The sequence below is a fragment of the Pseudoalteromonas sp. SA25 genome, assembly GCF_011378705.1.
Taxonomy (GTDB): Bacteria; Pseudomonadota; Gammaproteobacteria; order Enterobacterales; family Alteromonadaceae; genus Pseudoalteromonas; species Pseudoalteromonas arctica.
Map to the genome: position 1 here is coordinate 173,015 of NZ_WTKV01000005.1, position 57,671 is coordinate 230,685.

Genomic DNA, 57,671 nt, shown 5'->3' on the forward strand with positions numbered 1-57,671 from the left:
TATCGGTGATAACTGTATTATTGAGTCTCACGTTGTTGTTAAAGGGCCGTCAACTATTGGCTCTGGCAATCATATTTTTCAGTTTGCGTCTGTGGGTGAAGCCTGCCAAGACAAAAAATACAACAACGAGCCAACCACTTTAATAATGGGTGATAACAACGTTATCCGTGAATGTGCCACTATTCACCGTGGTACGATTCAAGACCAAGGTGTTACTAAAATTGGTAGTAATAATTTGTTTATGGCTTATACACACGTTGCACATGATGCGGTAATTGGCGATAACGTAATTTTTGCTAACAACGCAAGTGTGGCCGGCCATGTACATGTAGGCGATTGGGTTATCCTTGGTGGTAATTCGGGTGTTCATCAGTTTTGTAAAATTGGTGCACATGCCTTTATTGGTATGTATTCAGGTGTTAACAAAGATGTACCACCATTTGTTACTACCATTGGTATGCCAGCAGGTCCTGCAGCTATCAATAAAGAAGGCATGAAGCGTCGTGGTTTCGAAAGTGATGAAATTATGGCTGTACGCCGTGCATACAAAGCATTTTATCGTAAAAGCTTAGGTGCTGAAGAAGCTATTGAGTCGCTTAGTGAAGATGCCGCAAAGTATCCTGCTGTGAAATTGATGGTCGACTTTGTTAAAAACTCAGAGCGCGGCATCGTAAGATAATTCGCGGGTTTGCTTTAAGCATTAAAAAACCACCCTAGATGATAAATCGAAGGTGGTTTTTTATTGCTCTGCTTTAAGCTAATTCAGTTAATACTCAGGGTAATTGAGTTAGTATGCGGGTAATTTATATAATAAAAGCCGTCCTATGCGTTTACCTAAGTTAGTTGTCACTCTTTTTATTACTTCAGTTTTAGCCGCTTGTAGTAGCCAGCCTATTGTTAAATCATCTGCTGGAGAAATCACTCAAGTTGGGAAAGCATCTTTTTATGCTGATAAATACCACGGAAGAACAACCGCCAACGGAGAGCGCTTTAGCCAACAAGCCGCCACGGCAGCCCATTTAGAATTCGATTTTGGTACTAAGGTGGTTGTTACTAATCTAGCCAATAACAAATCAGTCACGGTAAGAATTAACGATAGAGGCCCGTATGTGCGAGGTCGTATTATTGATTTATCAAAAAGTATGTTTAAAAAGATAGCCGACCCTAAGGTCGGCGTTATTGATGTATCAGTAAAGGTTTTAAAACCGGGTAGTTAGCGCAACATAACCAGGATAAGCCCCACTGAGCTCTTTATGAGAGCCTTGTGCGACTACTTTACCGCCTTCCAACCATACAACATTATCCATTTGAGCAAGTAGAGCGGGATCGTGCGTAATTGTGAGCACGCTCGCGTTATTCATAACATGCATTATTGCTTGCATTACCCCTTGCTTAGACTGATTATCAAGACCTTCTGTTGGTTCATCAAGAACTAAAATAGCTGGGCTTTTAAGTAATGCTTGTGCAATGGCTATACGTCTAGACTGACCTTGCGACACATTACGCCCGCCAGTGCCTAATCGTGTTTTTAAACCTTCTTTTAGCTCATTAAACCACGGGCTTAATTGCGCTAACGAGAGGGCTTCAATCATTTGCTCTTTAGTTGCATTTGGCGCGGCATAACGTAAATTTTCACTCAGTGTGCCATCAAAAATATGGTGTTGCTGGGCTAATATATTTATCACACTTGCGCGTATATCATTATTTAACGAATGTAAGTTAACAACGCTATTTTGATTATTTAGCGTTATGCTGCCTTGTTGTAAAGGCCATAAACCAGTCAGTAAATTTACAAGCGTTGTTTTACCGCTTCCGCTTCTACCTACAATCGCTACTTTTTGCTGGGGCATTAGCTCAAAACTGATATTAGTAAGCGCTGTTTGCTCACCATATTGGTAGCTAATATTGTTAAGTGCTAACGTGTGGTTTTGCGCGCTAAAGTTTTCATCAACGTCTACATGTGCATCTTTAGCTTGTGAGTTAGCGGCTTTATCTTCAAGTGTAAACAACCGCTCTGCTGCTTTTAATACACTAGGAAGCTCTATAAACGCATTGGGTAGTAGCAATACGCTTTCAAAGCTTGCCAGTACAAATAAACTTAACATAGCAAGTTCTACATTTACCATACTGCTTGCGTAAACCAGTGGGACAATGGTTACTATGCTAGCAAGCATCGCTAATTGAACAACCAACAAGCTTAACCCATCTGAGTTTGCTAGTGCTTTGTGGCGAATAAATAATTGCTGATTGTACTGCTCGCTTAATTCGTCGCACTTATTAAGTTGCTGCGAACGGGCTTGATAAATACTAAGCTCTCTAAGGCCTGTGAGTGTATCTGAAAGCTCAGAGCGAAGTTGTGCACTAAGTTGTGTTTCTTTATGGCTGTTTTTAGTGAGCTTTGCGCTGAGTAGGGCAGGTATAACCACACCAATAAGTATAATGCCAGTAAAGCAAATAAGGGCGACGTTGCCATTATAGGCCGACATAAACAGCATGATGATTGGCACACTTAAAAGAGCGACCAGCATAGGAAGTAAAACGTTTAAATAAAACTTGTCGAGTGCGTCTACATCGTTTTGTAATCGGTTAACTAGATCAGCGCTGCGGCTCATTGCTAAATCAACATTGTTAAGCTTACTTAACGTTGCAAAGACATTGGTACGTATTTCACTTAGTAATAAAAACGTGGCGTTATGAGTAACTAGGCGTTCGCCATAGCGCGATGCAGTTCGTACAATTGCTAAAAACCGAATCGTTCCTGCTGGAGTAAAGTAGTTCATTTGCACGCCCGCAATACCAGCAGCGGCCATTGATGCTAAAAACCAGCCAGAAATAGCCAACAAGCCCACATTAGCTAATACCGTAATCGTTGCTAAAAATGTACCCAATAGCATCGCTTTATAATGAGGAGCACAAAGCTTTAATAAGCGAATAAAATTATGCATGCGCAACCCCTTGTTTGGCCGTTTTTAATAAATCAGCAAATGCACCATTTTGCGCTGCAAGTGTTTCAAAGTGACCTTGCTCAGCTATTTTCCCATCGTGCATAACAATGATATTGCTGGCATGTTTAACGGTATTTAGTCGATGAGCAATGACTAATACTAAGTTATTTTTAGCATATTCATTAATAGCATCTTGAATAAGCTGCTCTGTTTGGCTATCAAGGTGCGCTGTAGGCTCATCAAGCACTAAAACTGGTGCTTGTTTTATGAATGCACGAGCCAGTGCGATACGTTGCTTTTGCCCGCCAGAAAGTCCTTCCCCTTGCTCACCTATCAGTGTGTTAAAACCATCGGGTAGGGTATTTATAAATTCAAGCACACCAGCTTGCTTTGCTGCATGTTCAAGCTCTTGCTGTGTGGCAGTTGGTTTGGCCAATTTAATGTTGGCAGCAATGGTGTCGTAAAACAGCGTCGCTTTTTGTGGTATCCATGCAATGTTATTTTGCAGGTAAGTAATATCGGTTGTGCTTAAACTCTGATCATTAATAGATAGGTGGTTTATCACCTCAGGGTGAAACCCTAATAAGCAATCAAACAACGTACTTTTACCTGAGCCACTACTGCCCACAACGGCAATTAAGCCTTTATTTGGCAGTGTTAAATTTATATTTTTAATCCCTTCGTTACTATCTGGGTATATAAAATTAAGGTCGGTAATACTTATGGAGTTAATTGTATTTAAAGTTAAATTGTTTTCAGGCGTGTTTGTAGTCGCTGACGCATTTTCGTCACTTGGCAGTGGTGCATTTAAAATCGCAACCATATCGGCAGCGGCACTAATGCCTTGTAAGCGTGCATGGTAATGGCTACCTAGCTGGCGCAGTGGTAAATAAAATTCAGGCGCTAAAAGTAGCACCACAAAGCCAGTAGCAAAATCAAGAGTGCCAAAAAACAGTCTAAAACCAATAATTACTGCGACTAATGCCACGCTAATGGTGGCTAAAAACTCAAGTGCAAATGATGATAAAAACGCGATCTTTAAAACATCGAGTGTAGCGTGTCTAAAATCATCTGAAATTTTAGCTATTTGTTTAAGCTCGGTACGTGTTGCATTAAATAGCTTGAGTTGAGTTAAACCTTGTACGCGGTCAAAAAAGTAATTGCCCAGTACAGCAAGTTGCTTCCAGCGTTTTTGGTTTAAAGCTTCGGCTTTTGAGCCTACCAAAATCATGAAAAAAGGAATGAGCGGGGCGGTTAATAAAAATATCAACCCAGCTTTATAATCTGTCGGAAAAATAACAACCAATATTGCCAGCGGAATAAGCGCGCTGTAAGCAGCACCGGGTAGGTATTTAGCATAATAGTCGTGGAGTGCTTCTACGCCATTATGTAGGGTATTTAATGTAGCGCCTTGGCCGTGTTGTTCTATATAGCTTGGGCCAAGTAAGCTGAGCTTATTTAGAAGTGTTTGGCGCATAGCCGATTTTATTTTAAGTGCAGCATATGCACTCAAGCGTTCGCTTAATGCTAAAAACACCGCGCGCAATAAAATAATGCCTGCTAAGGGCCATAATAAATGAGTAACTTGGGCTAAATTATTACCTTCAAACATAACGTTGTGAATAGTTTGCGCAAGTAAATAAGCACCTGCAATCATCAGTAATGCGTTAAAAGTACCCAGTGCAATGCTTAACTTTAACCACACTGCAGCGGGTTTACTTTGACGCTTTAAAAAAGCGCGCAGTGATTGCTGCTGCGCGCGATCTGGTCGGGGGTTAGTCGTCATCTTTTGTGTTGTTAGCATCGTTTAATAAATCGTGCATGGCTTGTTCATCATCAGCAATGCTGTTTTTATTTTGATGAAATTCGTACCACATTACATTTATTACACCTAAGGTACAGGCCAAAAGTACACCTAAAATCCAAGCGAAATACCACATAGTTTAGTCTCCTTAGTAGCTACCGTGAGTGTTGTTTTCAATTTCTTCAACCGTTACTCTGCGCCACATTTTTACATAACACCAGGTGGTGTAAGTTAAAATAAGTGGGACAAAAATACACACTGCAACAAACATTACATTGAGCGTTTTATGGCTCGATACCGCATCCCAAATTGTTAAGCTAATATTTGGATTGTTGCTTGATGGCATAATAAATGGGAACAGTGAAACACCGGCCGTCATAATCACGCCAATTAACATTAAGCTTGTTGAAATAAGTCCAAGTGCTGGTTTGTTCAATTTAGAAAAAAATAGCGCACTTAGTGCCATTGCAAACGCTAAAATAGGAAAGGTCATAGTCCATGGACGTTCACTGTAATTGCTAAGCCACGCGCCTTGGGCTGTTGTTACTACTTTAGCTAATGGATCTGCATGGCTTTGTGTATCAGGCATAGATACAATTTGGTAACCCGTTAAATTAGCAACCCAAAAACCAGCGCCTGCAAACAGTATAATAAACACAATCAGTGAATAACGACCATATTGCCCTGAGCGATCTGCTACTGCATCAGCTGTACGAAGCTGTAACCACATCCCCGCATGAGCAATTAGCATAGTGATACTCACTAAACCAGCAAGCAAACCAAACGGGTTAAGTAAACCAAAAAATGAACCTTGGTAGCTAACACGCATTAAGTTATCAATATTAAATGGTACGCCTAAAAATAAGTTACCAAAAGCAACACCAAAAACTAATGCTGGAATTGCGCTGCCTGCAAGCAAGCCCCAATCCCAGTTATTACGCCAGCGTTTTGAGTCTACTTTACTGCGGTAATCAAACCCTAGTGGTCTAAAAAATAGAGCAAAGAGTACTAGCATCATGGCAAAGTAAAAGCCCGAAAATGCAGCTGCATAAACCATAGGCCACGCTGCAAATAACGCGCCGCCTGCGGTAATAAACCATACTTGGTTACCATCCCAGTGTGGACCAATGGTATTAATTACCGTACGGCGCTCTGAATCTGTTTTACCAACTAGGCGAAGCAACATAGCAACGCCCATATCCATGCCATCGGTAATAGCAAAGCCAATAAGCAGCACACCAATGATCAACCACCAAAGCATTTTTAATGTTTCATAATCAAAAATCATGATTGCTCTCCTTCAGTTTGATCAGTTTTATTTGGCAATTCAAAATGATATTTACCAGTATGTAGCGAGCTTGGTCCTTGCTTAACAAAGCGGATCATCAACCAACCTTCAACAATGGCTAAACCAGTATAGAAAACAATAAATCCAGTTAAGCTAATTAAAATATCGTTTACTGTTAGTGACGACGTGGCTAAAAAGGTCGGCAGTATTTCAGATATAGCCCAAGGTTGACGGCCATACTCAGCAACTATCCAGCCAAATTCAATAGCTATCCAAGGTAGTGGAATGCTCAATACGGCAGCCCATAACAACCAGCGTTTTTGCTCAATAACGCGATGTGCGTTGTAGTAAAATGCCAATATAAATACACCCAGCATGGCTACACCACAGGCAACCATAATCCTAAATGACCAAAACATAGGGCCTACTTTAGGGAAAGAGTCTTTAACCGCTTTTTGAATGTGCTCTTCGGTAGCATCTACAACATCAGGTGTGTAGCGCTTAAGTAGCAAGCCATAACCTAAATCATCTTTTAGGGTATTAAATTTGGCAATATTATCTGGCGTATCTTCACCGTTTCTGAGTTTTGTAAGGTATTCATAAGCAATCATACCGTTGCGAATACGTACTTCGTGTTGTTTTTCTAGGTCGTTAATACCCGTTACTTGCTCATCAAGTGAACGTGTAGCAATTAACCCAAGTGCGTAAGGTATTTTAACCGCAGCATGTGTTACTTGCTCTTCTGAATCAGGAAAACCAAATGCGGTAAACGCAGCCGGAGCCTCTTCTGTGTGCCATTCAGCTTCAATCGTGGCAAGTTTTACTTTTTGAACTTCGCCTACTTCGTAACCTGATTCGTCACCGAGTAAAATTACACATAGAATTGATGCTAAACCAAAGCCCGATGCGACCGAAAAAGAACGTTTAGCAAACGCTAAATCACGGCCTTTTAATATGTACCAACTACTTATGCCCAGTACAAACATAGATGCAGCTACATAACCTGCCGATACGGTATGAATAAACTTAACTTGTGCTACAGGGTTAAACACAAGCTCTGCAAAGCTGGTCATTTCCATGCGCATGGTTTGATAGTTAAATTCAGCACCTACTGGGTTTTGCATCCAGCCGTTGGCTATTAAAATCCACAGCGCCGACATGTTGGTACCAATGGCCATTAAAAAGGTTGCACCTAAATGTTGGCGTTTAGAGAGTCTGTCCCAGCCTAAAAAGAACATACCTACAAAGGTCGATTCTAAAAAGAATGCCATTAAACCTTCAATAGCAAGGGGAGCACCAAAAACATCACCTACGTAATGGGAGTAATAAGACCAGTTAGTACCAAACTCAAATTCCATGGTAAGGCCTGTCGCCACACCAATTGCAAAGTTAATACCAAACAATTTTCCCCAAAACTTAGTCATATCACGATAAATTTCGCGACCGGTCATAACATAAACCGATTCCATAATAACTAAAATCCAGGTCATACCTATCGTTAACGGTACGAATAAGAAATGAAAGAGAGCGGTAACAGCAAACTGTAATCGCGATAGATCCACAAAGGTTTCATCTATCATTATTGGCTCCTTGAGAGTGACGGATTAACAGGGCAACATTTAATTGGCAAAGTTAAGGTTTAATGAACTTTCAGTAATTACTGAAAGTTTGTAATAGTATTTACTTTTGTGCAATTTTTGTCAACATACATATTAGTAAAACTTAATATATATTTCCTATGCTACATCAGTATTAAAAACAAACAACATAAAGCCTTAACTTACGTGATAAAAAACCAGTTATTTAAAGCGTTTAACCAAACAGTAAAACACGGTAAACTAACAAGCATGAACGCCTGGTTTACTTGTGAAATAAAATCAAATGAATAAAGATAAAAAACAACTACGTATTGGTATTGTGGCAGGTGAACTGTCGGGCGATATTTTAGGTGAAGGTTTAATTAAAGCCCTTAAAAAACATTTTCCGGACGCTATTTTTGAAGGAATAGCAGGACCTAAAATGCAAGCGCAGGGCTGTAAAACACTTTACGACATGGATGAGCTTTCGGTAATGGGGCTTGTTGAGGTGCTAGGGCGTTTGCCGCGTTTGCTTAAAATACGTAAACAACTCGTGCAGCATTTTGTAGATAACCCACCTGATGTATTTATTGGTATTGATGCACCCGATTTTAACTTACGCGTTGAAAAGCCACTTAAAGATGCGGGCATTAAAACAGTACAGTATGTAAGTCCGTCTGTTTGGGCGTGGCGCGAAAAGCGAATTCATACAATAAGTGCAGCGACTAATTTAGTGTTGGCGTTATTACCATTTGAAAAAGAATTTTACGATAAACACCAAGTGCCATGTACATTTGTAGGTCATACCTTGGCAGACGATATAGCGCTTGAGCACGATGATACTAAAGCACGTGCAGAACTCGGCTTAAGCCTTGATGACAAAGTACTGGCGTTACTTCCTGGTAGCCGAGGCTCAGAAGTTGGTTTACTAAGTGAAACTTACATTAAAACAGCCGCAGAGCTGCAAGCTAAAAACCCCAATCTTAAAGTTGTGGTGCCACTGGTTAACGAAAAACGCAAAGCGCAGTTTACTGATATATTAAACGCTACCGCGCCAAACCTTAATGTTAACCTGCTTGATGGACAATCAAAATTAGCGATGCAAGCTGCTGATGCTATTTTATTAGCGTCGGGCACTGCAACACTCGAAGGCATGCTTTATAAAAAGCCAATGGTAGTGGGCTATAAAATAAAGCCTTTGAGCTATTGGATATTTAAAACTTTATTTACGTTTAATATTAAGTATTTTTCGTTGCCTAACTTATTAGCAGACGAAGAGCTAGTGCCTGAGTTTTTACAAAGTGAGTGTAATGTGGCTAATTTAACAAATGCGCTTACTCCTATGCTCAACACTGATAACAAAGAGCTAAAAGCACGCTTTTTAGCTATTCACGAAAAAATTAGATTAAATGCCAGCGAACAAGCAGCGAACGCTGTGGCGGAGTTAATAAATGCAAATTGATAGACCTAATGTATCCTTAATTGCCGGTGTAGATGAAGTAGGGCGCGGCCCACTTGTTGGTGATGTAGTTACTGCTGCAGTCATTTTAGATCCGACTAAACCAATAGCTGGCTTAGCGGATTCTAAAAAATTAACAGATAAAAAACGCCAAGCGCTTGCGATTGAAATAAAAGAAAAAGCATTGTGTTATGCGTATGGGCGCTGCAATCCAACAGAAATTGATGAGTTAAATATTCTGCACGCGACTATGCTTGCCATGACCCGTGCAGTAGAGGCATTAAGTACGCAACCTGAATTTGTATTTATAGATGGTAATCGTTTGCCAAAACTCACTATGCCAGCGCAAGCTATTGTAAAAGGCGATAGCTTAGTGGCCGAAATTTCAGCGGCGTCTATTTTAGCTAAAGTAGCGCGCGATGACGAAATGATTGAGCTTGATAAACGCCACCCTGAATATGGTTTTGCAGGGCACAAAGGGTATCCAACAAAAGCACATTTTGCAGCGCTTGAGCAGTACGGCGCGATTGATGAGCATCGTAAAAGCTTTAAACCTGTGCAGCGTGTATTGGCGCAAGCCAATGGTGAGGGTTAAGCATGGCTGCTCCTGATTTTGTTCATTTAAGAGTTCATTCAGATTTTTCGATGGTTGACGGCCTTGCTAAAACAAAGCCAATAGTTGCTAAAGCGCAAGAGCTGCAAATGCCCGCTATTGCGATTACCGATCAAATGAACTTTTGTGGCTTAGTGCGTTTTTACGGCGCAACACATAACGCCGGTATTAAGCCTATTGTGGGTGCTGACTTTTGGGTTCGTAGCCCAGAATTTCCTGATGAGCCAAGCCGTCTAACCATATTAGCCAAAGACAACGACGGCTATAAAAATATTACCTTATTAATATCTAAAGCGTATCAACGTGGGCATGTGTTTCATCGCCCAGTGATTGACCGAGAATGGCTGGTGGAGCATAAAACGGGCTTAATTATTCTCTCGGGCGCTAAAGATGGTGACTTAGGTAAAGCGTTACTAAAAAATAATCCAAGTGTTATTGAATCGGTAGTTAGCTTTTATAAGCAGCATTTTAGCGACAACTACTACCTTGAGCTTGTTCGCACTAACCGACCGCTTGAAGAAGACTACTTACACATGGCGGTAGAGCTTGCTACCAAAGAGCAGTTACCTGTTGTAGCGACCAACGAAGTAGTGTTTTTAAAGCCTGAAAACTTTGAAGCGCACGAAATTCGCGTTGCTATTTTTGACGGCTACACGCTTGACGATAAACGCCGCCCTAAACGATTCTCTGAAGAACAATACCTAAAAACATCAGAGCAAATGGCTGAGCTGTTTAGCGATATACCAGAGGCGCTACAAAACACCGTAGAAATAGCTAAACGTTGTAATGTAACGGTTCAGCTAGGGACTTACTTTTTACCTGATTATCCAACTGGCTCACTTAAGATTGATGAGTTTTTAGTTAAAGTATCAGAAGACGGTCTTGAAGAGCGATTACAGTTTTTATTCCCCGACGAAGAAGAGCGAAAAGTAAAACGCGTTGAATACGATGAGCGACTTGATATAGAGCTTGGCGTAATTAACCAAATGGGATTCCCAGGTTACTTCTTAATCGTAATGGAGTTTATTCAGTGGAGTAAAGATAACAATATTCCGGTTGGGCCTGGTCGAGGCTCAGGTGCAGGTTCGTTAGTTGCATACGCACTTAAAATTACCGATTTGGATCCACTTGAATTCGACTTGCTTTTTGAGCGATTTTTGAATCCAGAACGTGTATCAATGCCCGATTTCGACGTCGATTTCTGTATGGATAGACGAGACGAAGTAATTGATCACGTGTCGGCTTTGTATGGGCGTAATGCGGTATCGCAAATTATTACCTTTGGCACCATGGCTGCAAAAGCGGTAATACGCGATGTAGGGCGAGTGCTTGGGCACCCTTACGGGTTTGTTGATCGTATCTCAAAAATGATTCCAGGCGATCCTGGGATGACACTTGCTAAAGCGTTTGATATAGAACCACGCTTGCAAGAAGCCTACGATGGCGACAACGAAGTAAAAGACTTAATCGACATGTGTCGCATTTTAGAGGGGTGTACACGTAACGCCGGTAAACATGCGGGTGGCGTAGTAATATCGCCAACCACTATTACCGACTTTGCCGCGCTTTATTGCGATGACGAAGGTAAGTTTCCGGTCACGCAATTTGATAAAAACGACGTAGAAACTGCAGGCTTAGTTAAGTTCGATTTCTTGGGTTTACGTACACTGACTATATTGCAGTGGGCGGTCGATATGACCAATGTGCGCATGGAGCGCCAAGGTAAAGATCTCGTTGATATAAATACCATCCCACTGGATGATAAAAAAAGTATTGAATTGCTTCTTCGCGCTGAAACGACTGCTGTATTCCAGCTAGAGTCGCGCGGTATGAAAGACTTAGTACGCCGACTTAAGCCCGACTGCTTTGAAGATATGATTGCACTCGTGGCCTTGTTCCGACCAGGTCCGCTGCAATCAGGCATGGTAGATAACTTTATCGACCGAAAACTGGGCCGCGAAGAAATCTCATACCCAGATGCGCAGTATCAGCACGAAAGCTTAAAACCAATACTTGATCCAACGTACGGCATTATCTTGTATCAAGAACAAGTAATGCAAATTGCGCAAGTACTAGCAGGTTACACGCTAGGTGGCGCCGACATGCTGCGTCGTGCAATGGGTAAGAAAAAACCCGAAGAAATGGCAAAGCAGCGTTCAACGTTTGAAGATGGCGCAAGAAATAACGGCATTGACGGCGAACTCGCAATAAAAATCTTCGACTTGGTAGAAAAGTTCGCAGGTTACGGTTTTAATAAATCTCACTCGGCGGCGTATGCACTTGTTTCGTATCAAACGCTGTGGATGAAAACGCATCATCCTGCAGAGTTTATGGCTGCGGTAATGTCGGCTGATATGGATAACACCGACAAAATCGTTATTTTGGTGGATGAATGTGAAAACATGAAGCTCACCTTATTGCCGCCAGATGTGAATGCAGGTGAGTTTAAGTTTACAGTAAACTTGCAAGGCGAGATTGTTTACGGCATTGGCGCGATAAAAGGCGTAGGTGAAGCACCGGTTGATGCAATATTAGAAGCGCGTGCAAAAGGGGGCCCATTTAAAGATTTATTTGATTTTTGTGCCCGAGTTGATTTAAAACGCTTAAATAAACGCGTGACCGAAAAATTAATTTATTCAGGTGCACTCGATAATTTAGGGCCAGAAAAAACCCAAGCTGGCCGTGCTACATTACTAGCAAGTTTAAAAAGTGCAATGCGTGCGGCCGACCAACACAACAAAGCTGAGCTATTAGGGCAAAGTGATTTATTTGGTTTATTAGCCACTGAGCCTGATGAGGTTGAACAAGCCTTTATTAAAGCCACAGGCCTAACTGATAACGAATGGTTAGATGGTGAAAAAGAAACCCTAGGCCTTTATTTAACTGGGCATCCGATAAATCAGTACCGCCGTGAGCTTAGGCATTATACCAGCGGGAAAATAGTTGATTTACAGCCAACGAACCGCGATGTATTTGCAACAGCCGCAGGTTTGGTGATTGCTTCTAGGGTATTAATTAACAAAAAAGGAAATCGTTGGGCCTTAGTAACTTTAGATGACAAGAGTGCACGGATTGATGTACGCTTGTATTCAGACGAGTTTGAAAAGTACCAAGATATGCTCCAAGTTAACAATATCTTGGTAATATCTGGACAGGTCAGCTTTGATAACTTCTCCGGTGGTATTACAATGACCGCCAGAGAAATAAACACCATTGCTCAAGCGCGTGAAAAGCGTATTAAAGCGATTAAAATGACGCTGAACATGGTGCAAGTCGAGGCAGGTTTCTTCGATAAATTACAAAAAGTACTCGAACCCTATAAAATGGGAACGTGTCCGATCAAGGTTTATTACCAACGTCCAGATGCGTTGGCACAATTAACTCTTGGGATCGAATGGTGTGTTACGCCAAGTGACGATTTAATTCATAAGTTATCACTAATGGCTGCGCAAGATGTAGAACTAGAATTTAACTGATTAGGTAGTTTAGAGCATGAGCCTCAATTATCTTGATTTTGAGCTTCCAATTGCAGAATTAGAAGCAAAAATTGAAGAATTACAAAATATAAGCCGCGCTGGCGAATTAGACCTTGAGTTAGAAGAGGAAGTCAGCAAATTAAAAGAAAAAAGTGCCAAACAAAAACAGGAGATTTTTTCTAATTTAGGCGCTTGGCAAGTATCACAGTTAGCACGTCATCCGTTGCGTCCTTACACTCGAGATTATATCGAGCGCATTTTCACGGAATTTGACGAGTTTGCTGGCGATCGTACTTTTGCTAACGATCCGGCTATTTTAGGAGGCGTTGCGCGTTTAGATGGCGAACCAGTAATGGTTATTGGCCAACAAAAAGGCCGTGACACTGCTGAAAAAATTAAACGCAACTTTGGTATGCCAAAGCCAGAAGGTTACCGTAAAGCATTACGCTTAATGGAAATGGCTGAGCGTTTTAAAATGCCAATCATGACCTTTATCGACACGCCGGGTGCATATCCAGGTGTTGGCGCTGAAGAACGTGGTCAATCTGAAGCAATCGCGCGTAACTTAAAAGTAATGGCGACACTTAAAGTGCCGACAATATGTACGGTTATTGGCGAAGGCGGTTCAGGTGGTGCATTAGCGATTGGTGTGGGCGACAGAGTTAACATGTTGCAATACAGCACTTACTCTGTAATTTCGCCTGAAGGTTGTGCGTCTATTCTTTGGAAAAGCGCCGACAAAGCACCACTTGCAGCAGAAGCAATGGGTGTAACCGCAGAGCGAGTTAAAGAACTAGATTTAATCAGTAACTTAATTGATGAACCTCTAGGTGGCGCGCACCGCAATTACGATGCTATGGCACGTAACTTAAAAGTTCGCCTTAAACGTGACTTAGCAGACTTACAAGCGCTTACGCTTGAAGAAATGCTTGATCAACGTTACAAACGTTTAATGTCGTTTGGTTATTGCTAAACACATTAAATGTTAAAAAAAGCCGCTTATGCGGCTTTTTTGCTTTAAAATGTTCAGAGTTTTTATATAAAAGTGCGCCCATATGCATACATCAGCAATTTATCAGCAATTAAAAAAATCATTAAATAGCTATATTGAGCAAGGTAACACCGCTTTTACAGTGGCGCTTTCTGGTGGCGTTGATTCTGTGGTGTTGTTGCATTTAATGCGCACTTTAAAAGTAGATAACCCTGCAATTAATGTATCGGCTATTTATGTCCACCATGGCTTGAGCCAGTATGCTGATGACTGGCAACACTTTTGCAAAAACGTATGCATTGAGCTTAATGTGCCTTTTGAAGCTGCGAAAGTTGTTATTGAGCCGCAGTCGCGCACAAGTCTTGAAGCCCAAGCACGCGACGCCCGTTATAAAGCACTTGATGAACTAAGCCCACAAGGCAGCATTATTTTACTGGGCCAACACTTAAACGACCAAGTAGAAACGTTTTTATTGCGCTTAAAGCGTGGCTCAGGTTTAAAAGGGCTAGGTTCTATGTATAAAGAGCGCTTGCTGCAAAGTGGGCGTATATGTTTTAGACCATTACTAAATGTAGCTCGCAGCGATATAGAAGCGTTTGCAACGCAGTTTAGTGTTAGCCACATAACCGATGACTCTAATACAGATGAAAGTTTTGATCGTAACTTTTTACGCTCAAAAATAGTACCTGTGTTAGCTGAGCGCTTTAATGGGTTTGAACAATGCACTGCACGAAGTATTGAGCTACTACAGCAGCAACAAACATTACTTGATGAATATACTCAGCTTGATTTAAATAAGTGTATTAACGAGCATCAAGCACTTTGCATTGGCCAGATAAGCGAATACAGCGCAGCGCGCATTGCAAATATAGTACGTGCGTGGCTTGCACTATTTACACAAGTGATGCCATCGCAAAAGCAGCTCGAGCAAATTATTAATCAAGCAATGTGCGCAAAAAACGATGCACAAATGCGTATTGATTTGCTCGATGGGCAAATACGTCGTCATCAAGGTTATTTGTATTTTTTAACACCAAGTGAAGTATTAACAGATATTGAGCTGAATCATTCACAGCTAAAACTGGCAGACGGGCGCTTATTAATTAAAAGCACCGGTTGCGGAGTAAGACCTCCACACGCTAATGAGCAAGTAGTAGTACGCTTTGATTGCAATAGCGCACGCATAAAACCACTTAAAAAGCCTGGTAGTAATACAGTTAAGCATTGGTTTAAAGATGCAAAAATAGCGCCCTGGCTTCGCGCCAGTGTGCCGCTTATTTTTTATAATGATGAATTAGTTCAAGTGGTTGGTTATTTTATAAGTGCTAAACATATTGATGAAAATGGTATTTTTTGGGAGTGTAAATAAATGAGTAAACAGCCGCATGTTGGTTTGTCGTTAGTTACTAAAGCGCCAGTGGGTATGCTAATAACGGCCGTTATAGCTATTATTGCTAATATTTTACTTGAGTTAAATATTGTAACGTTAGGTTATGCAGTTGCGGGTGGAATTGTATCTGCAGTGCTTTTATTAGCTTATTGGTTAGGTAAAGGTGGATTGTTTTTTATTTTAGGCGTGAGCCTGCCACTGCTTTTAGTATTATTTACACCGCTTGCTACTATTACCGCATTACTTAATTTAATTAGCGGATTCTTTTTTGGTTTTTGTGCTGCTTTGTTTATTTATAAATTGGTAAGTGCAAAGCCTAGCGGGGGAAGCTAGGCTTTTTATTTAATACAGTTAAGTAAAAACTAATATGCTTTTGCGCAGTTTCTACCAGATGCCTTTGCTTTGTATAAGCCTTTATCGGCGCGAGCAAATATTTCAGTTTCGCTGTCTTGGCTGTTAGCTAAAGTAAAACCAATACTGGTTGTTACTTTATACTTAGACATTAGAGGCGATTTTCTTACTAAGCACATTATCCGCTCAGCAATCACTTTATTCGTTGTAAACTCAGGGTCTTCAATAAGTAAAGCAAACTCATCACCACCAAATCTAAATACCGAATCGGTGCCGCGTATGCTGCCACACAGTACTTTTGAAAACTCTTTAAGTGTATCGTCACCAATTTTATGGCCAAAGTTGTCGTTAACTTGTTTAAAATTATCTAAATCAAGCAGCATTAAACTAAATGGACGCTGGTAACGACGGCAGTTTTCAAGTTTTTGCAGTAAAAAGTCATTAAACTGACTACGGTTATTTAAGCCTGTTAATGCATCTTTTGTGGCAAGCTTTAGTACTCGGCTATACATCATTGCATTACGAAGTGGATAAACCAGCGCAGTATGTAAAGTATGTAGCTTTTTCTCAATGGCTTGACCAAGCGGGAATTTACTAAAATAAATTAGCTGCCCTAAGTGTTCTTTACCAATCGTCAAATCAAAAATATAGGGTGTACTATTTGTATCACTCTGTGATGTTTGTGTAGTTCCTAGTGTTGACTGAAACTGTAAACCAGAGAAATTTAACAATTGTTTTGTAAATTTTGCGTATATAGCTAAAACATCCTCAATCACTAAGCTAGTTTGTAGCTCTGTAACGAGTTTATGTGTTTCTGTTATTTCATTTGTTGGCGAATGTTCAGCCGAAAACGGCAAAAAATCACCGCGACCAGACACACGCTGCGTCAAAATATGGACGTTTTCCATTAAATTCTCCCCCGAGGGTGTTACTTTGCAATTACTAAGCGATTTTTGTGCCATATTTTAAAACTGGCTGAAAAACAGAAGGTTGCTATATTTAAAGTAAGTCCCTTGGTTTAATTGACGCGTGAGGCCGAATTTGCAGAGTATTAACGTTCAAATTTTTGGCTTGCTAGTGGCAGCAGTTCTTTTTGTGTGGTTTTTTAAACGCATTGGCTTGCCGCCTATTTTGGCGTACCTAGCAACGGGGGTTTTAGCCGGTAGTCATGGTATTGGTTGGTTAGCGCAATCTCATGAAATAGAGTTTGTAGCAGAGCTTGGAATTGTGTTTTTGTTATTTAGTTTGGGGTTAGAATTTTCTATTTCGCGGCTAATGGCAATGCGAAGCCTAGTATTTGGGCTGGGCTCGTTACAAGTAGGTATAACCAGCTTACTCTTCATTATTATTTTATATTGTTTAGACTTTTCCCTACTCACCAGTTTTACCATTGGTACAATTATGGCGCTTTCTTCTACGGCTGTAGTGGTTAAGCTATTAAAAGAAACGGGTGAGCTTAATCAGCGCCGTGGGCAATTAGCCGTTGGTGTACTGCTTTTTCAAGATATTGCTGTTGTTCCCCTATTAATAATACTTCCTTTATTTGCATCAAGCGACTCTCAAAGTATTGGCTGGGCTTTAGCGTTTGCCCTAAGTAAGGGCGCATTTGTATGCGTGCTTCTTTGGGCAATTGGTAAATGGGTATTGCCTATTGTGTTTAAAGAAATAGCGCAAGTACGAAGCGATGAGTTGTTTGTGCTTACCACTATATTAGTAGCCTTATTTGCGGGCTTTTTAACGTATATGTTTGGCTTATCTATGGCATTGGGCGCTTTTTTAGCGGGAATGATGTTAGGTGAGAGCCATTACAGGCACCAGCTAGAGGCCGATATACGTCCATTTCGCGATATATTAATGGGGCTGTTTTTTGTAACTGTGGGTATGCAGTTAGATATTTTATTTGTACTGGCGCATATAGTAATAATTATTGGCGCATTGCTTGGGTTACTCGTATTAAAAATTACAGTAGTAGCACTTAGTGCGCGGCTAATGCATGAGCGAAACCAAGACTCGCTCGCCTGTGGCATTATGCTGTGGCAAATGGGGGAGTTTGGTTTTGTACTTATCGCACTTGCTGGCCAGCATCAGCTACTAAACTCAGAGCAAGCTTCATTTTTAATTGCCCTTGGTGTGTTATCAATGGCATTTACACCATTTTTGATTGATAAAACGCCATTTATTTTAAAGCGTTTGGGTATACTCGACCGCCCTAGTTTAGCGCTGGAGAGTGAGCCACAAAGTAGTACACTTTATAGCGACCATGTTGTTATTTGTGGTTTTTCGCGAGTTGGGCAAACTATAGCGCGTTTTTTAAAGCCCGAAGCAATAGACTACGTTGCCATCGAAAGTAACCCAATTTTAGTACAAGAAGGCAAAGCGGCGGGTGAGCCTGTTATATTTGGCTATGTTAAACAAAAAGATATTTTAAAATGCGCAGGAGTAGAGCGAGCTCGCTTGGTTATTATTACTTTTACAGAGCTTGATCACGCACAAGTTGTTATTGATGCCATAAAACAAATAGCGCCCAACGTTAAAATACTTATTCGTACTCGTGACGATAGCCAGTTAGATTATTTAAAAGGGCTAGGCGTAACCGAAGTAGTGCCAGAGTCGTTAGAGGCGAGCTTAATGCTCGTGTCGCATGTGTTGTCTATGTCGGGCGTACCGATGACGCGTATTGTGCGTAGAGTAAGTAAAGAACGTCGTAATCGTTATCCATTAATGCAAAGCTTTTACGCAGGGTATTTTAAAGATAGCGAAGATGCCTCAAGTGAACGATTAGAATACTTACATGTTGTAGCGCTACCTCAGCAAGCTTATGCCGTGGGTAAAACAATTGAATATCTTAATTTAGAAAAGCGGCGAGTGCTCGTAAAAGCACTGCGCAGAGAAGGAGCCGAAATAGATACGCCATCAGCGCAAACAACATTATTGGCTAATGATGTTTTAGTATTACAAGGTAAACCAAGGCGTGTTGAGCGGGTAGAGCACTATCTGCTCGACGGAATCGAATAGTGACTTAGATTAATCTAACTCTGAAAGATTAATCTAACTCTAAGAATTCACGCATCTTAGGCAGCTGCGCCATACCGTCTTCATAGCCAATTTGCATTAAATGCTGGGTGTAGCGTTTTTCAAACAATAGGTAACTGGTTAAGCTCGATTGCGAATGCTTTTTTACACCTATGGTACGTAGCAATACTTTAATGGCCCATGGCATATCGTCGTAATACTGCGCTGCAATTGCGTTAAAGTTTTGCGAAGGGTTAATGACAAAGGTATCTATTTGTTTAAGTTCTTGATGTTTGTCGCGAGCGGGTAATAGCCCTAATGTTCGGTTAACACGAGCCAAACGCTCTAAATCCGATTGCATAGTGTCGGTAAATACACTGTCGAGTAAATGCCCTGCAACAGCGGATAGACCCGGATAATGTGGCGAGTAACCCGGTGGGTGTAATTCTTTGGGTTGGTCGACCCCAATAATAAATATTTTTTCCGCGCCTAAATGAATCGACGGACTCAGCGGAGAAAGTTGATGTATAGAGCCATCCCCAAAGTAATGGTTATAAATATTTACACTGGGAAACACCATAGGGATGGCACTCGATGCCATTAAGTGCTCAACATTAATACGAGTTGCACGGCCTTCGCGTTTAGCACGCTGCCAAGATGTTTGCGTATTAGATTGAAAAAATGCAACAGAGTCGCCCGTTGTATAACTTGAGGCCGTAATAGACAGCGCATCTAAATAATTACGATGTAAATTGCGCTCAATGCGGTGTAAATCTAAAATTTCGTTTAATAAACCACGCAGAGGGCGGTTGTTTAGCAAGCTCGCTGGTGGATGGTTAATATGTTCTGACTGAAAGCTCGTTAAAATATTACGCGCAATATGACCAAATACGCTTAAAAAATCACTTTTATAGACCATAGAGGTTGAAAAGTTTTTCCAAACTGATTCAAGCTTTCGTACAGCCAAATGCGCACAGGAGGCGTAACATGCTAACGCAGCTGAGTTAATAGCCCCAGCAGAGGTGCCATTTATTACTCTAAATGGCAATGGAGCGGTACGAGGCATACTATGAGCTAGCGCTTTAAGGACACCCACTTGATAAGCAGCACGTGCGCCACCACCTGTGAGTAATAAGGCAATTTTAGGTTTTTGTGGATCAACTTGCTTGATTTTCATATTGGTGGTTAAACTGTTCTACGTCTTTACTTTATTTATTAACTGTAAGTCTTTAAGCTAGAAGAATCAAAGGATAACTGCCCTAATACTTATTACATTGTTTAATCACCCAATTTAGTACGTAACTTACTTTGCTATAATTGCCATATTATAAAATGTAATAGTATTTGTGTAAGAATGAATTTAATCCACTTAGCGTACTCTAAGTGATATCGCATTTTAATTTTTATGGAGTTCGTATGTCAGATAAACCAGAAGCATCAGATGTTCAAAAACGTCCACCTAATAACAATATTCTTTTCGCCGTTATTATTTTAATAGTCGTAGCATGTGCGGCCGCCTTCGTATTGCTAACACCCAGTGACGAGCAAGCAACACGCACTGAGGTAGAGCCCACAGTTAAAGAACAACCTATGATGGAGCTTAAACTCGAGAATGACCCCGTGGTAGATGCGCCGTCTGTAAATCCAGAAAAGCCAGCAGAGCTTGAAGTACCAGCACAAAGTCCAAGTGAGCCTGTGCCAGAAGTAGAGCCACTACCAACGCTTAACGAAAGTGATGCAGTTGTTGTTGCTAAAATGGACGAGTACCTAAGCGACTCAGTAATGAGCTTAATGGTGACCGACGATGTTATTCGCCGTGGTGTGGTATATGTAGATAACTTAGCAAAAGGAAAAATAGCTAAAAAACACATGCCTGTTGTACAGCCAGAAGAAAAATTTAGCGTGAATGAAGGTGATATCTTAACTATTAACCCTAACAGCTACGAGCGTTATACACCGTATGTGAAAATATTTACCAGTATGAGTGCAGCGCAAGCCGTTCGCATGTACGAAGAGTACAAGCCACTTATTAATAATGCATACAGTGAAATTGGTTACGGCGATGACGAGTTTAATCAAACGCTAACCGATGCAATCGATTTATTACTTGATACGCCAGAGCCTGAAGGTGACTTGCCGTTACTTCGTGATTCAGTAACGTACCAGTATGCGTTTTCGGAGTGGGAGCAATTACCAGATGCACAAAAACAGCTTTTACGTATGGGTCCAGAAAATATGAAAAAAGTAAAAGCAGCATTACGTAATATAAAAGCGCAGTTAGAGAACAATTAATACGCACTAAAATGGCTAAATACGCCGCGATTGTATATGAAGTATGCAATCGCACTTTCTTTTTAGATTATCCCTTGAATAACAGAGCAAAAGTAGAGATAATCCCTCCCGCGCCAACCAAGGCCCTCAATGGTAGTCTTATTGGTCCTCTCGCAACACTAGCAGGCGAACCTGGTCAGGCCCGGAAGGGAGCAGCCACAGTTTGTGACGTGTGTGCCGAGATGTGGCTGGTAAGACTGCCACCCAAATTCCTCATTTGGGTGTTTGAACTAATAAACTTAATTCCTCAAAAATAATTCCTCTAATTAAATAATACTATTTATTTATAGATTACTTTATAAATTACTTTATAGATTGTTATGTCATTTTTGTTAAAAATATTACTAATAACCACATGATAGTATTAATTAAAAGTAAATTAACCTCCCTTTTAAACATGTTGCTCATCCTCGATTCGTAAATACGACTTAAGTCTAGATTGTGTAGTACGAAGTTAGGATTAGAATAATGTCAAATTTAGAGAGGAGCTCAGTATGCACTTGGAACGTATTCGCAATAGTAACCTGCATGACAAGGTGATGCCGGCAGAACAAGCAAGCCAATTTATTAAAGATGGAATGACTGTAGGGATGAGTGGCTTCACTCGCGCCGGAGAAGCTAAAGCAGTACCCAGAGCGTTAATTGAGCAAGTCAAAAAAAATCCAATCAAAATAAATTTAATGACTGGCGCATCTTTAGGTAATGATTTAGATAAACTACTTACCGAAGCGGGCATTTTAGCGCGTCGTATGCCTTTTCAAGTAGACAGTACTTTACGTAAAGCGATTAATAACGGTGAAGTAATGTTTATTGATCAGCATTTATCTGAAACGGTTGAGCATCTACGAAATCATCAATTAACCATGCCTGATGTAGCTGTTATTGAAGCAGTCGCTATTACCGAAGAAGGGCATATTGTGCCAACTACATCGGTAGGTAATTCAGCGAGTTTTGCTATTTTTGCAAAAGAAGTCATTGTTGAAATTAATATGCTGCATAACCCGAATCTTGAAGGTTTGCATGACATATACATTCCTTCGTATCGTCCTACTCGCCAACCAATGCCGTTAGTTAAAGTAGACGACCGCATTGGTAGTACTGCAATTGCTATTGATCCTGCAAAAATTGTTGGTATTGTTTTTACTAACCAAAGTGATTCGTTTTCTACCGTTACCGACCCTGATGAAGACACCGCCGCTATTGCGCGCCATTTAGTTAACTTTTTTAAAGATGAGGTGGCTCAAAATAAATTGCCAGCTAATTTAGGTCCACTACAAGCAGGCATTGGTAACATTGCTAATGCAGTGATGATGGGGCTACTCGACTCTGACTTTAAAGATTTAACAATGTATTCAGAGGTACTGCAAGATTCGACGTTTGACTTAATTGATGCAGGTAAGATGAGCTTTGCATCAGGCAGTTCAATTGTGTTGTCTGAGCGTTGTAACGCGCAAGTATTTAATAATTTAGAACAATACAAAGACAAGCTAGTATTACGCCCTCAAGAAATTTCGAACCATCCTGAAATAGTGCGCCGTTTAGGAATTATTGCAATAAACACTGCACTTGAGTTTGATATGTATGGCAATGTAAATTCAACACATGTTTGTGGCACACGGATGATGAATGGTATTGGCGGCTCGGGCGATTTTGCTCGTAATGCTCATTTAGCAATATTTGTGACTAAATCGATTGCTAAAAATGGTGCTATTTCAAGCGTAGTGCCTATGGCGAGTCATGTTGATCATAACGAACACGATGTTGATATTTTAGTAACCGAGCAAGGCTTAGCTGATTTACGCGGTTTAGCGCCGCGTGAGCGAGCGATACAAGTCATTAAGCACTGCGTGCACCCAGATTACCGTGACGATATGTTAGATTACTACAATCGCGCTTGTGAGCGTGGTGGGCACACCCCTCATTTACTTGAAGAAGCATTTAGTTGGCATATTCGCCTTGAACAACAAGGCAGCATGAAAAAAGTATCTGTAACCGATGCTCAAGTGCAACTGTCAGCATAAGCATTTTGGTTTATTAAAATTGAATAAGTTAGTTTTATACTTACTTTTAAACCGCACTAGTGTCAGCTCAATCAGCTTTGATTAGTGCGGTTTAATAAAAACTTTAAGCCCAAAATAATTTTATACCTACTCTTTGCATACCTTTCCCAGCCACCTTTTATTATTTTATTTACTTAGGTTTAAGTGCTATTACCGTTATTAAGTGTGTAATGTGTTTATTAAAAAATAGAGATGCTTAAATGGCGTTTGACAGAGGGTTAGAAGAGCGACTTTATGAGTTGTTTAATGCGCGCCACGATTTAGTCGTTAAGAAAATGTTTGGTGGTTTATGTTTTATAATTTCGGATTATATGTGCTGCGTAATAATAGGCAACAAGCTGATGGTGCGAGTCGGGCCTGAAAACTACAGCGATTGTTTAGCTAAACCTCATGTAACTGAAATGGACTTTACCGGAAAGCCAGTTAAGGGCTTGGTTTATATTTTGCCTGAAGGTTTTGAGTCTGATTCTGATTTAGCATATTGGGTAAATACGTGCGTTAACTTTGTAGAGTCTTTGCCGCCCAAACCTTTTAAAAAACGACCCGCACTTAAGTAAATTAGCGAAGTATCACCTTAATTAAAATAAGCACTGCAATCAAATTACTGGCGCTATGAGTATGAATAACGCATAATTGAGCGACTGCTCACTTATGCGTTTTTTTACTTATGTATGATACATACTATTTCAAAAGACGCTTTGAACACTAGTTTGTAAAGCTGTTTATTAGCACAGCTTTAAATTTTTTAGTAAATAAAAGAGAGAATGTAATGATTAAAGTAAGCGTATTATACCCAAATAATGAAAGTGCTACTTTCGATATGGACTACTACTGTAAAACACATTTACCCCTAGTTGCAGAGTTAGTTGGTAAAGCGCTTATATCAAGTAGTGCAGATGCAGGTTTAGCAGGTGGCGCACCGGGCGAAGCGCCAACTTATATTGCTATGGGGCATTTAGTGTTTGAATCGGTAGAATCTTTTCAGCAAGCCTTTGCACCTCATCAAGAGGCAATAGCCGCTGATTTAGTTAACTTTACTAACGTGTCTCCAGTAATTCAAATTAGCAATATTGCTGGGTAAATTACACGCTAAAACTAATTTAAGAACTACTTAATAACCCCTACCGCATTTAGTGCAGTAGGGGTTTTATTTTAATTGCAATAAAAGGGCTAGCGCTCTGTTTTAAGTAATATTAGTTCTAATATTTAGATGTATTAAACCCGCCCTTGTGTTGATTATGAAAATGATAAAAGTTATCATTTAGGTTGTTGGCTATCTACACTTCTCCCAGGAATTATCATGTTTAACCCTAATTATTTGGCATTAAGTATTGCTGCGTCTTTATCTGTTTTTTCTAATATAGCTTTTTCACAACAAAACGACGACATTGAAACTATTGAAGTAACTGGCCGTGCCCAGCAATTTTACCTAGAAACCGAAAGTAAAATTGGGACTAAAACTAATTTAGATCTTATTAAGCTTCCGCAATCTGCGCAGGTATTAACCGAGCAACTTATTATTGACCAAGCCGCGCGCGACATTACCGATTTATACCGATCTATTGCGGGAGTGAGCGAATATAGCTACTCAGGCGTAACTTTTCGTGGTTTTAGAGATGACGCAAATGTATTTTACGATGGTGTGCGTGGCGACCCATATTCGGGCTTTGGTGTACCGCAGTTATTTAATGTAGAACGTGTTGAAGTATTAAAGGGGCCAGCCTCTGCTTTGTATGGCGGTGGCGAACCTGGTGGGATGATTAATTACGTAACCAAAAAACCAAGCTACTTAGAAAAGCGCGAATTAAAGCTCACCTTGGGTAACTATAATACGCGTGGCGCATCACTCGATATGACCGGTGGTTTAAGCGATACAATGGCTTATAGGTTGGGTGGTTTTTATGAAGAGCAAGACAGCTTTCGTAACAATGCAGACTCAAAAAACACCGAGCTGACAGGTGGATTGTTATTTGATTTAAGTGATTCAACAACCCTAACCACAAGTGTTGACTACATTAAACAAGACCTAGGCGGTAACCGCTTACGGGGCGTACCGGTAGATGACAACGGCAACTTTTTAGTTGACCCAAGTTATAACGCTAATGAAGCGGTTGATTATCAAGATATGGAAGCGTTGGTGCTTCAAGCCGAGATAAGTCATTACTTTAGTGATGATTTTTCTGTAAGTAGCACACTGCGTTACATGGATAACGAACGCGATCAAGGCTACCATGAGTCGCAAAGTTGGGTAGATGTAAATGGTGATGGCGAAGCAAACATTGATGACGAAACCATCAAACGAGAATACCGTAAGCAATTTCGTGCTAATAAAGAAGCAAGTGTAACCACCGACTTTGTTTATAACTTTGGACAAGGACAATTAACCCATCAGTTTTTATTTGGTGGTGATTACCACACCGTTGATACCGAATATGACTACTTACGTGCCCGATATGAGGCCGATGGCGTCGCTAATTTAAATATTTTTAATTTAAACTACGGTGAAACCGACCCAAGCACTTATAACCTCACCGACATGAACCGCGATGGCGTTGATACCGACCGATTTGGTGTGTATGCACAAGACGTAATTAGCATAGGCGAGCAGTGGACAATTATTGCAGGTTTGCGCTATGACCATTTTAAAGAGTTTAATCAAGAAACTGGCTTTAGTTACTCAGATAACGACATAACGCCGCGCGTTGCTGTGACCTACCAACCAGTAGAAAACACATCGGTATATATTAACTACTCAGAGAGCTTTAATCCTACATCGTCAGCCGATCAAGAAGATGTAGAAGGCGAAGGTAATTTAGAACCAGAAACCGGCAAGCAAACAGAGCTGGGTATGAAAAACCAATGGCTCGACGGCAAAATTATGAGCACCTTTGCAATTTACCAAATTAATAAAGAAAACGTGGTAATGAGCAACCCTGACGATACGGGCGCGGGTGATGGCATTGCTGCACTTTTAAATATAGGTGAAGTAGAAAGCCGAGGGTTTGAAACAACTTTAGTCGGCGATTTATCAGCGCACTGGACCGTAACGGCTAACTACGCATACAACGATACGCAAGTGGTAGACGGCGTAACGGGTGATACGCTTTCAAATACATTTGGAGATGGTTCGCGCTTTGCTAATGCACCACGCCACCAGGCAGGTTTATGGACTCGCTACGCACTGGATTCGATTGATTCATCAATTGCTTTTGGTGCAAATTACGTAAGTGAGCAACTTAGTACAAGTGGTCAAAAAGTAAAACCATTTACCGTATTTGATATGAGCTGGACGAGTCGCTTTGACGACGTATTACTGAGTGTAAATATTAATAATCTGTTTGATAAAGAATATGCTGTAAGTGGGTTCAGTGAGCGAAACGGCCACTTTCCCGGCAGCCCTCGCGAAATTATTGGGCAAATAACCTACAAGTTTTAATACTTATTTAGCGCGAGAGTTACTCGCGCTTTGTTTTAAGTGTCGCCTTGCACCTTTTTATCACTATTAAATTTAGCTGATTCTTGAGTAGTGTTAATAGCCGTAATAGGGAAGGGGATTACAATACCTTCTTTTTTATAGCGTTTATGCAGGGCTTTTATAAAAGCAGATTTAACCCAAAAGCGATTAAAGTATTCTTTAGCTCTAAGCATTACCGTAAAGTTAATGCTTGATCTATCAAAGGTATGAAAAACCACAAAGGTATTGTAATCATCAACGCCCCATTCGTGTGAAATAAGTATTTCACGAGCCACTTCGAGTGTTACTTGTTCAACAAATTCTAAATCTGAATCGTAATGCACACTTATATCAACAGGCACGCTTAGCTCTTTTTCAGGGTAAAAGTAATTAATAATACGCGATTTAGATAATTGGCTATTAGGTATAATAATCATATTATTTGGTAGCATTTTAACCCATGTAGATCGCCAGCCTATATGATCAACAAAGCCTTGTTCCTTAGATTCAAGCTCAATAAAATCACCCACCCTTATAGGTTTATCTATTACTAGCTGCACGCCAGAAAAAAAGTTTTCGAGGGTAGGTTGCAAAGCAAGGGCAACAGCCAGTGACGTAATACCTAATGAGGCAATAATTGGCGTAATAGAAATACCTAACGTGCCCATTAATACCAGCAAACCCACTGACGATAATGTAACGCGTATCACGCCTTTAATTATGCTTTTTGAATTAAAAACCACGGCTGATTGTTTACCATAGTAATTAATAGTGCCAATAATAAAGCGGTCTAAAAACATAATAAGTGCAAGCAGCGCTAATACAATATTAATGCTATTAAAAGGGATCTGTTGAGAAATAGAAGTACTAATAATAAAGGTGTCGTGCTCTAAAATGGTGAGCAGCACAATAATTGTGCACAGTGTTAGCGGCTTAGATATTGACTCTATTAGTAAAGTATCGAATATAAACGTGGTTTTTGAAGTCCATTTTTTTAGCCAGTACATTACAAAAAAACGAATTAAAAACAGTAGTATAGCTATAAGTAAAAGGGAGGATGCTGCGCTTAACCAAGGTGTGCTGTTAGAAAATTCCAGCGCTTTATTTAGCATAACTTAAACCTGTTCAATATAGTTTTATATATATTGCAGCAAGTTATGTACCTTTGTTTGGGTAAAAGTAGCTGCCGAGTTTTAGTCGGCAGTAAGTATCATACTTTTTTGGCTAACCACATACCGCCTAGCACGGCTGCAAAAAATAACAAAAATTCCATTTTAAGAGATACCAATTGAACCAAACCCGGGCCTGGACATATACCACTTAAACCCCAGCCTAAACCAAAAAGTACTGAGCCGATAATTAAGCGCGCATCAATATTTTTTAAATTACTTAAATTAAACGTTCCTGAAATAAGTGGTTTCTCTTTTTTTGCAACCCATAACCATGTAAGCATCATTATTAGCATGGCAACAGCCATCACTATAATTAAGCTTGCGTCCCATTGGTTTCCATAGGTAAGAAAGTTAATCACTTTAGCGGGGTTTGTCATCCCGCTAATAATAAGTCCTAAGCCAAATATAAAGCCTATAACAACCATCATAATTGCTTTCATTATTTATCCTACAAGGTTTGCTGTAATGAAGGCGACAAGCATAAATGTGCATGTTGCAACCCAAGAGCGAGTAGAAAAGCGCGACATGCCGCACACACCATGGCCACTTGTGCACCCATTAGCTAACGTTGTACCAGCGCCAACTAAAAGTCCTGCAACAACAATAAGCCAAGGCGGTAATTGCAATTCGCCTTCTAATAAAGAAGGTGCAAATACCCTTACAGCGACTCCTGCCAACAACAACCCTAAAATAAAGTATAACTGCCAACGAGAGTCTGAATTTGCTTTAGCGAATACAGATTTAACAATGCCTGATATACCCGCAATTTTTCCGTATAAAACCAGTAATAACGTACACGCTATTCCTATTAATGCACCGCCTATTGCAGCCGACACTGGGGTGAATTCTGTTATCATTTTTAAATTTCCCAAACAATAGAAACGCCTAAACCGGTTTGTTTCATTTCGATTGATAATTGTTGATTAGGCGCTAAGTAGTTAGCACCCGTTACTTTTTTGCTGACGATTAATAGCACCGCTTTTAAAAATCACATAGATTCGAGCGTTTTACCGCGTGTTTCTTTAATGTATTTAACAACAAAGAATATGCTTATAAGTGCCGATAACGCATAAAAGCCATAAGCACCGGCAAGGCCAATGTTGGCAAGCATAATAGGGAAGGTCATTGTGATTGCAAAGTTAGCAATCCATTGTGCGCTTGCTGCAACAGCGAGCGCAGCCCCACGAATACGGTTATTAAACATTTCGCCTAATAATACCCATACAACAGGGCCCCAACTTAAGCCAAAAAATACCACAAATAAGTTAGCCATAATCAGCGCAAACGTACCCATGTTATCGCTAAGTGCAAGTTTGCCTGCGTCATCAAGGCCTGCACTGCCAAATATATAAGTAAGCGCGCTTAAGCTAATAAACATACCAATACTGCCTACTAATAGCAGTGGTTTACGGCCAACTTTGTCAACTAGGGCAATGGCAACAAAGGTCGATACAATATTAGTAGTACCTGCGAGCACATTTATAAATAGCGATTGCGACTCGTCAAACCCAGCTGCTTGCCACAGCTCAGAGCCGTAATAAAACACCACGTTAATACCCACAAATTGCTGAAATACACTCAGCGCAACACCCACCCAAACAATTGGGTGTACTTTTTTACTGTTATTAATAAATAAGTCACGAATACTTGGCTTTGTATCGCTATGCAATGAGCGTTTAACATCGCTTATTTGCGCATCAATGTTGTCGTTCGATATTTTACTAAATACCGTTTTTGCATCATCCACTTTACCTTGCGCCACTAAATAACGAGGCGACTCCGGAATAAACAGCACACCCACTAAAAACAGTACAGCAGGCACAAGCTCTGCCCAAAACATCCAGCGCCAAGCGGCTATATCAAGCATTAAAATATTTTGCGCGCTGCCTGCTGCATCAGCAATTAAGTAGTTACTTAAAAAAGCAGCAAATAAACCCAATACAATAGCGAGTTGTTGCAATGTAGCTAAACGACCACGTAGCGCTGGTGGCGCAACTTCTGCAATATAAGCTGGCGCTAATACCGATGCAGCGCCAATACCTAAACCACCAAACAAGCGGTAAAAAATAAACTCCGCAGAGCTTTCGCTAATGCCCGAACCAAATGCACTAATGGCAAAAATAATCGCGGTGATGATCATAATTGCACGGCGACCAAACTTATCAGCCAGCGGCCCCGCAGCAAGCGCACCTAGGGCGCACCCTAATAACACAGAGGCAACATTAAAGCCCGTAGCCACACTGCTTGAATTAAATGCATTACCTAGCGCCGACACCGTGCCATTAATAACGCCCGAGTCAAAACCAAATAAAAAGCCACCAATAGCAGCCACGGCAGAGATAAATATTACGTAAAAAAGAGAGGTGTTTTCAGCTGTGTTGGCTGAGTGGGAAGGCGGTGTGTGCGTTGTCATTATGTGCCCTGAAAGTTAAATTAAATATAAAAGAGCATAATATCGTAAAGCGCTATGGCTGAATACATTTGTGCAGGTATAAAGATTTAAATACCTTTAAATTAAAGGTATTAGTCTAAAGGCGTTAGATTAAGTACTTTTAACTGAAGTACAGTTTTTTGAATAGCGCAGACTGAATCTCAATAAACAATGTGCTTTGTATGGGAAGTAGCTGTTGAATCAATATTACTGATCTGTACTTTTTGTTTTTTTGCAATTGCAAGACCTGTTCTGAGGTTAGGTAATTGTTTACAAGTGATTATTTGGTGGTTAAAGTGAAAATATTATAAAATAGGAACATCTGTCGGTCTAAAGTGACAGATGTAGTAGACTAAGTTGTTGCGTGTTAATAATTCAGAGTGTATCTAGAGACTTATATGGATGTAATTAAAATTAAGCAGGAAATATACGAGTCAATACTGTGTGGTGATGTTTCCACATCAGTAATTGAAAAACTTGTGAAGAGCGACGGCACATGTCTTCCGAAAGAATGTGAGCTTTGGGATTATAAAAAGACATTTGAGGACTCCAAAGATGCATACCTAAAAACACTGAAGTCAATTATCAGTTTCCACAATACTTTTGGTGGGTATATGATTTTTGGTGTAGACGAGGTTGAGAAAGATACAACGTTTATTCTTACTGGAGTCGAAAAGAACTTAATTGACCAGCAAAAGCTAAGGGGGCAGTTTGACCGACACTTTAACCAAAGACTCGATCTTACATACGTAGAGTTACTTATTTCTTCACCAGAAAATGATGTCCTTGTTGGTTTGCTACATATTCCTAAAAGAGAAAAACGAATTCATTCAATAGCAGCTATCAATGATGGTTCCAACTCGAAAGGGAAGGTGATATTAGAAAAGGATGCTGTTTATATAAGAAAAATGGATGAGTGTAAAAAAGTTGTTTCTCAATCTGATTTTGAATTCCTTGTGTCTGAAAGAGGCTTTAATCTTGAAGAAACTGAATCTAAGAATATAAGAAAAAATATAATCGAACATAACCTACCTGATAAAAACTTCATATGCCCACATTTTATCGGGAGATTTGAAATAATTCAGGAGTTATGGTCTTGGCTCTCAGATGATTTTCAATACACCAAGGTTTTAGCCGCAGATGGCGGTAAGGGGAAAACATCAATTGCGTATGAGTTTTCTCAGCTGATAATCAAGTCAGGAACTGAGTTGTTCGAACAAGTTATCTGGCTAACTGCAAAGAGACAGCAGTTTAAAGCCGCATATGATCAATACGTTGGTACACCAGAAACACACTATAAAGATCTTGAATCACTTCTTAAAGAAGTTTGTTTAAGAACAGGTTTTTTGCCTGAAGAAGTAAAAGAGTTCACTTTGCAACAATTGCAAAGATCTGCCAGAGATGGCTTAAATTTAATTCCATCGTTTATTGTTGTAGACGACATTGACTCAAACTCTCCCGAAGAGCAAAAGCGTATCATGGAGATTGCTCGTTCTATATCAAATACGTCATCTAGGGTTTTGATGACAACACGAGCCAACAATATTTATTCAAACGATTCTTCAATCATAGTGCCAGGACTAACTGGAGGTGAATATAAAGATCTTGTTGAATCTATGTGTGATTCTATTGGCCTTCAAATATTTAATGATAAAAATACTGAGAAGCTAAATATAGCTTCTGAGGGGTCACCATTATTTACCGAATCAATTCTAAGATTATGCAAGTTAGGACTTTCAGTAGATAACGCAATTATTGATTGGTCGGGAAAGAGTGGGGATGCGGTACGAGAAGCAGCATTGAGAAAAGAAGTTACTGAATTATCACCTGAGGCAATAAAAATTCTACTAACTATTAGTTATGTTGGCTCCTTGTCACGCAGCGAACTGCATCAGTATACTGATTTTGAAAATTCAGAAATCAATACGTCAATTGAGCAACTAGGGAACCTCTTTCTTATTAGTAGTATAGAGTTTATCGAAGAAGAACCAAGATTTGAGAGTACCTCATCTATAAGTAAATTAGTTCTTTCTATAGCAAATGATATAGTGCCAAATGCAGATGAATACATCGGTAGAATTAGAGAGATTTGTGAGGGTTTAGAGGCAAATTCACAGATTCACATACCAGAGGTTGGAGCAGCGGTTAGGCAATGCAACTCTCTTTTAAATGAAAAAAGGTATGATGATTCAAGAAATACGGCACGTTCACTGATAAGAAAACCACGATACAAAGAAAATAGTGATCTTTTCTTTATTCTTGCAAAGACTGACTATGAAGATCCTAGTGTTACTAATGAGGTTGCTAGAAAATCATTCTCTGATGCATTCATTAAGGGCCAAAGAAAGCTCGCATTTTTTGAAATGTGGTATCAAACAGAAGTTAATTATGGAAGTAGTAGCGCAATATTAGATGTTTGTAAAAATGCCCTTCATAGTTTAGGTAAATTTGATGCTCAATGGGGAGAGCGATATGTGTATGCAAGTTACAATCAAGCGAATAATGCTACAAGTTATGAAAATAAAATTCGCCATTTTGTTACCTGCTATGAGCATCTGTCTAAGTTAATAAAGATATCTAGAAAAGAAAAATGGGAGCAGTTTAAAGATCTGAGTATTGAGGTTGTTGATGCTATATGGGAAGAGTCTGTTAATAATTCTATGTATGAGGTCGCTGGTCGAGCAATCATAAATTCTGTAAACGGTGGAGATATTAGAAGTATAAACTTTAATAGAATGATCGAGGTATCTGAATTTTTTATGGACGATAAGTTAGTTTCAGAAGAGGCGTTTCGAGAACTTAGGGACAATCTTGAATGGGCATCTAAACTTATACGTGCTGGCTCTGGGAGCCGTGAGACGCTGGCTTTGAAGTTGGAGCAAACATATCGAAAAATTATAGCGTCGACGCGTAACAAGAAAATGCGGGTGTCAGCGTAGCTACACCTGATTTTGGCATTCAGGCTATAGAATTACTCTTTTTTTAAGAAAAACAGTCTGTTTTATGGATTCCAAAGAATGCATAACTTAATGTTTTGAAAACGTTTAGAGTTAATTGCAGAAACTCATTATTTAATTGAATTTGGCTGTTGGAGTTATTCTGTAGCCTCGTTATGTTTAGGTGGCCCTACGTGAGAATAATTGATGAAAAACCTTGGAGTTGGACTCTATATGAGCATGATGATGAGTATTTCTTGTCTGTGATGTGTGGTTCTGTCGGGTTATATAGTCGAGATATCATTTTAAGCGTTGATGAAACTGAGTGTTATCTAACCCGAGGAATTGACGAGATAATTGAAATGGCAAAGATAATTTCTTTTAGCCCCCAAAAGTTTAAATCCAGGCATATTGTTGGCTTTCATGAAAAACTCGCTGCTATAGTTGCAGATGAAAAACCTCGAAATTATTTTGAAAATAAAACCTAACAAGTTGTCCGCTTATCAACGCTAATCCACAACTAGTATGAAAAGTATTTTGAGCACTATTTATAGTGCTAAATCCTCCCCAGTCTCTGTCTTACACCTCAAAGTTCTCAAAGTACTCTTTTTGTAGCTCTATAGTCAGTGCTTTAGGGCGAATGCCTTGTACTAGGCTGTATACTTCTTCTTTTGTGTAACCTGTCGAATTTAAAATAAGCGCAGCGACCAACCCTGTACCGCCTTTGCAATGTATGGTAATGGTTTGTTTGTGTTGTATGGCCTGTAGTATGTCGGTTTTGTGGGTGTTCCAGCTTGATGTAAAAGGTTGTTTGGGTGCTTCGTCGTCATTTATAGGTAAATGAAACCAGGTTATATCGTGCTTATTGCACTCACTATTAATTGTTTCTACGTTGTTTTTTTCAAGTTCTTTTTGCGACATAAGCGACAGCAGCACGTTAGCGCCAGCAGCTTTTAATGTGGCGATTGAATCCGCTAAGTTTTGTGTTTTTGTACTGGGGCCTGTTTATCTTTCGAGGTTAATTTTGCAGCAGTATGTTTGGTATTTAGGCAAGGAAGAGCTTATGTAGTGTGGTTGTTCCCCATAAATAGGCGATAACGCAGTATAAATGCCAAACATGCGCTGCCCGAAGGGTTCTGCCTAGGGGGGATTGACTCTTTGTTGCTCGGCTTTTACTTAGCCCACTAGGTTACAAGCCTCGCGCCGCGATTAAATCCCCCCTAGATTGAACAAATTTAATCCTGAAAGGTCAGCAGGCCCTGAGCAAGGCGTAAAAATAATATTTGCGCCGTTGTTGAGTGATAAAACATCGTACGGATGCGCGCTCATGGTAAGTCCTTTATTTTTAATGAATTTGCTTTAATAAGCTCACTATAGCGTGTTTTAGTTACAAGTTTAAGATTGAATAATAAGCGCAAATACTAGATACTGTTTTTATATACAGTTGTGGCGATATTATGAAAAAAGAATTACCAGCAAAATACTATTTAGCGCATTTTAAAGAGCTTATTGAGTTTGTAACAAGTAAATGTATGCATTTACTTGAGCCTAAACATAGTGAATTTATTAGTAAAATTAACCAGCTAGATGAGCAAAGCCAGTGCATGTTGGCGCGGGTGTATTCGCGCAAGCCTTATTTGGTGCAGGCGCAATCGCTTAATTATGAAGAAATAACATCGCCGCATCAGGCTATTTATACGCTAAAAAAAGCGGGCATTTTATTTGAGCCAAACGAGCAGCATTATTCGCAGCTTTTAGCGCACTTAACCAAACCTTCTTTGGTTGAGTTACTAAGTAATTACGACGAGCAAATAAGCTTTAAAAAGAGCGCCGCTAAAAGCGCGCTGGTGGATATTGCGCGTGAGTTTTTTAAGGAATGCCCACAAGAGCTTGCGCCACTTTATAGCCAGTATGTAATTAATAATCGCAATGACTACTACGAGTATTTTGAGTTTTTATTTGCAGGCAAACTAAGCGGTGGTGATGTAAATCATCAAAATCGTTTTGTAATGCGAGACTTAGGCTTAACCGCTACGCGCGAAGGACACAGTGAGAGCTTGTCACGCTTTGAAACACTTGACGAAGCACAATCAAACTATTTACTAAACCGTTACCGGTTAGCATTTAAAAATATTACAGATGAGAGTGATTACGTTGCTTTAGCGTCGCAGGTTTTAGTGCAAGCTGCACATGGTGCCATTGCCGTTGTATTAAAAAACAAATTATTAGTTAGGCTTTATAGGCAGCTAAAAACAGTTGATAGCGAACTTGCTTTTAGCTTACTAGAAGGGTGCGCGGATGATAGCGAAGCACAAGAAATTCAAATAAGAGAGCAATACAGGCTTGGCAATAAAGAGTGGGTAAAAGCTCGATTAGAAGCCATTATCGAAAACCCGCTCACTGATGATTTACTGTATTTTGCTGACGATTTTTTAATGCGTAAGTTTAATAAAAAAACACGTTCTCGTTTAAGTGCCATGCTTGCCAACACTCAGTGCGTGTTAGAAATAGATGAACTGTACCGAGGTGAAGTAGAGCAGGGCGTAAACGATTATTATACTCGCCAAGGTATGGCTGTATTTAATACCGAAAACACGCTTTGGCAAAGTTTGTTTGGTTTAGTATTTTGGCATGAGTTATTTGTGGAGTCGCCTTATCCGCCATGCAATGAGTTTGATATTTATCCGCAAGTATTAAGACTTGGTAATTTTTATGAAGCGCAATACGCGCAAATTAATGAGCGTTTAGCGCAGTGCCAAACGTCGCAAGCATTACTTAATTTAGTATGCAAAAATGCAGCGCAATACTTTGAGCAGCCTAACGGTTTGTTTAGATGGCGCAGCAATTTATTAGAGCCGTTAGAAGCGCTTATTTTAAACAGCCCTATTAAGGCACTAATTGCGCACTTAACAGCCATGAGCAAACATTATTTACAGCTAAAAGACGGCTACCCCGACTTAATGGTAATTAATAATGGCCAAGTACATTTTGAAGAGGTAAAAGCACCGGGCGACAAACTTAGACGCAACCAACTAACCACTATTGATAATTTAAAAAATGTGGGCTTTACGGTACATATTGCTGCAGTTAAATGGTTTGTAGATCCACACCGTATTTACAGTGTGGTCGATATAGAAACCACAGGCGGCTTAAAAGGCGGTAACCGTATTACCGAAATAGGCCTTGTAAAAGTGCAGCACGGTAAAGTAATTGATACTTGGACAAGCTTAGTTAACCCCGAGCGCCATATACCTGGATTTATAACGTCACTAACTGGCATAAGCGATAGCATGGTACGCAACGCGCCTGTATTTGCCGATATAGCCAAGCCGCTATTAGATAAACTCGCAGGCAGTATTTTTGTAGCCCATAACGTTAATTTTGATTACGGTTTTATTAAAAAAGAATGCGAGATGGCAGGGCACTTTTTTAAAATGCCAAAAATGTGCACCGTGGTTGAATCGCGCAAAGCGTTTAAAGGCTTAAAGTCGTATTCGCTTGGTAACCTTAGTACGCATTTTAATTTAAATTTAACTAGCCATCACCGCGCATTGGCTGATGCCACTGCCACTGCCGAGTTACTATTACTTATTCAGGAATCCCAAAGTAGTGAATAAGCAGTAAATCTTAACTTAAGGAGTAGTATAAATTAAAAGTACTTAGCTTGTTTTAGCTAAGTGCTTTTTTCGTGGTAAAAATCCAGTTACAAGCATAGTGCCTACAATTACAAATAGTGCGCCTAGTAATGTATTTGGCCCTATTTGCTCATCTAAAAATAAATGCCCCCAAAATATGCCAAATAATGGAATTAAAAATGTAACCGTGAGTGCTGAGGTTGGGCCAATATCGTCGATTAATTTAAAAAATAAAATATAAGCAAGGGCGGTACATACTACGCCCAGTACTAATACACCTAGCATAATGTTGGTGCTTGGTATTTCTCGTATTGGCATAAATAAGATAAGCGGTAATACCATAAAGCTCGAAGCCCACATTGAGCCATGGGCATTATCGAATGGGGCCAGTTTAGGCGCATTTTTAGTGTAATGCGATGCAATGGCATAGCAAAGTGAAGCACTCAATGCAGCGACTATAGCCATTATTGATTGGCTATTTAATACAAAATGATTTTGCCCAACGAGTATTGCAACGCCTATTAAGCCAAGTAGTAAACCAAGCACCATACTTTTATTGGGCTTTGTTTTCGTCCATAAAATTCCAACGACAACACCCCATATTGGTGTTGTAGAATTTAAAATTGAGAGTGTGGATGCACTAATAGTTTGGGCTGCGTAAGCAAAAAATAAAAATGGAAGAGCAGAATTAAACGCGCCTATAATAAAAAAGTGTTTTTTATGTTGGACAAACGCTAAGCGGCGTTTTAAATACAAAGCAACAATAAATAAAGTAACTGCAGCAAAGCCTACTCTAAACTCAATTAATACCGCAGGCCCCAAGCTGTTAGCTGCCATTCGCATAAATAAAAAAGAAGCGCCCCATATAGCGGCCAGAAAAAATAATCGCAGTAAGCTTGCTAAGGTCATGATAGTATTTTAATTATGCTGATTGGTTTTTAGAATAACAGGGTTTATAAAAAGTGTAAGCCATATTCGGAACTGGCATATAAAAATAATAAATTAAGGATAAGAATGAAAACGTTCTCAGTAGTTTCTATGGTATTTATCACTTTTTTGGGTGGATGTAATTCAAGCCCAATCAACCTTTACAGTGATACCACCATGAAAAAGAATGAATACAATGGTATTAAAGCGTATCGAAAAGGACAGTTTGAAGCCGCTTTCAATTATTTAAAAGAGCCTGCTGGGCTAGGCTATAAAAGCGCACAATACACGTTGGCGTTTATGTTTTTGAAAGGCCAATACTTGGAGCAATCTACTAAACTAGGGATGGGCTGGCTAGGTGTTGCAAAAGAAGCGAGGGTTGAAAATTGGTCTACGCAATACGATGTATTTTACAGTGCAGCGACTATGCAGCAAAAACAACAAATAGACGAAACAGTTGCGTTGTATATAACGCAATTTGGCGTTAAAGCACAAAATATGACCTGTCGGCGTTCAACTTCGCCTAGGCGTACATTTGGTGAAGTTAAAATTGATTGCACTAAGCATGAAGGTAGCGTTACCGAGCACGACATACAAATAATAGAATAGAGTTATGGCTTTTCTAGCTTTTTTTCAAAGTCGCTTTTAACAATATCGAGTGCTTTTAAGACCTCTTCTGGAGCAACATCGTGTTGCTCTAGTATCATAATTAAATCTACTGCAAGTTTAATATGTGTAGGGGCTTGATCAAGTGGGCTTGTCATTTAACTCTTTCTTTTTTGATATTTGGCTAATGGCAACATTTATTGCTGTTTGTACACGTTGTTCCATATGTATGCGTTCTGATTGCGGTAAATAAAACGCCATATCTACATCGTAGCGAATATATCGTGGCGGGAGCTGATTTAGTACCGTACAACAAAAGTCAGCCATTACATCTTCACCATATTTTTCATCAAGTTTAAGTTTGATAATTTCTTCAACTACAATCTTTTCGTAATAGTTGTGTATGTCTTCGTGTAATCGCATATTCCCACCGCTTTAAAATAATCCGTTTAACTGAGTCTATACTAAGGCTTACTATAAATCGATAGCGGCTTTAAATAGTTGTTTATGAACATTAATTAGTGAACTCAAATTACGCTGATAACCGCCACCTAAAGCGCACATTAGTGGGGTTTGATGTTGCTTACAGAAGTTGAGAATAAACAAGTCGCGCTCATATACGCCATTGAGCGATACATCAAACAAGCCTAACTCGTCTTTTGTGTAAATATCAGCACCTGCATTATACAAAATAATATCGGGGTTATGAATACGCACGCAAAAATCGAGTGCTTGCTCTAATGTAGCAAGGTACTCAGCGTCGGTTGTTTTAGCGGGCAATGCAAAATCGTAGGTGGACTCTTGCTTATTACGAGGAAAATTTTGTTCACAATGAATTGAGCAGGTAATAATTTGGTCATGGTTTTGAGTGATTTGTGCTGTGCCATCGCCTTGGTGTACGTCGCAATCAAAAATTAAAACAGTGTCGGCTTGCTCTGTATTTATTAAATGTGCTGCTGCAATAGCTAGATCGTTAAAAATACAAAAACCGCTACCGTAATCACTGTATGCATGATGATAGCCACCACTTAAATTAGCCGAAAAACCATGTTTTAGCGCGTGTTCACAACTTTGGATGCTTGCCCCAACTGATAGTAATGTGCGCTCTACCAATTCATTTGAATAAGGAAAGCCCATTTTTTTTATGGCTTTATTGCTAAGCGTGCCGTTTAAAAAGTTATTTATATAAGTTTGATTATGACATAGCGAAAGTTGAGATTTGGTTACTTTTTTAGGCTCTTGAAAGTGAATAGCCGAAACACTTAGATTTTCTATTTCGGTTTTAAGTAACTTATACTTTTGAATAGGGAATCGATGACGTTCTGGGAGTATAAGGTCTGAATACAAAGGATGATAATAAAGCTGCATAGTAAAGTTCGGCTTAACGCAGCTGCTGTTTTTCTACTTGTTGTATTTTGTCCTCAGTGGCAGAAATTGCTTTTCTACAGCGACCTAAACGAGCATGTGTGCTTAATATTTCAAGGTTAAGCTTTTGTGCTTTAGCTGGCGAGGCTTTATCCATTTGCATTTTTCGCTCTTCAATCATGAGCACTAAACGGCGTTCAAACTCATGGTTTTGTTTTAATTCGTCGTAAAGCTCGTGCGATGATTGCATTATTTTTTGTACCGCTTGCTTATAAACGGTTTGCTTAGGGCGGGGTTTATAATGACTTTTATTTTCTTTAACCCAAATAGGTGTTGATTTAATAACGTTAAATACGGCTTGTACCTGAGTACTTATACGTTCAAGTGCATAAGTGTAAGCATGGCGATGATCGCTTGGTGGTAACCTTGATACTTCGTCTTCTATTTCTATTACGTAATCGGCTAGGTTCATACTCTTTGTACTAAAAACTGCGCGGTCAAACAAGCTAGGTTGCGCTTGCATGTAACGATTTTTAGAAAAAAGTTTAGCTTTATCAAATTGCTCAGCTTGTTGTTTTAGCGTTGCAACTTGTTGGCGTAGTTTATCTAAAGCTGTAGGGTGCATATTAAAAGTAAGCCTCGTAAATTAGTTTTAATGCTAAAAGTATAACCATAGTATTAAATACAGGGCGAATAAATTTACTACCAAAACGTATTGCTGAATGTGCTCCAAACCATGCGCCTAGCATAATAAAAAAGCCCATTGTTATGCCAAGTAAAAAATTTACATGGCCGAGTGCTACAAAGGTGATGAGCGATATAAAATTAGAAACAAAGTTCATTGAACGCGCTAAACCACAATTGAGTAGCAAGTTCATTTTATAAAGCATGCCATTAGAAGCGGTCCAAAATGTCCCCGTACCTGGGCCTGCTAAACCATCAAAAAAGCCTAATGCTAAACCCTGTAGCCATTGTTTTATTTTCATCGCTTTGTTTAGTTTAGGGAGCTCATCGCCTTCAGTGGTACTTAAATTACCAAATAAGCTATAAGCGGCAACTAAAATAATAATAATGGGGAGTAGTTTGTTTAAAAAATCGATACTTAAATGATCAACAATAACAGTACCTATCAATGCACCTATTGCGGTAGCAATAATAGAGGCAGCCCAAAACTTTGGACTAAATAAGTTCTTTTTATAATAAGTATAGCTTGCCGTTAACGAGCCAAAACTTGCTGCTAGTTTATTGGTGCCTAGTGTTAAATGCGGAGGTAAGCCTGCAGTTAATAAAGCGGGCACAGTTAACATGCCACCGCCACCGGCGATAGCGTCTATAAAACCTGCGGCAAGTGCAACAGCACATAAAACAGCCCAGGTTGTTGGATCGAGTGCGAGTTCAAACATTAATAATCTATTTGTCTTTTAAAAGGTGGTAGGGTGTCGAGCATGGCTTTACCGTATCGCTTAGTTACTAAGCGTCTATCGAGAATAGTAATACAGCCTTCATCACTCTCTTTTCGCAGCAGTCTACCACAGCTTTGTACCAATTTCTTAGCGGCGTCTGGCACGGTAATCGTTAAAAACGGGTTGCCGCCTTTGCTTTGTACAAATTCTGCTTGCGCTTCTTCTATAGGCGAAGTAGGTACAGCAAACGGGATTTTAGTAATTATTAAGTTCTCTAAATATTTCCCTGGTAAATCAAGACCTTCTGAAAGGCTTTGTGTTCCAAATAAAATACTGCCTTTGCCTTCGTCTACATTTTTGGTGTGTAACTTAAGTAAAGCTTCTCGCGACATCTCACCTTGTACTAATAAGTTAAAACCTTTTGTTCTAAGAAACTTTGTTACATGGTCCATTTGCCAGTAAGAAGCGAACAATACAAGGTTCGCTTTTTTATCATTTAGGTACTCTGGTAAAGTTTTAGCTAGGTGATCACTAAAGTCTTTATCGGTAGGTTCTACTTTAGATACCGGAATACGTAAAGTGGCTTGTTTTGGGTAGTCAAAAGGAGAAGGTACTTTAATAAATTTAACGCCTTCTTCTTTGGCAAGCCCTGTTTCGTAAGCAAAGTGATCAAATGAGCCGAGTGCACTTAATGTAGCAGAACACAAAACAGCACCTGCGCATTCGCGCCATAATTTATCTTTTAGGTAGTAACCGACCTCAATAGGGCAGTCGCTTAATAAGTGATCGTGATGGCTTTTGTATTCAAGGCGTTTTATCCACCGTGCATGCGGAGCACCTTCACCTTTTTTAGCGTAACTAAACCAAAGTTTGTTTAGCTGCTCTAATCGGTTTATGTATTGCCCGCTTTCGCCTAGTATTGGGTCGGCAACGTAAGGTTTTATGTCGCCGTCACTTACATCTTGGGTGAGTGTGTCGTGCATTTTGTTTAAGCAGCGCAGCGCATCTTGCGTGGCTTCGCTTATGTCTTTTGCTTTACTGTGCAGTGACTCTGGAATTTCACCGTGTTCAAAGCGATAAGTATCGTCTTTTGAGTATTCAAAGTCGGCATTATCAAGAATATCGCGAACTACTTTTAAATCTTTATTCGCGTCATTAATGCTGTCGCAAAGTTTAAAGTTTTGCCCAATAGCTCTTTGTCCCACTAAAACCTTCGCCATTTTCCCGCTAAACTTGGTGAGCTTATCAAGCCATTCTATCGTGCCTTTAATTGTGGCAGCAGCCGATGAAAAATCGCGAGTTATATGTGCTAAATGATGCGCTTCATCAATAACGTAAATGGTGTTGTCGGGCTCTGGTAAAATTTTACCACCGCCTAGGTCTAAATCGGCAAGTAATAAAGAGTGGTTAATTACCAGCACATCCATTTGCATTAATTGATTACGAGCAAGCTGAAACGGACACGTTTGATGGGCCTTCATTTGGCGCTGGCACGAATGTTTATCGCACGCTATTAAGTTCCACACTCTATCGGGTACGGTATCGGCCCAGCTGTCTCTATCGCCTTGCCATTTTTTATTCACATAGGCGTTATATAGCTCATTCAAACATTTGGTTTCCATTGCGCTCAATGGTGAAGTAAGCGTTGGCATAAAGTCCATTTGTGTTTGGCTATCGCCGTTTACAGCATTATGTAATTTGTGGGCACAAATATAACGATGGCGACCTTTTACCAAATCAAATTTAAAGTCGAGGCCTGAATGCTTTTTAAAAAATGGGAGTTCTTTCGCTATTAATTGTTCTTGCAGTGCAACGGTTGCGGTAGAAATAACGAGCTTCTTTTTTTGCGCTAAGGCAAGCGGTAATGCGCCTAAACAATAGGCAAGAGACTTACCGGTACCGGTGCCTGCTTCAATTACGCAAATACGCTGCTTTTTATGGTATTCGCCAGCAAGCGTTTTTGCTATTTCGGCTACAAGGTAGTTTTGACTGCTACGAGGGCGATAATCGTTTAGGTTGCTAGCCACATGCTGGTGTACTTGCCTAATTGTTTTTTTTAGTGAGTCAGAAAGCATGGGATGATTTACCTAAAGTATGTATATAATTACAGTGCTATGGATTTTAGAGTTATAAGGGTGTAACTACAAGAAGTGATGAGATTAATTTAGCAAATAAAGTATCTGAGTGTTTATTTAGGTTGAATGTATGGCTTTAAAGCATTTTGAATTAAGTAAAAACTTACATATATATGAATAAGGTTTAGTAATAATGTACTTAACAGCCGGTTTTATTGTTTCTTCTCATGCTTATGATACTGCTAACGGCATCTGCTACGAAGCGTGGTTTTGTAGTGATAAAGGGCCTATAAAAACAGTATCAGCTAACGAAAATGCGCTGTTTTTTATCAAAAGTAAAGATGCTGAAATAGCGCATAAAATATTAGCAGCTGAGTCACTTATCTTTAATATTAAAAGTCTTGAGTTAAAAAACTTTCAGCAAGAAGATATGTCGGCCTGTTACTTCAAATCACTAAAGCATTTTTATTCTGCTGCTAAAGCTTTAAAGCAACGTGGAGTTGTATTATTTGAAGAAGATATTCGACCAATAGAGCGCTATTTAATGGAGCGCTTTATAAAAGGAGGTGCTTGGGTAACGGGTAATGTTTTTTATCAAAATGGTTATACATTAGTAACAGAGGCAAAATTAAAAGCAAATGATGAGTATTCCCCAACTCTTAATAAGCTCTCGTTAGACATTGAATGTAACGAAAGTGGCGTTTTGTTTTCTGTTGGACTTGTGGGCTGTAATTTAGACTGTGTTTTAATGATTGGCGAGCCAGATAGAGAAGCTGAAAACCTAGAGTTTGATATTATTTGGTGTGTAGATGAGGCTGAGCTCTTAAAGGGATTGGAGCATTTTATTAAGCTTAGCGATCCTGATGTCATAATTGGCTGGAATGTAATTGAGTTCGATTTTTCGGTTATTCATGAAAGAGCTGAAGCACTAGGCATTAAGTTATTACTGGGTAGGGGAGATCAACCTTTATATGTTCGCAAAGGACACTTTACTCGAGTATCGATCCCTGGGCGATGTGTGGTTGATGGAATAGACACTTTAAAAAATGGTACATATAGCTTTGAGAGTTTTTCTTTAGCTAACGTTTCAAATCAAGTGTTGGGTGAGTCCAAATTAATCGACACGGCTAATAGTCTACAGGAAATTATTAGGCAATTTAATGAAGATAAGCTTTCTTTAGCAAAATATAATCGACAAGATTGTATTTTGGTAAATAAAATTTTTGATAAATTAAAGCTACTCGATTTTTCTATTATAAGAACAAAGCTCACAGGATTAGAGCTTGAAAAAAAGGGCGGCTCTGTCGCTGCTTTTATTAATATGTATTTACCACTACTGCATCGCAGCGGTTATGTTGCCCCTAATATGGGCGATCATGGACTTACATTTGAAAGCCCTGGCGGTTATGTAATGGAGTCTATTCCTGGGCTTTATAAAAATGTCATTGTTTTAGATTTTAAAAGCTTGTACCCCAGTATTATGCAAACTTTCTACATTGATCCACTCGGACTGATAGAAGGTTTAAAAAATCCAAACCAAAGTGTGCAGGGTTTTAATGAAGCCCTATTCTCGCGAGACAAGCATCACTTACCTTTACTTGTTAAAAGCTTAGCGTCCCAAAGGCAGCTCGCCAAAGACAATCAAGATCAAATGCTTTCTCAAGCAATAAAAATAATAATGAATAGCTTATATGGTGTTTTAGGCTCAAAAGGGTGCAGGTTTTACGATCCTAGGTTATCTAGCTCTATTACGTTAAGAGGGCACGAAATAATGCTACAAACTAAAAAATGGATAGAAGAGCTTGGTTATAGCGTTATTTATGGTGATACCGATTCTACATTTATTAAGTTGGATGATGATTTAACCCACGACGAGTGTAATGAAATTGGTGTGTTTTTAGCTAAAAAGATAACTATAGATTGGATTAACGAGATTAAACAAACGCACAACTTAACAAGTCATTTAGAAATAGAATTTGAATCTCTTTATAGCCCTTTCTTTTTGCCAACCATAAGGGGGAAGCTAGTTGGCTCTAAAAAGCGCTATGTCGGTAAATTAATTAAACCAAACGAATCAAAACTAGTATTTAAAGGATTAGAAATAGTAAGAAGTGATTGGACTAAACTTGCTCAACAATTCCAGTTCGACCTATTTACTAGTCTTTTTGATGGAAATTTAAATATAAATGACCTTGTTAAAGACTATACAACAAAGTTATACCAAGGTGATTTTGATCATTTACTCATTTTTAAAAAGAGATTAGGTCAAAACTTAATCGATTATAAGAAAAATATCCCCCCTCATGTTCAAGCAGTTAAAAAACACCAGAAAAAAAAGAGCGAATTTACGGTCAATAGAGGTGAATTTGTTACATTTGTTTACACAACTGCTGGAGTTGAACTGTATCAAGGCTTTCATAGCTATGACTATTCAATTTATGTAGAAAAACAGATTGTACCGTTATTTGAAATGGTTGATCTTATTTCGCACTCAAGTGTTTCTTTTGGGTTAAATTTACAAGAGAAACTTTTTTAATAACACCATAAATAGCAACATATCTGTGTTTTCATACTGTCCACATCTTATTTATTCTAGTTTATTGCGATTTTAATTATTATATTCGCAAATATTTCTTTTTCCGCAAAGGTTTGTTAACTTTTTGTTGGCTTTTTGGTGGTTTTTGTTTATTGTTTGCCTTGGTTACTGTTAATCTTATGTAACTAAAATAATTAAATAATGATTACTACTATAAAGTAGTGACACCAGGGAGAATCAAATGTTAAACAATCAAGTAGCTAAAGCAGTGCGTGTCGCACTTGCATTTGGTGCAGCTTCAACAGCTGTATTTTCAGGTAATACAATGGCAGCCGAAGGCGCCGATAAAGTAGAAAGAATTGAAGTAACTGGTTCACGTATCAAAAGAACTGATATGGAAGGTGCGAATCCAGTACAAATATTAACACGCGATGACCTAATTGCTTCAGGTATTGGTAACGTAGGTGACATTCTTCAAGAAATTCCTTCAGTTGCTGGTGCGGGTACTAATGCTTCTGTCAATAATGGTGGCTCAGGCGCGGTGCGTGTATCTTTACGCGGTTTGGGTTCTTCAAGAACGCTAGTATTATTAAATGGCCGTAGAATGGTTGCGTCGGGTAGCGGTGCAAACTCTTCTGTAGATTTAAGTACAATCCCTACAGCAATTATCAAGCGAGTTGAAATTCTAAAAGACGGTGCTTCTGCAATTTACGGTTCAGATGCTATTGGCGGTGTAGTTAACGTTATTACACGTAATGATTTTGAAGGTTTTGAAGCTACAGCAAGTTACGATGCTTCGACACATGGCGGTGATGGCGAAACTAAAAGCTACGATTTTACTGTAGGTTTAGCAAGCGATAAAGGCAGCGTGGTAGCTAGTGCATATTACGTTCAGCAGGGTTCTCAGTCTTCTGGTGATAGAGATTGGTCTAAATTTTCTTTAGACATGGATCATACAGGTGAGCTTTCTAAAGGTGGTTCTTCAGCTCCACCATGGGGTCGTTACAACGGTATTGATGGTTCAGTAGCTGGTGAAGATTGTTCTTCTTTTACTCACGGTGCAGCTAATGGTCCTGGTCAATCAGATCCAAGCGATTTTTCTAATCCAACTGGTTATGATTGTTGGGATTGGGATAAAGATACTTACAACTTTGCGCCTGTAAACTTTCACTTAACTCCGGCTGAGCGATATGGCGTATTTGTTCAGAGTAACTATGAGTTTTCTGATCATGTTCGTTTCTTTTCAGAAGTTAGTTTAAACCGCCGTATTTCAGATACTAAGCTTGCTCCATTACCTCTAGCACCACTTGCGTTCTTTGGTGTGACAAATGCAAATTATTCTGCAGATAACTACTATAACCAACAATTTGGTCCTAAAGACAGAAATGGTGACTCAGTTGAGATTTCTGATTGGCGCCGTCGTATGGTTGAAACTGGTGGTCGAGATACTCAATTTCGCGTAGATACAGTTCGCGCAGTAGTTGGTTTTGAAGGCGATATCAATGACGATTGGGGTTATGAAGTTTCATACATCTTTGGTTCAAGTGATTCTACAACTAAACGAGCTGGTGGCGTAAACTTTGAAAAAGTTTCACAAGCCGTAGGTCCTTCATTCCAAGACGTTGACGGTAGCATTGTATGTGGAACTGTAGATGATCCTATCGCTGGTTGTACATCATTAAATGTATTTGGTATCCCAGGAACTGATACTCAAGTTACTCAAGAAATGTTAGATTTTATTTCGTTTGAAGCTCACGATTTTGGTTCAAACGAACAGCAAATTATTAGTGGTAGTGTGTTTGGTAGTGCATTTGAATTACCAGCAGGTAGTTTAGGTATGGCATTTGGTCTAGAACATCGTGAAGAGAAAGGTGGTGATTTCCCTGATGCACTAATAGCATTAGGAATTACATCTGGATCTAGCCGTCAAGAAACATCAGGCAGCTACACTGTAGATGAGGCTTATGCTGAGTTTAATGTACCGCTTTTATATGACGCACCTTTTGCAAAAGTATTAGAGCTAGATTTAGCAATTCGTTATTCTGATTATGATACTTTTGGCGATACTACAAACCATAAAGTAGGAATTAAATGGTCTCCTATGGACGGCCTTATGTTCCGAGGAACATCATCTACTGCATTTAGAGCACCTTCAACTTCTGATTTATTCTCTGGCGCATCAGATAATAGCCCTGAAGTTTCGGACCCGTGTGCTACTAACCCTACATCATTCTGTATAGCTGACGGCGTACCAGCAGCTGGTTTTGAACCTATTGGTGACCAATTATCTTCTACTCTTGGTGGTAACCCAGAGTTGCAACCAGAAGAAGCTGATATATTTACAGTTGGTGTAGTTTATAGCCCTGAGTTTGTTGATGGTTTATCTTTCACAATCGATTACTGGGATATCGAGCTGGAAAATGCAATTAGCTCTGTAGGCGAGCAGTTAATTTTAAACAAGTGTGCTGAAAGCGGTACATACTGTGATCAAATAACTCGTTATACATCAGGTATTTTAGCTGGTAACTCAAGTGACATTGATAACAGAAACATAAATGTTGGTGGTGTAGAGTCATCTGGTTACGACTTTAATGTTGCTTATACAACTGATACGTCAATTGGTTCATTATCAGCAAGCTTAGATGCAACTTACTATGACGACTACACAATAACTCAAGCCGACGGTTCAACACTTCAAAATGCTGGCTACTACCGCCGAAATAGTGGTGATGGTAACTTCCCTGAGTGGAAAACTAACTTCAATGTATCGTTAGCTCAAGAGAATTGGTCTGCAACTTATGCATTGCGTTACATTGGTGAAGTTGAAGAAAACTTTACAAATATTGACCCTGATGATTTAGCTGATGTTAACTCTTCATTTAGAACTGAAGCCGTTAATATCGGTGGTACTCTTGATTCTTATGATGTTATTAGAACCGTTGACTCACAAGTAATACACAATGTTCGCTTTAGTTACTTCCTTGATAACTACACAGCTACTGTTGGTATTAATAACGTATTTGATGAAGATCCTCCGTATGCAGCAACAGGGTTTAACGATAATACAGACCCTCGTACTTACAATACAACTGGTCGTCATATATTCTTGACTCTTAACGCTAAGTTCTAGAGTTCAGAAAAACAATAATAAAGCGCTAATATTTATAATATTAGCGCTTTTACTTTAAGGGAATAAAATGAAAAAGCTAATCGTAATAATCATTTCAAGTTTACTATTTTTATCTGGTTGTAGTTCACTGAGTGAAGACTCTCTAAGCAGTAATGAAAATATGGTATGCGAAAAAATAGCGGTGACAGGTAGTAATATTAAAAAGCGTACATGCATGTCAAAAGAGTTGGCAGAAGAAAGACGCAAAAAAAACCAAGAGGCAATGAGAGAAATTAACAAAAGAGGAAATATTTACCAAGATAGGAACTAATTTTACTACTAAGTTTAATTGCAATACTTTAACTTATGTTTGAAATCTTGATGTGTTAGTACTAATAATAATACGGACAGGTTATCTATATTAAGTAAACTATTTGCTATTAAACTTACCCCTCCTCCAGGCTACATTATTTCATTGAATTTCGACTATCTGCCAAACCTTGTCAACGTGGTAACTTTGTATTTAGTTGGTGTTTTCTCGTATTTCAATAACGTATGTTTTACAAAAATATTATATGTTATTTATCTCTTCGTGAAATTAAGTGTTTGATTTAATGGCAATAAGTTTTTTAAGTGTTTGTCGTGATTTATAATTCATAGCTTATTTATTCTGAGTAACCATAAACTTTAGTTGTTCTATTTCTAGCGATAATCATTGTAGAGGCTCCCGGCAAAAGTATCTGTAAATATGAATATAGAGGGTATCCCGCATTACACTTAATAGGGGGCAACTCTTCTTAAGTACATTCAATATTAACAGTTAAGGCCGTATCAAATACATGTAGCTTATCTGATAATTTTGGATGTTTTAACTTTGATTTACCGGTTAATGTGATACTCAAGTGAATGTTATCAAATTAGTAAATAAAGAGATGATTTCAATATCATTAGAACAAGCCTTAAGAAGTAATATTGGCCAGTTAATAACCAAATGTTCAAGCACTACCTTCACAATTGAGTTCATAATTTCCTCTCATTAAACAAACACTCATCAGTCGATGCTCTTTTCGAGTATAAAAATGATAATGAACATTTTTTACGACATATTAAAGAAAGTTTATTTATGATTTGCAGCTGGCTAGCTCAATAAATCAGGTTAAACACGATGTAGGCCAAATTACAAAATAATATAACCAAACTTATAATCTGACATGTGTACCCAATAGTTCTAAACTGAATTTTTCAAACAAATTAAATGCAGGCAGTAGTAGGTATTTACATAAAAGCCACACAGGTAGCTTGGTTATAATCTGCTTATCCTAAAAAGATCAGGATAAAATTTAAGTGACTACTTCAAAAGGTTTTTTCCACATATCTAAGTTAAAAAACATAAAATTTACAACTCAGATTGCAAAATAAGGAAGGAGTAAGTAATTATGTATGTTTACACATTAATTGGGTCCATTCCTATAATAAATTTTACAAGCATACTATAAGTCATATACTCGAAAAGACTAAAGTAATCGCATATATATCTTATTGTTAAGGTATAAAAGTGAGGTTATCTAATTGATAGTAAAGTTTTTTTTATTTCACCTTACATAAAAGAGACACTTTTTTAAACCTGCAGCTTTAGATATTTCTACTAAATATGAATGTTTTTATATATTTTAGTGATGCTTTGTTACAAATCTTTACAAACATTCAAGTTATTGTTATTAAAGTATTTTATTTTAAGGTGATATAAGCTTTAAATATACACATATTACTTTTTCAATAAAATCAGCTGCTTACTGTTGATTTTAATGTAATGGTGAAAGATACATTTGTTATTTTTGCTGGTTTAAAGTTAATAATGTGTTGACCTCTTTGTTTCTCTAGTACTATCATCCGTCACACAATAAAGTCCTACTGTACCTTCATATAGGCATTTTTAGTCTTATTAAGTGGCTTTATTGCGCATTAATTTTAAAAATTAAGCATAAATAATAAAATAGTATTCTAGGGAGAATCAAATGTTAAACAATAAAATTTCAAAGGCAGTTCGCTTAGCGATTGCTTTTGGTACAGCATCAACGGCTGTTTTCGCTGCAAATTCAATTGCGGCAGAAGAAGGCGTTGAAAAAGTAGAACGTATAGAGGTTACAGGCTCGCGTATTAAGCGTTTTTCAGAGGTTTCACCTACTCCTGTAACTACAATTACTGGCGAAGAGCTATCTAATGCCGGCATCACAAACATATCAGATTTGTTACAAAAGCTGCCTTCATCTGGCGTAGGCTCTGCACCTACAACAACTACTAACACTATTTTTGGTGCGGGTATAAATACTACAGATCTTCGTCAGCTTGGAGAAGGTCGTACTTTAGTACTTGTAAACGGTCGTCGATACGTAGGTGCTTCTGTAGATAATCCTGCGGTAGATTTAAACGGCATTCCGACTGAAATGATTGAACGTATGGATATTGTTCATGGCGGCGCGTCAGCAGTTTACGGTTCAGATGCAATTGCGGGTGTAGTTAATATTATTTTGAAAAAGTCTCAAGATACTATGGACTTCAACTACAAAAAATCTATTACAGAACAAAGTGGTGGTGAAGAAGAGTCTTTTTCATTCACATTTGGTGGTGAAAGCGACAAAATAAGTTTTATTACGAGCTTATCTTACTCAGAAACAGAACAGCTTGAAGCTCAAGACCGTGACTTTCTTCGTAATCCAGTTTCTGGGATGTTAAACCCTGATAATGTTTCTGACACAGATGGAATTCCACAGAATATTTTAGCTACAGGTGAGTTTGCCGGTTTGCAAACACTAGGCTATTACGATCGCGCAGGTGATGCTTTCTTACCTGATGGCCATGTTGTATTTGGTGATAATGGTGAGTTTAGTCCCGTTATAGTTGGTGGTGTAACAAGACCTGCGCCGAATAATCAACTTAGATATTTTGGTGACGGCTTCTCTAATGGTTACAAATTTATTGAACATCAAGATCTTGCAACACCACTTAATCGTTTTAATGTTTTTACAAACATTGTAAATAATTATGCTGACGATCATTCAATGAATTTTGAAGTTTCTTTCTCAAAAGCAAGTGCTTATGCAGAAAGTAGCCCAATTTTCCTTGCTGAATCGATTCGTTCAGATAATGCATTTTTAGACCCAGCTGCTAAAGCACAACTAGATGAAGCTGGTAGAGATTCAGTTACAATTTATAAGCTAGCTTCGGGTTTCGGTAATCGTACCTATGAAGATGATCGTACAACACTTAATACAACTCTTTCTTTCCAAGGGTTACTACTAGAAGAGTTCGATTACGAAGTATATTTTAGTTACGGTCGCAATAAAAACGACACTACATGGAACGGTGAATTCCTTACTGAGAACTTTAACAAGGCTATTGACGCGGTAGAAATTGACGGAGCAATTCGTTGTGCAGACCGTGATTCAGATGGTTCTTTAGTTGGTGCGTTAGATGGTTGTCAGGCATTGAGCCTGTTCGGTCTTAATGGTGCATCTCAAGAAGCTTTAGATTACGTTACTACCTCAGCATCAATTTCTAAAGTTAAACAGCAGCAAGTTATTGGTGGTGTTATTTCAGGTTATGCTTTTGATATGCCTGCCGGTGGTGTTTCTTTTGCTTTAAGTGCTGAGCATCGTAAAGAAACTGGTTCTAATGAACCTGGTGCAGCAATGCAGAATAATCTAGTGTTTGGTAACTTTGTAAAAGCATGGGATGGTGAATTTACAGTTGATGAAATTGGTGTTGAAATGTCAGTTCCATTATTAGTGGATGCACCATTTGTTGATTCATTAAGCCTTGAGTTAGCCGCTCGTTACATGGATTACTCTTCAGTGGGCGATAATGTAGCTTGGAAGGTAGGCTTTAACTATGCAATGAACGATGAACTTCGTTTCCGTGGTACAAAGTCTAAGTCGGTTCGTGCTCCATCATTATCTCAACTTTATTCTGCTGGTACTCAGTCATTCGCGTCTTATGGCGATCCATGTGACCAAACTAATATATCTACAGCGAGTGATAGCAAAAAAGCAAACTTAATTGCTAACTGTCAAGCTGCAGGTATTCCAAACCCAGGTACTACAGTTGGAGATTGGAGACCATCTGATGATTGGCGTAGTGTTACTCCACCAAGTGTGAATTCAGGTAATGCAAACCTTCAAGAAGAAACGTCTGACGATACATTATTTGGTGTAATTTATACCCCAACTGAAAATATCACGTTAATTGCAGATTATTGGAGTTTTGACGTTGAAGATGCAATTAACTCTTTAGGTGCACAGCGTGTTATTGATGATTGTTACGAAGCGTCTAGTTTAGATAATAGTGCTTGTGACTTAGTTGACCGTGATCCTACGACTCTTGATATTTCTGAGGTTCGTAATGGACCATATAACTTAGCATCTTACTCTCTTAAAGGTGTTGATTTAGAAGGTACATACAAGTATGAAACGAGCTACGGTTCATTTAACTTCCGTTTACTAGCAAGTTACCTTGAGCATCGAGAGTTTAATACAGATGTTTCTAGCGAAGGCTATGAACCAACACCTACAGTTGGTGAAGTAAGATACCCTCGTTGGCAGGGTAACCTAACGGTAGGCTATACTTACGATGATTTATACGTAGGTATGATTGGTAAATACCGTCATTCAACAGTATTAGACAGAGAGTGGACTGCTGAAAATAACAACTATAATGATGTTCCTTCTTATACAGAATGGTCAATAAATGGTCGTTATACTGTTAGCGAAATGCTTGAAGTAAGATTAGGTGTTTCAAACTTATTTGATATTACACCTCCTAGAAATCCTGGCACATACGATGATGGTGAGTTTTTCGACGTATACGGCAGACGTTTCAACTTAGGACTAAACTTACGTTTCTAATATTTTTAGTAAATAAGTTTATAAACGAAAGTGTTTAATATTAAAGCCTACTGAAATTTCAGTAGGCTTTTTTATGTTTTACTTGCCCTAATATATGTTTATACCAACCGGCTTATATATGGGGTTTATTTAACTATAAGTAAATTTCGCTATAACTAGGCAAAAATTTTTTATATCTAGTTGATATTACATTTCGTAAGATAGGAAAATGTTGGATTTACTTAGCGGTTCTTCAGACGTTTAAAAAACATAATGGATATCAACAAAAGATTATCTTTCATTACTTAAGCTGAAAATGTGGTGATTGGATATATTATTTGGTAGTACAGCCCTCAACCTTGATCATATCTGATATGCCAATTACTGTATTGATAGAGTGATTACGTGCTTCAAAGCTACGTTAACAACGTCTTCGTATCCTTTAAAAGCCTATTCTAAATTTATTATATTCTAATCTAATGAATAGGGTGGTGCTTTAATATCTTTGAGTTTTAAAGCTATCAGCAGCATCACATTACATCACGCATAACAGCAGCTCTTTCATTTTTTCGTTTCAGTATTAAGCTTGCGTCACTCGCATAGCATCTTTATCTATATAGGGAGTTATTAACACTCCTACCTCGCCGACTTTCTGAAATACAGACTAAGCATTTATACATATTTAATAGTAATTACTACTAAAAGTGACTCAGCTATTTTAGTTAGCCTGCCATCGGTGTGCGATTTTTGAAATCAATGAAAATATAGCTTTATGGATTTTTTCTTTTTTAGAAAGGCCAAGTAGTACTTTTTCAGATAGTTGAATAGCTATAGTTGTCTCAATCATTTTTGTTAATTTTATGTAGGTAATTTATTTTTTTGCATGCTTTTACACCTACATAATTCGCCACAATAAGGAAGTAAGTAACTTGTTTGAGGCGAGACTTAGATATGATTTCTTCAGTAAATAGCACTTATTCTAAATCAAGTTTTTGCAATAATGCAATAATGCAATAATGCAGAAAGAGCATTGTGTTTGTTTTTTGTTACTTTAAGGCTTTGTAAGTAAAGGGTTTTATTTGGTTAGCCAAGTGTTGACCTTTTGCATAACTTGGGACTACTATTCAAATCGAAACAGGTACTGTGATTAATTACAGACCGTTTTGAAAACAAAATAATTAAAATAGAATTCTAGGGAGAACCATATGTTAAATAATAAAATTTCAAAGGCAGTTCGCTTAGCTATCGCTTTTAGTGCGGTATCCACCGCTGCTTTTTCTGCAAGCTCTATGGCAGCAGAAAAAGAAAAAGTTGAGCGTATAGAAGTAACTGGGTCTCGCATTAAGCAAGTTGATATGGAAACATCATCACCAGTAACTGTTATTACCGCTGCAGATCTACAATTATCAGGTGAAGCATCAGTTGCTGATGTTTTAAATAATACTTCTGTAAATAGCTTTGGTTCATGGCGTGGTATGTCTGGCTACGGTAACGGCGCAGCAGCAACAAGTAATATTAACATGCGTGGCCTTGGGGCTGAGTACACATTAGTGCTACTTGACGGTCGCCGTATGCCTGGTACAAGTTCGTCTTCAGGCGCTGCCGCAGATACTTCTCGTATTCCAATGGCAATAGTAGAAAGAATTGAGATTCTTCGTGAAGGTGCTTCTGCTGTATATGGCTCAGATGCTGTTGCAGGTGTTATTAACATTATTACAAAAAAAGACTTTAACGGTTTAAGTTTTTCATATGATACTGAGCTACCTAGTGCCGAAGGTGGTGATACAAATCGTTTTAACGTAAGTACAGGTTACTCTGGTGAGAAGGGTAATATTACATTAACTTATGAATATTATGATGCTGAATCAGTATACGATAGAGATATTTGGAAATTAAATGATGAGACTTATGCTGATTATTCGTCATTTAGTTCAGTTCCAAATGGTAATGGTGCTAGTGGTTGGGTTACAAGCCCTACTATGTGTGCAGAATCAAATAACACGGTTGATGGTGGCACTCGCTGTTTATATAACTATGGTGCAGTAACTAAGTTATTTGGTGATACTACTCAGAACTCAATGCTTTCAAATTTCAATTATGAATTCACTGATAACTTAAAGTTCCGCGGTCGCGCAAGTGCATCACTTTCTGAAACTGATTCTCGCTATGCAGGTACACCTGTATCTACAAACCAACCAACTATGTTGGCTGATAATCCTTTAAACCCTGTAGGCGAAGATTTAACTCTATACATGCGTTCAGCTAACATTGGTGAGCGAGATACTCGTACTGAAATTAATAGTATTGATTTCTTAGGTGGTTTAGTCGGCTTTGTAGATGTTGCAAATGGTATTGACTGGGAATTTAATGTACAACACAGCCGTTCTACAACTAACTCATTCAATACAAACCTGATAAATGATGATGTTGTTCAGAAATTAATTGATAGCGGCGAATATGATATCTTTAATACATCAGGAATGAGCTTTGCTAACTGGGATAGCAGCATGAAAGACTTGTATGGGCAAGCTGCTCACACAGGTGTGTATCAAGCTCGTTTTACAAGTACTCAATTTGATACGGTAGCATCTACATTATTGTTTGATAATGGTGATGTTTCGATTGCTGGCGTAGTTGGTGCTGAATTTGAGCAAGTAGAATTTGAACAAATGAGTGACCCTCAATCGGCTTCAGGTCGAGTGTCAGGTGGCTCAGGTGGTGACGATGTTAATGCAGAACGTGATAGAACATCTGTATATTCAGAGCTTCAAGTAAACCTACCATACAATGTTGATATTAAAGCAGCTGTTCGATACGACAAGTACGAGCAAGAAGGTGACGTTGGTTCACAATTTGTATCAGGAACATTCGATAATGTTGCCCCTCAAATTGGTGTTGCATGGCGTCCTTCTGATGCGCTATTAGTGCGAGCTAGCTGGGGTGAATCGTTCCGTGCACCTAACATGGGCGAAATGTTCTCTAGTCAGGCACTAAGCTTCGAAAAAGCTTACGATACAATTTGGTGTGATACGCAAGGCAATGCAGGTTCTGATGCTATTTACTGTAACCCAAATGCTTCACAGCAACATAAAACTTGGTTTGGTGGTAATCCAGATCTTGAGCCAGAAGAAGGTGAATCATTTACAACAGGTTTTGTTTGGAATGTAACAGATGACTTATCTGTAGAGCTTTCTTACTATAATATTAAGTTAGAAAACAGAATTGCAGCAGTAAGTGTTGAACGTCTATTAAAAGACGAGCAAGACAATGGTTCTAACCCTGCAGTAGTTCGCGATCCAAATACAGGTCGTATTGATGTAATGTACAGCTTTGACCAAAATATGGCGAGTTTAGAAACATCAGGTTTTGATTTTAAAACAGCTTACATGTTTGAATCTAGCATTGGTAACTTCGCTCTTAAAGGTGAGTTAAGTTATGTAAGTGACTTTGAAGAAGTAACAGAAGAGGGTGCTGACGCATTCGATTACGCTGGTTTACAAGAGTACCCAGAGCTTCGTGGTAATGTTACCTTTGATTGGACAAATGATGCATTTGGTGCAGCATGGACTACATACTACATAGGCGACCAAGACTCAGGTAATGAAGAGTATGGTGTAACATATTTAGCTGATATTCCAAGCTATATTAAACACAATATCCAAGTATCATATAACCATGAATGGAATGGTAAGTTTGTACTAGGTGTGAACAATGTGTTTGATAAAGAAGCACCACAGCTAAACGATGGCACTAGAGGTTATCGCGATGCTTCAACATCATTATATGATGTTTTAGGCCGAGCTGTATTTTTAAAAGTTGAACAAAACTTCTAAAAATCGTTTATA

The 57,671-nt window shown here is 39.0% G+C and carries 41 protein-coding genes, 1 other RNA gene and 2 pseudogenes (1 of these 44 cut by a window edge); 24 read left to right on the forward strand and 20 right to left on the reverse strand.

Annotated elements, in window-relative coordinates:
- Both lpxA and GQR45_RS06090 read left to right on the forward strand, forming a co-directional pair.
- Window positions 1–679 carry the 3' portion of an acyl-ACP--UDP-N-acetylglucosamine O-acyltransferase gene (lpxA, locus tag GQR45_RS06085; RefSeq protein WP_007580998.1) on the forward strand. 92 nt of this gene lie to the left of the window's left edge, so only the last 679 of its 771 coding nucleotides appear in the window; its start codon lies beyond the left edge, outside the window; it ends in the stop codon at window positions 677–679.
- A 145-nt stretch (window positions 680–824) separates the two neighbouring features.
- On the forward strand, window positions 825–1,217 hold the full coding sequence (locus GQR45_RS06090) for a septal ring lytic transglycosylase RlpA family protein (protein ID WP_007581000.1): 393 nt from the start codon (window positions 825–827) through the stop codon (window positions 1,215–1,217).
- On the opposite strand, the gene cydC is transcribed toward GQR45_RS06090, so the two are convergent.
- The 5 genes from cydC to GQR45_RS06115 are packed head-to-tail and all read right to left on the reverse strand — an operon-like array spanning window position 1,200 to window position 7,617.
- The gene (gene cydC / locus GQR45_RS06095; protein ID WP_165725416.1) at window positions 1,200–2,945 is read right to left on the reverse strand and encodes a thiol reductant ABC exporter subunit CydC; all 1,746 of its coding nucleotides are present in this window, start codon (window positions 2,943–2,945) and stop codon (window positions 1,200–1,202) included. The genes GQR45_RS06090 and cydC overlap by 18 nt on opposite strands.
- Window positions 2,938–4,731 carry a thiol reductant ABC exporter subunit CydD gene (gene cydD / locus GQR45_RS06100; protein WP_007581004.1) on the reverse strand — a complete coding sequence of 598 codons (1,794 nt, stop codon included), beginning with the start codon at window positions 4,729–4,731 and terminating at the stop codon, window positions 2,938–2,940. Before cydD ends, cydC begins: the two co-directional genes overlap by 8 nt.
- Entirely contained in the window at window positions 4,721–4,885 is a 165-nt protein-coding gene (cydX, locus tag GQR45_RS06105; RefSeq protein ID WP_002958303.1) for a cytochrome bd-I oxidase subunit CydX, read from the reverse strand. The genes cydD and cydX overlap by 11 nt, the downstream gene beginning before the upstream one ends.
- A gap of 12 nt (window positions 4,886–4,897) precedes the next feature.
- Window positions 4,898–6,037 (reverse strand): cytochrome d ubiquinol oxidase subunit II, encoded by a 1,140-nt coding sequence (cydB, locus tag GQR45_RS06110; protein ID WP_007581007.1) that lies wholly within the window; start codon window positions 6,035–6,037, stop codon window positions 4,898–4,900.
- Entirely contained in the window at window positions 6,034–7,617 is a 1,584-nt protein-coding gene (locus GQR45_RS06115; protein WP_007581009.1) for a cytochrome ubiquinol oxidase subunit I, read from the reverse strand. Before GQR45_RS06115 ends, cydB begins: the two co-directional genes overlap by 4 nt.
- A gap of 301 nt (window positions 7,618–7,918) precedes the next feature.
- Between GQR45_RS06115 and lpxB the strand changes: the two genes are divergently transcribed.
- The 6 genes from lpxB to GQR45_RS06145 all read left to right on the forward strand — a co-directional run bounded on the left by lpxB (window position 7,919) and on the right by GQR45_RS06145 (window position 15,876).
- Entirely contained in the window at window positions 7,919–9,076 is a 1,158-nt protein-coding gene (lpxB, locus tag GQR45_RS06120; protein WP_024608696.1) for a lipid-A-disaccharide synthase, read from the forward strand.
- Window positions 9,066–9,668 (forward strand): ribonuclease HII, encoded by a 603-nt coding sequence (gene rnhB / locus GQR45_RS06125; protein ID WP_010553737.1) that lies wholly within the window; start codon window positions 9,066–9,068, stop codon window positions 9,666–9,668. Before lpxB ends, rnhB begins: the two co-directional genes overlap by 11 nt.
- A 2-nt stretch (window positions 9,669–9,670) precedes the next feature.
- A complete protein-coding gene (gene dnaE / locus GQR45_RS06130; protein ID WP_024590731.1) occupies window positions 9,671–13,162 on the forward strand; it encodes a DNA polymerase III subunit alpha in 3,492 nt (1,163 codons plus the stop codon).
- Between the two features lie 16 nt (window positions 13,163–13,178).
- On the forward strand, window positions 13,179–14,135 hold the full coding sequence (gene accA, locus GQR45_RS06135; RefSeq protein ID WP_007581016.1) for an acetyl-CoA carboxylase carboxyl transferase subunit alpha: 957 nt from the start codon (window positions 13,179–13,181) through the stop codon (window positions 14,133–14,135).
- Window positions 14,136–14,217: 82 nt separating this feature from the next.
- Complete coding sequence (tilS, locus tag GQR45_RS06140) at window positions 14,218–15,522, forward strand: tRNA lysidine(34) synthetase TilS (protein WP_165725417.1); 1,305 nt, start codon at window positions 14,218–14,220, stop codon at window positions 15,520–15,522.
- Window positions 15,523–15,876: a hypothetical protein gene (locus GQR45_RS06145; RefSeq protein ID WP_010553734.1), complete on the forward strand. Its 354-nt coding sequence runs from the start codon at window positions 15,523–15,525 to the stop codon at window positions 15,874–15,876.
- A gap of 29 nt (window positions 15,877–15,905) precedes the next feature.
- Here GQR45_RS06145 and GQR45_RS06150 read toward each other — a convergent pair whose 3' ends face one another.
- On the reverse strand, window positions 15,906–16,802 hold the full coding sequence (locus tag GQR45_RS06150) for a GGDEF domain-containing protein (RefSeq protein ID WP_165725418.1): 897 nt from the start codon (window positions 16,800–16,802) through the stop codon (window positions 15,906–15,908).
- Between the two features lie 133 nt (window positions 16,803–16,935).
- Here GQR45_RS06150 and GQR45_RS06155 point away from each other — a divergent pair, with 133 nt between their 5' ends.
- Window positions 16,936–18,909, forward strand: coding sequence for a monovalent cation:proton antiporter-2 (CPA2) family protein (locus GQR45_RS06155; RefSeq protein ID WP_165725419.1), 1,974 nt, complete (start codon window positions 16,936–16,938; stop codon window positions 18,907–18,909).
- Between the two features lie 28 nt (window positions 18,910–18,937).
- Here GQR45_RS06155 and GQR45_RS06160 read toward each other — a convergent pair whose 3' ends face one another.
- Window positions 18,938–20,083, reverse strand: a complete 1,146-nt coding sequence (locus GQR45_RS06160; RefSeq protein ID WP_007584072.1) for a patatin-like phospholipase family protein — start codon at window positions 20,081–20,083, stop codon at window positions 18,938–18,940.
- Window positions 20,084–20,322: 239 nt separating this feature from the next.
- Here GQR45_RS06160 and GQR45_RS06165 point away from each other — a divergent pair, with 239 nt between their 5' ends.
- The 6 genes from GQR45_RS06165 to GQR45_RS06190 all read left to right on the forward strand — a co-directional run bounded on the left by GQR45_RS06165 (window position 20,323) and on the right by GQR45_RS06190 (window position 26,733).
- Window positions 20,323–21,198, forward strand: coding sequence for a DUF3014 domain-containing protein (locus GQR45_RS06165; protein WP_165725420.1), 876 nt, complete (start codon window positions 20,323–20,325; stop codon window positions 21,196–21,198).
- A gap of 139 nt (window positions 21,199–21,337) precedes the next feature.
- An RNA gene (gene ffs / locus GQR45_RS06170) (signal recognition particle sRNA small type) lies at window positions 21,338–21,434 on the forward strand.
- Between the two features lie 297 nt (window positions 21,435–21,731).
- Entirely contained in the window at window positions 21,732–23,258 is a 1,527-nt protein-coding gene (locus GQR45_RS06175; protein ID WP_165725421.1) for an acetyl-CoA hydrolase/transferase family protein, read from the forward strand.
- A 239-nt stretch (window positions 23,259–23,497) separates the two neighbouring features.
- Complete coding sequence (locus tag GQR45_RS06180) at window positions 23,498–23,854, forward strand: TfoX/Sxy family protein (protein WP_010553728.1); 357 nt, start codon at window positions 23,498–23,500, stop codon at window positions 23,852–23,854.
- A gap of 212 nt (window positions 23,855–24,066) precedes the next feature.
- A complete protein-coding gene (locus GQR45_RS06185; protein ID WP_007584064.1) occupies window positions 24,067–24,378 on the forward strand; it encodes an EthD family reductase in 312 nt (103 codons plus the stop codon).
- A 219-nt stretch (window positions 24,379–24,597) separates the two neighbouring features.
- Window positions 24,598–26,733 (forward strand): TonB-dependent receptor, encoded by a 2,136-nt coding sequence (locus GQR45_RS06190; protein WP_165725422.1) that lies wholly within the window; start codon window positions 24,598–24,600, stop codon window positions 26,731–26,733.
- Between the two features lie 35 nt (window positions 26,734–26,768).
- Here the strand turns inward: GQR45_RS06190 and GQR45_RS06195 are convergent, their stop codons facing one another.
- From GQR45_RS06195 to GQR45_RS06210, 4 genes are all read right to left on the reverse strand, one after another.
- On the reverse strand, window positions 26,769–27,863 hold the full coding sequence (locus tag GQR45_RS06195) for a mechanosensitive ion channel family protein (RefSeq protein WP_165725423.1): 1,095 nt from the start codon (window positions 27,861–27,863) through the stop codon (window positions 26,769–26,771).
- Between the two features lie 98 nt (window positions 27,864–27,961).
- Complete coding sequence (locus tag GQR45_RS06200; protein ID WP_007584057.1) at window positions 27,962–28,363, reverse strand: DUF6691 family protein; 402 nt, start codon at window positions 28,361–28,363, stop codon at window positions 27,962–27,964.
- 3 nt (window positions 28,364–28,366) lie between these two features.
- Window positions 28,367–28,780 carry a YeeE/YedE thiosulfate transporter family protein gene (locus GQR45_RS06205; protein WP_021032090.1) on the reverse strand — a complete coding sequence of 138 codons (414 nt, stop codon included), beginning with the start codon at window positions 28,778–28,780 and terminating at the stop codon, window positions 28,367–28,369.
- A gap of 131 nt (window positions 28,781–28,911) precedes the next feature.
- Window positions 28,912–30,336, reverse strand: a complete 1,425-nt coding sequence (locus GQR45_RS06210; RefSeq protein ID WP_165725424.1) for a sugar porter family MFS transporter — start codon at window positions 30,334–30,336, stop codon at window positions 28,912–28,914.
- A gap of 416 nt (window positions 30,337–30,752) precedes the next feature.
- On the opposite strand from GQR45_RS06210, the gene GQR45_RS06215 reads away from it, so the two are divergent.
- The gene (locus GQR45_RS06215) at window positions 30,753–33,293 is read left to right on the forward strand and encodes an ATP-binding protein (protein WP_165725425.1); all 2,541 of its coding nucleotides are present in this window, start codon (window positions 30,753–30,755) and stop codon (window positions 33,291–33,293) included.
- A 191-nt stretch (window positions 33,294–33,484) separates the two neighbouring features.
- Window positions 33,485–33,778, forward strand: coding sequence for a hypothetical protein (locus tag GQR45_RS06220; protein ID WP_145990801.1), 294 nt, complete (start codon window positions 33,485–33,487; stop codon window positions 33,776–33,778).
- A gap of 91 nt (window positions 33,779–33,869) precedes the next feature.
- Here GQR45_RS06220 and GQR45_RS06225 read toward each other — a convergent pair.
- Together GQR45_RS06225 and GQR45_RS21325 are read right to left on the reverse strand one after the other, a co-directional pair.
- Window positions 33,870–34,283: pseudogene (locus GQR45_RS06225) on the reverse strand (protein phosphatase); the annotation flags it as partial.
- A 264-nt stretch (window positions 34,284–34,547) separates the two neighbouring features.
- Window positions 34,548–34,619 (reverse strand): annotated as a pseudogene (locus tag GQR45_RS21325) (protein phosphatase); the annotation flags it as partial.
- A gap of 128 nt (window positions 34,620–34,747) precedes the next feature.
- Between GQR45_RS21325 and GQR45_RS06230 the strand changes: the two are divergent.
- Entirely contained in the window at window positions 34,748–36,907 is a 2,160-nt protein-coding gene (locus tag GQR45_RS06230; RefSeq protein WP_165725426.1) for an exonuclease domain-containing protein, read from the forward strand.
- 42 nt (window positions 36,908–36,949) lie between these two features.
- On the opposite strand, the gene GQR45_RS06235 is transcribed toward GQR45_RS06230, so the two are convergent.
- On the reverse strand, window positions 36,950–37,834 hold the full coding sequence (locus GQR45_RS06235) for a DMT family transporter (RefSeq protein ID WP_165725427.1): 885 nt from the start codon (window positions 37,832–37,834) through the stop codon (window positions 36,950–36,952).
- Between the two features lie 105 nt (window positions 37,835–37,939).
- Between GQR45_RS06235 and GQR45_RS06240 the strand changes: the two genes are divergently transcribed.
- Window positions 37,940–38,461: a sel1 repeat family protein gene (locus GQR45_RS06240; protein WP_165725428.1), complete on the forward strand. Its 522-nt coding sequence runs from the start codon at window positions 37,940–37,942 to the stop codon at window positions 38,459–38,461.
- A gap of 2 nt (window positions 38,462–38,463) precedes the next feature.
- On the opposite strand, the gene GQR45_RS06245 is transcribed toward GQR45_RS06240, so the two are convergent.
- The 6 genes from GQR45_RS06245 to dinG are packed head-to-tail and all read right to left on the reverse strand — an operon-like array spanning window position 38,464 to window position 43,301.
- Entirely contained in the window at window positions 38,464–38,616 is a 153-nt protein-coding gene (locus GQR45_RS06245) for a DUF2496 domain-containing protein (RefSeq protein ID WP_007584045.1), read from the reverse strand.
- The gene (locus GQR45_RS06250) at window positions 38,600–38,881 is read right to left on the reverse strand and encodes a late competence development ComFB family protein (protein ID WP_165725429.1); all 282 of its coding nucleotides are present in this window, start codon (window positions 38,879–38,881) and stop codon (window positions 38,600–38,602) included. The genes GQR45_RS06245 and GQR45_RS06250 overlap by 17 nt, the downstream gene beginning before the upstream one ends.
- 51 nt (window positions 38,882–38,932) lie before the next feature.
- On the reverse strand, window positions 38,933–39,826 hold the full coding sequence (locus GQR45_RS06255) for a histone deacetylase (protein WP_165725430.1): 894 nt from the start codon (window positions 39,824–39,826) through the stop codon (window positions 38,933–38,935).
- A 13-nt stretch (window positions 39,827–39,839) separates the two neighbouring features.
- Window positions 39,840–40,448, reverse strand: a complete 609-nt coding sequence (locus tag GQR45_RS06260; protein WP_165725431.1) for a primosomal replication protein — start codon at window positions 40,446–40,448, stop codon at window positions 39,840–39,842.
- 1 nt (window position 40,449) lies between these two features.
- Window positions 40,450–41,226 carry a TSUP family transporter gene (locus tag GQR45_RS06265; protein WP_024593658.1) on the reverse strand — a complete coding sequence of 259 codons (777 nt, stop codon included), beginning with the start codon at window positions 41,224–41,226 and terminating at the stop codon, window positions 40,450–40,452.
- A complete protein-coding gene (gene dinG / locus GQR45_RS06270) occupies window positions 41,226–43,301 on the reverse strand; it encodes an ATP-dependent DNA helicase DinG (RefSeq protein ID WP_165725432.1) in 2,076 nt (691 codons plus the stop codon). Before dinG ends, GQR45_RS06265 begins: the two co-directional genes overlap by 1 nt.
- 193 nt (window positions 43,302–43,494) lie before the next feature.
- On the opposite strand from dinG, the gene GQR45_RS06275 reads away from it, so the two are divergent.
- The 5 genes from GQR45_RS06275 (at window position 43,495) to GQR45_RS06295 (ending at window position 57,659) form a co-directional block, all read left to right on the forward strand.
- Entirely contained in the window at window positions 43,495–45,837 is a 2,343-nt protein-coding gene (locus GQR45_RS06275) for a DNA polymerase II (RefSeq protein WP_165725433.1), read from the forward strand.
- A gap of 241 nt (window positions 45,838–46,078) precedes the next feature.
- Complete coding sequence (locus GQR45_RS06280; protein WP_165725434.1) at window positions 46,079–48,967, forward strand: TonB-dependent receptor; 2,889 nt, start codon at window positions 46,079–46,081, stop codon at window positions 48,965–48,967.
- 67 nt (window positions 48,968–49,034) lie between these two features.
- Window positions 49,035–49,277, forward strand: coding sequence for a hypothetical protein (locus tag GQR45_RS06285; RefSeq protein ID WP_024593662.1), 243 nt, complete (start codon window positions 49,035–49,037; stop codon window positions 49,275–49,277).
- Between the two features lie 1,684 nt (window positions 49,278–50,961).
- Window positions 50,962–53,847, forward strand: a complete 2,886-nt coding sequence (locus GQR45_RS06290; protein WP_007586047.1) for a TonB-dependent receptor — start codon at window positions 50,962–50,964, stop codon at window positions 53,845–53,847.
- Window positions 53,848–55,031: 1,184 nt separating this feature from the next.
- Complete coding sequence (locus GQR45_RS06295; RefSeq protein WP_076924415.1) at window positions 55,032–57,659, forward strand: TonB-dependent receptor; 2,628 nt, start codon at window positions 55,032–55,034, stop codon at window positions 57,657–57,659.
- Window positions 57,660–57,671 lie beyond the last annotated feature (12 nt).

Excerpts from the sequence above, each read along its gene's own strand:
- GQR45_RS06090 (WP_007581000.1), top strand. The coding sequence starts at position 825 with ATGCGTTTACCTAAGTTAGTTGTCACTCTTTTTATTACTTCAGTTTTA.
- cydC (WP_165725416.1), bottom strand. The coding sequence starts at position 2,945 with ATGCATAATTTTATTCGCTTATTAAAGCTTTGTGCTCCTCATTATAAA.
- cydD (WP_007581004.1), bottom strand. The coding sequence starts at position 4,731 with ATGACGACTAACCCCCGACCAGATCGCGCGCAGCAGCAATCACTGCGC.
- cydX (WP_002958303.1), bottom strand. The coding sequence starts at position 4,885 with ATGTGGTATTTCGCTTGGATTTTAGGTGTACTTTTGGCCTGTACCTTA.
- cydB (WP_007581007.1), bottom strand. The coding sequence starts at position 6,037 with ATGATTTTTGATTATGAAACATTAAAAATGCTTTGGTGGTTGATCATT.
- GQR45_RS06115 (WP_007581009.1), bottom strand. The coding sequence starts at position 7,617 with ATGATAGATGAAACCTTTGTGGATCTATCGCGATTACAGTTTGCTGTT.
- lpxB (WP_024608696.1), top strand. The coding sequence starts at position 7,919 with ATGAATAAAGATAAAAAACAACTACGTATTGGTATTGTGGCAGGTGAA.
- rnhB (WP_010553737.1), top strand. The coding sequence starts at position 9,066 with ATGCAAATTGATAGACCTAATGTATCCTTAATTGCCGGTGTAGATGAA.
- dnaE (WP_024590731.1), top strand. The coding sequence starts at position 9,671 with ATGGCTGCTCCTGATTTTGTTCATTTAAGAGTTCATTCAGATTTTTCG.
- accA (WP_007581016.1), top strand. The coding sequence starts at position 13,179 with ATGAGCCTCAATTATCTTGATTTTGAGCTTCCAATTGCAGAATTAGAA.
- tilS (WP_165725417.1), top strand. The coding sequence starts at position 14,218 with ATGCATACATCAGCAATTTATCAGCAATTAAAAAAATCATTAAATAGC.
- GQR45_RS06145 (WP_010553734.1), top strand. The coding sequence starts at position 15,523 with ATGAGTAAACAGCCGCATGTTGGTTTGTCGTTAGTTACTAAAGCGCCA.
- GQR45_RS06150 (WP_165725418.1), bottom strand. The coding sequence starts at position 16,802 with ATGGAAAACGTCCATATTTTGACGCAGCGTGTGTCTGGTCGCGGTGAT.
- GQR45_RS06160 (WP_007584072.1), bottom strand. The coding sequence starts at position 20,083 with ATGAAAATCAAGCAAGTTGATCCACAAAAACCTAAAATTGCCTTATTA.
- GQR45_RS06165 (WP_165725420.1), top strand. The coding sequence starts at position 20,323 with ATGTCAGATAAACCAGAAGCATCAGATGTTCAAAAACGTCCACCTAAT.
- GQR45_RS06175 (WP_165725421.1), top strand. The coding sequence starts at position 21,732 with ATGCACTTGGAACGTATTCGCAATAGTAACCTGCATGACAAGGTGATG.
- GQR45_RS06180 (WP_010553728.1), top strand. The coding sequence starts at position 23,498 with ATGGCGTTTGACAGAGGGTTAGAAGAGCGACTTTATGAGTTGTTTAAT.
- GQR45_RS06185 (WP_007584064.1), top strand. The coding sequence starts at position 24,067 with ATGATTAAAGTAAGCGTATTATACCCAAATAATGAAAGTGCTACTTTC.
- GQR45_RS06190 (WP_165725422.1), top strand. The coding sequence starts at position 24,598 with ATGTTTAACCCTAATTATTTGGCATTAAGTATTGCTGCGTCTTTATCT.
- GQR45_RS06195 (WP_165725423.1), bottom strand. The coding sequence starts at position 27,863 with ATGCTAAATAAAGCGCTGGAATTTTCTAACAGCACACCTTGGTTAAGC.
- GQR45_RS06200 (WP_007584057.1), bottom strand. The coding sequence starts at position 28,363 with ATGAAAGCAATTATGATGGTTGTTATAGGCTTTATATTTGGCTTAGGA.
- GQR45_RS06205 (WP_021032090.1), bottom strand. The coding sequence starts at position 28,780 with ATGATAACAGAATTCACCCCAGTGTCGGCTGCAATAGGCGGTGCATTA.
- GQR45_RS06210 (WP_165725424.1), bottom strand. The coding sequence starts at position 30,336 with ATGACAACGCACACACCGCCTTCCCACTCAGCCAACACAGCTGAAAAC.
- GQR45_RS06215 (WP_165725425.1), top strand. The coding sequence starts at position 30,753 with ATGGATGTAATTAAAATTAAGCAGGAAATATACGAGTCAATACTGTGT.
- GQR45_RS06230 (WP_165725426.1), top strand. The coding sequence starts at position 34,748 with ATGAAAAAAGAATTACCAGCAAAATACTATTTAGCGCATTTTAAAGAG.
- GQR45_RS06235 (WP_165725427.1), bottom strand. The coding sequence starts at position 37,834 with ATGACCTTAGCAAGCTTACTGCGATTATTTTTTCTGGCCGCTATATGG.
- GQR45_RS06240 (WP_165725428.1), top strand. The coding sequence starts at position 37,940 with ATGAAAACGTTCTCAGTAGTTTCTATGGTATTTATCACTTTTTTGGGT.
- GQR45_RS06245 (WP_007584045.1), bottom strand. The coding sequence starts at position 38,616 with ATGACAAGCCCACTTGATCAAGCCCCTACACATATTAAACTTGCAGTA.
- GQR45_RS06250 (WP_165725429.1), bottom strand. The coding sequence starts at position 38,881 with ATGCGATTACACGAAGACATACACAACTATTACGAAAAGATTGTAGTT.
- GQR45_RS06255 (WP_165725430.1), bottom strand. The coding sequence starts at position 39,826 with ATGCAGCTTTATTATCATCCTTTGTATTCAGACCTTATACTCCCAGAA.
- GQR45_RS06260 (WP_165725431.1), bottom strand. The coding sequence starts at position 40,448 with ATGCACCCTACAGCTTTAGATAAACTACGCCAACAAGTTGCAACGCTA.
- GQR45_RS06265 (WP_024593658.1), bottom strand. The coding sequence starts at position 41,226 with ATGTTTGAACTCGCACTCGATCCAACAACCTGGGCTGTTTTATGTGCT.
- dinG (WP_165725432.1), bottom strand. The coding sequence starts at position 43,301 with ATGCTTTCTGACTCACTAAAAAAAACAATTAGGCAAGTACACCAGCAT.
- GQR45_RS06275 (WP_165725433.1), top strand. The coding sequence starts at position 43,495 with ATGTACTTAACAGCCGGTTTTATTGTTTCTTCTCATGCTTATGATACT.
- GQR45_RS06280 (WP_165725434.1), top strand. The coding sequence starts at position 46,079 with ATGTTAAACAATCAAGTAGCTAAAGCAGTGCGTGTCGCACTTGCATTT.
- GQR45_RS06285 (WP_024593662.1), top strand. The coding sequence starts at position 49,035 with ATGAAAAAGCTAATCGTAATAATCATTTCAAGTTTACTATTTTTATCT.
- GQR45_RS06290 (WP_007586047.1), top strand. The coding sequence starts at position 50,962 with ATGTTAAACAATAAAATTTCAAAGGCAGTTCGCTTAGCGATTGCTTTT.
- GQR45_RS06295 (WP_076924415.1), top strand. The coding sequence starts at position 55,032 with ATGTTAAATAATAAAATTTCAAAGGCAGTTCGCTTAGCTATCGCTTTT.